This is a genomic window from Allobosea sp. Root483D1 (assembly GCF_001429505.1).
Taxonomy (GTDB): Bacteria; Pseudomonadota; Alphaproteobacteria; order Rhizobiales; family Beijerinckiaceae; genus Allobosea.
On the sequence record NZ_LMJW01000022.1, the window covers coordinates 613,152 to 670,822 of the forward strand.

Consider the following 57,671-nt stretch of genomic DNA (forward strand, 5'->3'; position numbering starts at 1 on the left):
ATGGGCGACGGCTCCTTCCTCAACCAGGTTCATCACCTGATCGGGCCCTGCATCGTGCTTGCGCTGGTCTCGACCGCGGTCTGGAGCCGCTACATGCGGTCGTCCATGCTGGATGTGGTCAACCAGGACTATATCCGTACCGCACGCGCCAAGGGCGTGCCGGAGCGGCAGATCCTGATGCGCCATGCCCTGCGCAACGCGCTGCTGCCGATGATCACCATCACCGGTTTGCACGTGCCGACGCTACTCTCCGGCGCGCTGGTGACCGAGACGGTGTTCACCTGGCCAGGGATGGGCCGGCTCTTCCTCGATTCGATCAGCTACCGCGACTATCCCGTGGTCATGGGCATCCTGATGTTCACCGCCGTCCTCGTCCTGCTGGGGTCGCTGCTTGCCGACCTGCTCTATGGCGTCGCCGACCCACGCATAGCGAGGGGCTGACGATGAACGACATGCCCTTCACCAGCACTGCCGAGCCGGCGCTGCCGCCGGCTCCCGGCTTCTGGAATAGCCCGGGCCTGCGCCGCTTCCGGCGGCACAGGCTCGCCGTCTTCGGCGCGGCGACGATCATCTTCCTGACGCTCGCCTGCATCGTCGGCCCCTGGCTCCTGCCTTACACCGACACCTTCATCGATATCCGCAATCGCTTCGCGCCGCCCTTCGCCGGCCCGCATGTGCTCGGCACCGACCCGCTCGGCCGCGACATCCTTGCGCGCCTCCTGATGGCGGGGCGGATTTCGCTGGCGGTCGGCTTCTCGGCCATGGCGATCGCGATGGCGATCGGCATCGTCGTCGGCATGGTCGCCGGCTTCTACGAGGGGGCGCTGGGCGCCGCGCTGATGCGCTTTGTCGACGCGATGCTGTGTTTCCCCTCGATCTTTTTGCTGCTGGCGATCTCGGCGCTGATCTCTCCCTCCGTGCCGTCGATCATCCTGCTGATCGCGATGACCTCCTGGATGGAGGTCGCCCGCGTCGTCGAGGCGCAGATCCGCTCGCTGAAGACGCGCGAATTCGCGCAAGCCGCCGTCTCCTTCGGCGCAAGCAACCGGCGCATCATGGTCCGCGAGCTCCTGCCGAACGCGATCGCGCCGATCGTCGTCGCGGCGACGCTCAATGTCGCCCATGCGATCCTGGCCGAGAGCTACATCTCCTTCCTCGGCTTCGGCATCCAGCCGCCGACGCCCAGCTGGGGCAACATGCTCGAAAGCGCCCAGAGCTACCTCACCAGCGCGCCCTGGCTGGCGATCATTCCCGGCGCCGCGATCACACTCGCGGTCACCAGCTTCAACTTCATCGGGGACGGCCTGCGCGACGCGCTCGATCCGAGGATGGAGGGGCAGTGACGGGCGAGGTCGCCGAACTCTGGCGCTATCCGGTCAGCTCGATGGCCGGCGAGCAGCTGGCTCAGCTTCACGTCGAGGTCGGCGGCGTCGCCGGCGACCGGATCTGGGGGCTGCTCGATGCCGCGACCGGCCGCATCGCTTCGCCCGGCCGCGAGAAGTACTTCGTCGGCGTACCCCGCGCCCATGCCAAGGCCACGGGCGAAGGCGTCGCGCTCTCTCTCGATGGCCAGCGCTGGGCTGAGCCAGAGGATACGGAGCTGCTGGAGGGCCTGTCACAGGCTTTCGGTTTCATGCCGCTGCTGAAGCCATTCGATGCCTTCGGTTCGGGCGGATTCAGGCCGCGCTACGAGCATGCGCCGATCCATCTGGTCACCAGCGCGGCACTGCGCAGCCTCGAACGGGAGCTGCCCGGTAGCGTCATCGATGCGCGCCGCTTCCGGCCCAATATCCTCGTCGATTGGCCTGACGGCACCGACGCCATTCCGGAGCATGGCTGGATCGGTCGCGAGATCAGGATCGGAGAGGTCGTGCTGCGCGGGCGCGAGCCTTGCGGACGCTGCGGCTTCATCACCATCGCGCAGGAAGGCCTGCCTGTCGACGTCGAGATCCTGCGGACGGTGGTCAAGCGCCACCAACGCAATTTCGGGATCTATTGCGACGTGGAGACGCCCGGCGAGATCGCAGCGGGGGCAGCTGTGACCGTCGACTAGGCCAAGCGGTTACTCGGCCGCCTGCGCGATTTCAGGGGCATCCTGCGCGACCTCGGGGATTTGCGGGTAGTCCCGCCGAACGGCGGCAAAGGCGGCGCCGACATCGGCCACGCCAGACCCGTTCCGCATCACGGCGAACAGCTTGGTCTTGGTGAAGAAGCGCCAGTGCACAGGCAGGCCCGCCAGCAGCCGTGTCAGAGCGGCGTAATTGCGTGCTGTCCAGACCTGCTCGAAGGCGTCTCGCTCCGGGCCGAAATGGAAGTGTGTCTCGTGGGCCCGCGTCCTCAGCTTTTCTCGCAGCGTCGCCGTCGCATCGGGATCGACGGTGCCCTTCTCGATCACCACGCCATAGAGCGCTTGCGCCGCCTCGAGGCTCACATAGCCGCGCTCGACATCGAGCAGGACCCGCTCCGGCTCGCGCTCCAATGGCGAGCCACGCCCGCCGCCGCCCGGCGAATGGATATGGATCACGTCGCCCGGCTCGGCGATGGCGATGTCGGTGTTGCCGAGGACGCGCTCATTGGGGCCGCCGGGATTGATGATGAAGTTCGAGGTCTCGGCGGAGAGGCCGCCGAGCGTGCCCCAGGGCCGGAAATGCGAGCGGTCGCGGTTGCGCACGGTGATGCGCGAGTTCGGCGAAAACACCTTGAACTCCATCACTGTCGCGAGCCCGCCGCGCCAGCGCCCGGCTCCCCCTGAATCCGGCAGAAGCCCGTAGCGCATGAACCGGATCGGCACCTCGGTCTCGGTGATCTCGATCGGCGTGTTCTTGAGATAGGCCGCGTCGGCGCCTGAGCCGTTCGGCCCGTCGCGGTGGGGCATGCCGCCGCCGCCGCCGACCACCGGGTTGATCGCCGCGATGACGCTGCGATGCGTCTTTTCGTCTGTGGTCATCACGTTGACGATCGAGCTGGAGCCGGCCGGCGCCGCCGGCAGGCGTTCCGGCGCGGCGAGGCTGAAGGCGCCGAAGATCAGGCTGCGCAGCCGCGCGCAGGTCAGGCTGCGCATGCCGACCGCCGCCGGGAAGGACGGGTTCAGTACCGTTCCTTCCGGCGCGATGCAGGTGAAGGGCCGGGTCAGGCCGGAATTGAGCAGGAGCTGCGGGTTCAGCGTGTAGAGCACATAGTAGACGCCGACGAGCAGCAGCGTATGGCGCGGGTCCGAGCCGGTCGGCACATTGAGCGAGGAGCCGAGCTGCGGGTCCGATCCGGTGAAGTCGAGGATCGCCTCGTCGCCCTTGATGGTCAGCGTCAGCGCCAGCCGGCAGGGATTGCCGTCGACGCCGTCCTCGTCGGCATAGTCGGAGAAGACATACTCGCCATCGGGGATCGAGCGCAGGATCTCGCGGGCCTGATGCTCGGCATAGTCCATCAGCCCGTCGAGCCCGTCCACGAAGCCCTTTGCGCCGAACTTGGCGACCATCGCCTGGATTTTGCGCTCGCCGGTGTTAAGCGCGCCCGCAAGGGCTTTGAGGTCGCCCATGTTCAGCGCGGGCTTGCGCACGTTCATCATCATGATGCGCAGCACGGTCTCATCGAAGGCGCCGTCGCGCATCAGCGTCATCGGCGGGAAGCGGATGCCCTCCTGATGGATCTCGGTGAGCGAGCGCGACAGGCTCGCCGGCACCGCCCCGCCCATGTCGGTGTTATGGACATGGCCGCCGACGAAGCAGACGATCTCGCCCTCGTGGAAGATCGGCTTCCACAGATGCGTGTCGGGGGCATGGGTGGCGAGATAGCCGCTATAGGGATCGTTGGTGAAGGCGATGTCGCCCGGCCGGTAATCCGGCACCATCTCGATGGCGCGGTTGTAGTTCATGCCCGGATACCAGGTCGCGCCCAGATCCATCGGCACGGCGACGACGCGCCCGGTGCGATCCATCACCATCACGGTGAAGTCCTCGGTCTCCTTGACGAAGGTGGAATGCGCCGTGCGGTAGAGCGTGTAGGCCATGTTCTCGGCCGCAGCCCGGCAATGATTGGCCAGGACCTGCAGGGTGACCTTGTCGACCATGATCAGGCTCCCTCGCGCAGGGTAAGATGCAGGTTGAGGAAGGCGTCGACCTCAGCCTCGAAGCCGGCCGGGATGCAGATGGTGGTGTCCTCCTGCGCGACCACGGCCGGGCCGGAGAAATGCTGGCCGCAGCGCAGCGCCTCGCGCTGGAAGAGCGCGACCTCGCGCTCGCTGCCGTCGAGCCAGACCGTGATGAAGCGCGCCGGGATAGCCGCCTCGTCGACCGCTTCGCTCGCCGGGGCGAGCTCGGGCCGCGGCGTCGCGCCGGTGACGACGAGGCGCAGGTTGACGATCTGGACCTCGGCCGCCTCGTCGTTGAAGTCGTAGATGGCAAGGTGCTGGCGGTGGAAGGCGGCGCAGATCGCCACGAGATCACCTTCGACGAGCCAGTTTTCCGAGAGCAGCACCTCGATCTCGAAGGACTGGCCGTGATAGCGCATGTCGGCGCTCAAGCTCTCGACCACGGGGCCGGTGAAGCGCTGGTCCTCGCGGATCCAGGCGAGCCCGTCGCGCTTGAGCTGCGCCAGCGCCTCGCGCAATTGCGGCAACGAAGCCGGCTCCGCCGCGGCGAAGACGCTCTGGATGAAGTCGCCCTTCAGATCGGCGATCAGCCCGCCGAGCGCGCTGACGACGCCGGGCCGGCGCGGCACCTGCACGCGCGGAATCCCGAGCTCGCGCGCCAGGAAGCAGCCGAGCATCGGCCCGGCGCCGCCGAAGGGCATCAGCGCGAAGTCGCGCAGGTCGACGCCGAAGCGGGCGACGAGCTTGTTGACCTCGACGAACATCTCGGAGACGGCGATGGCGATGATCGCCTCGGCGGTCGCCTCGGCGCTGCGGCCGAGCATTGCGGCGACCTCGCCGACCACCTTTTTCGCCAGATCGCGGCGCATGCCGATCTGGTCGTAGGCGAGGGCGGTGTGGCCGAGGAGACCGCAGGTCGCCATAGCATCGGTGACGGTGGCGCGGATGCCGCCGCGGCCATAGCAGGCGGGACCGGGCGTCGAGCCGGCGCTTTCGGGGCCGACCTTGAGCACGCCGAAGGCGTCCGCCCAGGCGATCGAGCCACCGCCGGCGCCGATCGAGGTGACCGAGACGCTCGGCACATAGAGCGGGAAGTCGCCGACGACCTCGCCGGTGCCGAATTGCGGCTGGCCGTCGATGATCAAGGCGAGGTCGGCGCTGGTGCCGCCGATGTCGAGGGTGAGGATGTTCTTCGCCCCGGCCTGCTCGGCGAGATAGGCCGCGCCGATCACGCCCGAGGCCGTGCCCGAGAGCAGCATGTTGACGCAGGCGCGCTTGCCGGTTGCGGCGTTCATCACCCCGCCATTCGACTTGGTCAGCATCGGGCCGGCCGGCACGCCACGGGAGGCGAGCGCCTCCTCGAGCGCGTCGAGATAGCCCGAGACGCGCGGATGGACGTAGCCGTTCAGGATCGCTGTGGTGGTGCGCTCATATTCGCGGATGACCGGCCAGACCTCGCTGGTGGTGAAGACGAAGAGCTCCGGCGCCAGCCCGGCTATCAGCGCCCTGGCTTCGGTTTCGTGGGCGGGATTGCGATAGGCATGCAGGAAGGAGACGATCACGCCGTCGACGCCGCGGGCCCGGAGCTTGGCCACCGCCACCGCGAGAGCCTCGCGGTCGAGCGGCTCGGCAATGCTGCCGTCGGACAGGATGCGCCCGCCGACGCCGAAGACGCGGTCGCGCGGGATCAGCTGCTCCGGGCGGGCGCAGAACAGCGAGTACATGTCCGGCATGCGCAGGCGCGCGAGCTCGATCACGTCCTCGAAGCCGGCGGTGGTGATCAGCCCGAGACGGCTGCCCTTGCGCTGGATGATGGTGTTGATGCCGACCGTGGTGCCGTGGACGAAGGAGACGATCTCCTCCGGCGGGACGGCATGGCGCTGGTTCAAGAGGTCGAGCCCGGCGAGGAGCTCGCGGCCCGGTGCGTCGGGCGTGGTCAGCACCTTGATCGTCTCGACACGGCCGCTGCCGGTCTCCAGCGCGCAGAAATCGATGAAGGTGCCGCCGATGTCGACGCCGATACGCCAGCTCATGATGCGCCTGTTTCAGTAAGGACGGGCGAGTCTTGGCGGCGGCGCCTCCGAGGGTCCAACATCAAAACCGCGGTGCCGGATAAGCCGGCCTTATGCCTCGGGCGCTTCGGGGGTGGGCCGGACGAGATCCAGCTGCTGGCAGGCGGTGCGGATGTGGTTGCGCAGCAGCTCGTGGCTGCGCGAGAGCGGCCGGCGCGTGCTGGTGAGCAGGCAGAGCGGCAGGGCGACATGCGGCCGGAACGGGCGCGTCACCAGGCCGGGAAAATTATGCCAGGGCAGCAGCCCGTCGACGACCGCGACGCCGAGCCCCTGCTGCACGAAGGCGAGGGCGATGATCGAAACGTCGATCTCCATTTCCGGCCGGAACGGCAGGCCTTGCTTGGCCAGCGCGTCGCGCAGCAATTGCCCGGGCAGGGATTCGGCGCGGTAGGAGATCAGCGTCTCGCCGTCGAGGTCCTCGGCGCCGATGACGTCGCGCTCTGCCAGCGCATGGCCGGTCGGCAGCACGCAGACCACGCGGGTGTAGCCGACCACCTCGGTCTCGATGAAGGGGGTGGGCTGGTCCATCATGGCGATGCCGAGCCCGGCCTGGTCGCGGTCGAGCATGGTGAGGATGACCTCGGCGGGCACGACATAGGAGCGTACGCGCGTGTTCGGATGCGCGGTGCGGAAATGGCGCAGCGCCTCCGGAACGAAGGAGAGGGAAGGCGGCGCCGAAGCAGCGAGGCGCACGAGACCGGCCTTGCCATGGCGCAGGTCGCGCGTGCGCCGCCGGAGCATTTCGAGGTCGCCGAACAGGCGCTCGACCTCGGGGTAGATTTCCTCGGCCTCCGGGGTCGGGATCAGCCGGCCCTTGACGCGCAGGAACAGCTTGAAGCCGAGCTCGTCCTCGGTGTGCAGCAGGATCTGGCTCAGCGCCGGTTGCGAGACATTGAGTGCCTCGGCGGCGCCGGTCAGCGTGCCGCAGCGCATGACCATGCGGAAGACTTCGATCTGGCGAGCACGCATGGCGCGATCCTAGAGGCGGCCGCGGCGACTGTCAGCCGTCGCCGCGGCGCCCCCTATGGGACGATCCCAGCCGAGACGGATCCGTCAGCGGATCGGCGGGGCGTATTGCAGGCCGCCCTTGCTCCAGAGGTCGTTCTTGCCCCGGGCGATCTTGAGCACCGAGCCGGCTCCGACGCTGCGCTCGAAGGCCTCGCCGTAATTGCCGACCTGCTTGACGATCCGGTAGGCCCAGTCCGGGGGAAGGCCGATGGCCTCGCCGAATTTACCCTCCTTGCCGAGCAGCCGCCTGATCTCGGGATTCGCCGAGTCGAGCTGCTGATCGACATTGGCCTTGGTCACGCCGAGCTCCTCGGCGTTCAGCATGGCGAAATGCACCCATTTCACCAGGTTGAACCAGTCATGGTCGGCGCTGCGTACCACCGGGCCGAGCGGCTCCTTCGAGATCAGCTCGGGCAGGACCACCGCCTCGTCCGGCTTCACCAGCTTGAGCTTGAGCCCATAGAGCGCCGAGGAATCGTCGGTCAGGGCGTCGCAGCGTCCGGACTCGAAGGCCTTGATCGCCTCGTCGCCCTTGTCGAAGGTAACCGGCTCGTACTTGATGTTGTTCTGGCGGAAATAGTCGGCGACGTTGAGCTCGGTCGTCGTGCCCTGCTGCAGGCAGATCGAGGCGCCGTTGAGCTTGAGCGCGGAGTCGACACCGAGCTTCTTCTGAACCAGGAAAGCCTGGCCGTCATAGTAATTTACGCCGGCGAAGGCCAGCCCGAGCGAGGTGTCGCGCGCCATCGTCCAGGTGCTGGTGCGCGACAGGAGATCGACTTCGCCCGACTGCAGCGCGGTGAAGCGATCCTTGGACGACAGCGGCGTGAACTTGACCTTCTGGGGATCGTTGAAGATCGCGGCCGAGATGGCGCGGCAGAGGTCGACGTCCAGGCCATGCCATTCCCCTTTCTCGTCCGGCAGACCGAAGCCGGCAAGGCCGGGGCTGACGCCGCAGATCAATTCGCCGCGGTTCTTGACGATGGAGAGCGTCGATTTCTGCGCTTGAGCCTGAGCGAGTGTCGCTGAGACGCAAAGGAGAGCGGCGGCGAGTAGGCGCTTCATGGTGTTCCCCTTTTTTGGGCGGCTATGTCGGCCGCGGTGAGCTTGCTGCCATTCCACGAGAACGATCTGCCGTTCTGCCTGTTCGCACCCGCACAAACGCCCATGATGCGAGGCTCGGTTGGCAGGCAGGCGGGAGGCTGCGGCTTCCGCTCGCCGATGCCGTTGCCGCCTCAGCGCTGGTCCCCGCGGTCGCGCATCTCGGCCGGGGCCGAGCATGGCGCCATTGCGCGACGACACCCCCAGGCCCGGCGCTTCGGCCTCGATCACCGTGACCTGCCGGCCGGCCTTCGCGGGGGGCAGGGCGGCGTTGAGGCCGGTGAAGCCGCCGCTGACGATCGCGATCTCCGCCGCTGCGGGCAGCTCGGCTGTAGCGGTGGAGGCAACGTCACGGCAGTTTCCGAAGCGCCGGCAGGCTCGTCGCTGCGGCCCCGGCGTCGGAATGCTTCTGTCTCTGAAAAATATTTTTCAGTTATTTCAAATGGTTATACGATGTTTAAACAATCGAGTGGAAGTGAGGGTACGTCACCTTCGCCCCTTTGCCGTCGTTATGGTGGCTGTCTCAGAACACTCCAGCTCGCCTCGACTTCGGCTGCGGTGGGCAAATCGGCGCCTCGGCGGGTGACGGTGATGGCGGCGGCGGCCGTCGCGTAGGCCAACAATTCACCGATGGCCGGCAGATCGAGCGCCGCGATCGCCTCGGGACGAAGCCGTCCGGTTTTGGCGAGCTGCGCCAGCAGGGCGGCGTGGAACGTGTCCCCGGCTCCGACCGTATCGCGTACGACGACCGGGCGGCCCGGCACGGCAACGCTACCGGCGGCGGAGAAGGCGACCGCTCCCTGCTCCCCTTGCGTGATCACTACCAAGCGGGCGCCGCAGCCGAGCCAATAGGCGCCCGCCTCGGCCAGCGAAACCTTGCCGCCCCAGGCGATGCGCACATCCTCGTCGCTGGCCTTGATCAGCGTGGCGGCTCTGTAGAACCGCTCGGCTGCGGCCGACCAGCGTGCCATGTCGCCGACCACGGTCGGCCGGAGATTGGGGTCGACGCTGATGACGCGCCGTTCTCTTTCACGCTCGGCCAAGGCTGCGAAAGAGGAGCCGATGGGCTCGACCACCATCGTGTAGGAGCCGAATGTCAGGGCCTGGATCTCGGGCGGCAGTTCCGCCGGCAGATCGGCCAGCTCGAGCGAGCGGTCGGCCGCCCCCTCGCCATGGAAGCTGTAGCTCGGCTGTCCGTCAGGGGCGGTCGCGACGGCCGAGATGGTGGACAGCCTGTCTGTCCGTATCAGGAAGCGGTCTTCGACACCTTCCTTGGCGAGGATTTCGGCGAGCAACGTTCCGAAACGATCGCGCGAGATGCCGCCAAGGAAGGCCGTCTCGACCCCGAGCCGCGCCAGGCCAACAGCCACGTTGAATGGCGAGCCTCCCGCGACGGCCCGCGCCGGCATCTCGGTGCCTTCAGGTGGACCGACGAACAGATCGATCAACGCCTCGCCGCACACCAGAATCATGGCTTGGCCCCTTCGCACGGAGAGTTCGGCAAACGTGCCATGGCCCCTCGAATGTCAGCGCCCGCCACGGGGACCAGCTACATTTTGCATGATTGCGCGACTCTCCCGATCCATGGTGCGCAGCAAGGTGGAGACGCGGCGTTTGGCTGTGTGAAGATCCGCCGTCTCGGGCACGGTCGGCAGCGTGAGTTCGCCGATGCCGGACATTGCGCCCATCGCATCGGGGATGGAAGGATACGCCTTGGCAGCGACGGCACCGAGCATGGCGGCGCCAAGCAGGACCGGCTCCGGCGTGGCCGGCAGGGCGACCACGAGTCCCGTCGTGTCGGCCATGATCTGGCGTGCCAGCCTGCTTCGGCTTGCTCCACCGCTCATCACCGTCATCTCGCAGGTGAGGCCGCGTGAGCGGCGCCGCCTTCATCTCGGCGGCGGCGTAGAGAAACAGATCCGGCGCCGGCTTCCCGTTCGCAACCATCTGGGCGGTGAAGATGCGTCCGGAGAACAGCTCGGACAGCCCGGTCAGCGCGAGTGAGAATTCGACGCGGTCGAGATCGCTCGACGAGGCAACGCAATAGAGGGCGGCGAGGCGGCGCAGAACCATCTCGATATTCGCGATGGGGCGCAACTCGTCTGCAAAGGCCCGCCGAACGCGCGCTCTAAGCTCTGCTGGGAAATCATCCGGAATCCGGAGCCCGGCGGCACGATAGTGGTCGGCGATCGAGCGCGTGCTGCGGCCCAGGAATGTGGCGAACACCTCTTCGAGTGTCGTCTCGATACCATAGCCGCGCAGGGTCTCGATCAGGCAACGGCAGCTGATCAGCTCGCTGTCGACCAAGACGCCGTCGCAATCGAAAATGACGAGGTCGAAGCTCATGTCGTCCAGAAGGGTCTTGCCGGAACCGCGGAGCAGCCACCGTCGCTCAGGGTTTCGAGCCCGGCACAGGAGCAACCTCATATAGATCCTATGCCCATTACGTGAGCAATCGCTCTTGCGCTTGGCTTTGGAAAGCGATCACAACAGCCGGACCCTCCACCCTCAGCAGGTTACCCTCGGCAGACATTGCGGTGTGCCAATTGGCCTGAGTCACGGCATGGAGCCGCGGCGAGTGCGCTGCACTGGGCCTATCATCTCCGAGCGCATTTCAACGTGGACGCTCGTCTCGGGGGGGGGGGGGCGGNCCAACGTCCGCCTTGGGCCCGCTCGAGGGATTACGCGAGGGGCGGGTGCCGATGGGCCGAGCCCGATCCCGACGGAAGCTCTCGCCCCCTGAGAGAGAGCTTCCGCTGTGCCAGCGCAAGCAGCATGATGCAGCCGACCGCCGGCCAGGCTGCGCTGACGAGCGCGATCACCGCAAGGTCGGTGGCCGTAAGGAGAGAGCGCTCGGCATCGAGGGCGGAGTTGAGCGCAATCAGGCATGCGCCGAAAAAATACAGCGTAGCGACAATAGCGAGTGCGATTGTCATCCGAACTCGCTCTCAGCGGACTGTCCGCTCATTTGTCCCGATGCCAAGTGGGACTTGACGCCGAAGCGTAAGCTCAGAAATGGCCCTTCGGCTGGAGCCTCAGCGTCGTGCGCGTCGAATCCGCCATTTTCGACAGCAACCAGTCGGGATTGCCGAGATTGAAGTAGGCCTTCAGCAGGAAACGCCAGAACAGCCGTTCAGCCCGCGACGATGGCCCGTGCTGCGCGTAGATCTTCGTGCATTCGGCGACGGTGCGGCTGCCGTGGATCGCGCTGTTGTTGACGCCTGTCCGCCGGAAGCAGGCGATCGGCCGGGCGATCCGGCCATAGGGCTCCTTGGCCAGGGCCCGGCAGAACATGTCGTAGTCGCCGGCATCCCGGTAGGCGATGTCGAAGCCGCACAGCTCCTCGAAGAAGGTCCGGGAGAAATAGGTCGCCATGTGCATGATCGGATTCCAGCCGAGGCAGACGAGCATGGCTGGCGTCATCCAGTTCGGCGGTGCCGCGAGCCCGCCGAGCCCGTGCCCATTCGCATCGATCCAGCGGATGGCGCCGACCACCCAGCGCCGGCGGCTCTTGCGGTAGGCGTCCACGACCGCCGCCGCAGCTCCCGGGAGCATCACGTCGTCGGCGCCGAGAAAGCCGAGCAATTCACCCGTGGAATTGAAGGAGCCCTTGTTGATGGCATCGAAGATGCCGCTGTCCTTGCCCTGCATCACCTTCAGCCCGTAGCTGCGGGCGAGCTCGACGGTGCCGTCGGTGCTGCCGCCATCGACGATGACGTGCTCGATCTCGACCCCGCGCGTCGCATTGCGACGCGCGGACTCGATGCATTCCTTGAGATAGTCGACGGCATTCAGCGTCGGGGTCACGATGGTCACGATCATGGTGTGGTTCCTGCGCTGGAGGCGGTCGGATCAGACGAGCCGGGGCGATGCCGCCATATCCGGCCTGGCTGCGATCATCGGCAGGGTTTCGTCGTCCATCGCATCGGCCTCTTCGACCACCGGAATCCGGGTTACCGCGTTCTGCATGGCCCACATCGCCGCCTGGGTGCGGTTCCTGACGCGCACCTTCCGCAGGATCGCCTTGACGTGCACCTTCACAGTGGCTTCGGCGATCTCCAGCTTGCGTGCGATCACCTTGTTGGATTCGCCGAGCATGAGCCCTTCCAGGATACTCACCTCACGGGCGGAAAGCCCCTGGAACGGCGATCCGTCGGCCCTGCGCTGCACGCCCCGAAGCAAGCGCTGCGGCTCGACCGCGATCTCGGACAGCTGGGAGAGAAGCTCGGGCGGAAATACGGCGCCGTTGGCGATGACGACTTCCAGCGACGTGATGAGATCCTGCGCCGAGACGGATTCGACGAGATAGCCGACCGCGCCGAGCTGCATGGCGCGACGCATCAATTCCCGGCTGTCGCGGAGGGCAAGTGCGACGATCTTGGCGCTCTTGAACTGCCTCTTGATGTCGCCGACGATCGAGCAGGACATGTCGTCGATCACGACGATGAAGAGATCGGGTGTTTGTTGGCTGCTTTCATACCTTTGAAGATCCAGGCTGGTGCTTCTCTGGCTTACATGGAAGCGCGCGCCATCCAACAATTTGGTGATACCCTCCCGAAGCAGGGCGTTGTCGCTCAACACGGCAGTTTCGATAATGTCAGCCATTGTTACTCCCCTTTACTCAAAATAAGGCCGATGCCGCGAATGCAGCAAGAAGCTTAGGCTCTGTGTTTTGGGTGATTTATTATTGATTTATGCGGGCTGGACGTAGTGCGTGTCGGGTAATCACTTCTGGGCATCGAATGGCGAGAAAGGGTGCCGCTACCCTCAGCTCGATGGTTAATAATTAGTACATTCGGATGTAGTCGTCTTGTCAGGAAAAATACGATCCTGTCAGGGAAAACCTTACAAGCGAAAGCGTGCGATGATTGCTGGAGCTTGATATTGACCCCAAGGAATTACTTCAGGTTGTGGGATCGACTTTGAAGATCCGGATGAGATCCTTGGCGAGCACGGCCGCTTCGGTGCGGTTGCGGACATTGAGCGTGCGCATCAGCGCGGAGACGTGGATTTTCGCCGTCGGCTCAGCGATGTGGAGCGCCTGAGCGATCTCCCGGTTCGAAAGCCCGTCCGCCAGCAGCGTCAGGACATCCCGCTGCCGGCGCGTCAGTCCGAACGGGTCCTGCTGCGAGCCGATCCGACGCTGTGGCAGCTCGCGAGCGCGGTGGGCTTCGGTCGTGGAGCCGAACGGGGTCAAGCCGCGCGGCACCGCGAGGCGCCCGGCGAGCACCTCCTGAACCGCTTCGACGATCTCGTCATCCCGCTGCAGTTTCGAAATGAAGCCGTGGAACCCTTCCGCGATATAGTGCAGGACCTGGTCGAAGGTGCCGTTGCCGGAGATGATGACATAGCGCGTCGTCGCGGAAGCCCGCTTGAAGTCCCAGATGATCTGCGGATCGGTGGAGCCCGCCAGGCCGAGGCTGATCAGCACGAGATGGATCGGCTGTTCCTCCATCAGGTTGCGCATCAGGCCGTCGAAATCCTCAGCCTCGAGAAGCTCGGCTTCGGGCAGTGCGGCCTGCAGGATCGTGCGCAGTCCGGTGCGGTAGAGCGCATGTTCGTCGGCAACGAGAATCCTTGCCATGATCGTGCCGCCGCTCTGGTCGCCTTTTCGGTGGGGATGCGACCGCGTTGTCGGGTTTCGTCATTGCAGACGGGCTCCGAGTGCAAGCTCCTATCCCCGGCGATTGTGGTAGCGGGAACGGCCCTTCAAGTCGCGACGCTCTTCGGGAGATGTCATTGCGGGCCGGTAGCCATTATTGTGTCGGTCACGCCAAGCTGAGTACTCCGCACAGGGCCGGATGCTGCAGTTCAGCGCGCCAACGGCGTAGAGCCGTCAGACGTCGAGAATCCAGCCATGGCTGGCGCCGTATCTGATGATGTCGAGGCGCGACTGCAGCATCAGCTTCTTGCAGGCCCTGTAACGGTAGGTTTCGACTGACTTGATGCCAAGACCCGTGCGCCGGGCGATCTCCTTGTTGGAGTGGCCGATCGCGGCCAGGCGCAGGATCTGCATCTCGCGGTAGGTCAGCGTGTCGCTCGCCGTCGCCGTGGTCACGCCGGTGGTTGGACAAAGCTTGCGAACCCATTCCGAGCGAAAGTCCTCCAGGTCGGAATCGATATAGACCCCGCCGCTCAGGACTGACCTGATCGCCTGCGTCACCTTCTCGCCCGCCGAAGCCTTGAGCACGTAGCCGCGAATGCCGATCCGCAGGGCCTTCTGGACGTAGCTGGGCTCTTCGTAATGGGTCAGCATGACGATCCGGATGGCGGGCGTCTCCTCGAGGATGCGCTCGGCCAATGTCAGGCCGCTCATGCCGGGCAGTCCCATGTCGAGGACGACGATATCGGGGCGTTCCCCGCGCACGAGCGCGAGCGCTTCCGCCGCGCAGCTCGCCAGCCCGATCAGTTCGAGATCCGGCAAGCCGCGCACCAGGGCCTGCAGCCCCGCCAGTACGACTGGATGATCGTCGACCAGGATGATCCGAGCCGTCACGACGGGACGCTCCGCTGCGGCCCGCAGGTGAGGGGAACTACGGCGGTGACGATGATGCCCTTGCCGCAGCGTGGCCCCACCGCCAGCGTCCCGCCGATATCGTCCATGCGCTGGCGCATTCCGCGAAGCCCGATGCCGGGGCTGGCGGCGTCGCCCACGGGCTCTACGCCGGGCGCAAAGCCGGGCCCGTCGTCGGCTATCGTGAGCGAGATCGACTTGCCTGCGAAGTCCAGGACGACATCGAGCTTCCGCACGCCGCGCGCGTGCTTGAGCACGTTCGTCAGCGCTTCCTGCGCCACGCGATACAGCGCGGCCTCGACGGCGACGGGCAACAGGTCGGGTTCTGCACCCCTCTTCTTGAAGATGAGGCCAAGCCGTCCATCCGCGGCGAACGAGGCCGCCATGGTTTGGATGGCGCGGCTGAAGCCGAGTTCTTCGATGATGCGTGGCCGGCCGTTGACGACGGCATGGTGAATCTTGCGCCCGACGCCGGCGACATGCACGGCGATCTCGTCGAGGCGCTGTCTCGTCAGTCCGCGCGCGCGCTCCTGCAGCTCTCTCAGCTCCACCAGCACGAGGGCCATCTCCTGCCCGGCATGATCGTGCAGGTCGCGTGCGATGCGCTCGCGCTCGTCGGCGCGGATATGGCTGAGCTCGTCCTTAAGCTCATGCGTGCGCGCCTCCACGACGCGCAGCGCCTCGGCGACGCAGCAATATTGCTCGACCAATCTGAAGCGGTCGCTGCGCAGCTCGTCGAATTGCTGCATGGCGAAGCGGCGCTGCCGCTCCGCCGTCAGGCGCTTCATACGTTCGGCGGTGGCCGAGAAACGCGGGTCGAGCGCGGGAAACAGCCGCAGCAGCAGCGTCGCCGGCCGGCTTTTGCGCCGCGGAACCAGGACATTGCCGAAGCAGCGATAGTCGGTGGTGCCGCCGGGCCCGTCAAAGCGGACCTTTTCGATCAATGGCTGGCGCGAGCCGGAGCAGGCGAGAAGAAAGGTCCGCAAGGCTTCGACCCGGCTCGTGCAGATGTCGAGCAACGACGACAGCGAGCCGCCGGGACCGAGGACCTGGCTGGCGGCGCGGTTGAGCGCGTGGATGCTTCCGTCGCTCAGGGCGATGATGGCAGGCTCGAAATAGGTTTCGAGGTCTAGCTCATGCCGGAGTTGCAGATGCATCATCGCGGAAGTACTCCCTCGTATCAGGCCCGAGTTCTGTTCGCTTCAGATGGAGAACCACGCGGCATCCCGCCGCCCCCTTGGCGATCGTTTCTTCGAGATCGACGGCTGCGTACCCGGTTGAGTTGGCGGCCAGGCGGCCAAAGATGTTCGATGTCAGCATGCAGAGGGAGGGGTGGTTTGCGGCGGCACGTCCAAGCGGGCATGTACAGTTGCCGAATACGACACGGTCTTCGTCCTGCTCGATGACGAAGAATGCCCCGCCGGCGCGATTCTTCAGATCGACCAGGACCTCGATCAACTGATTGCGATTGAGATGTTGGAGGCCTAGCGCCGTTTTGTACTGCTTCTCGATATCCGTTCCCAAACGCGCGGCTATGCTGCTGACATAGGCGCAGGCATCTTCGGCTCCGGCAATGGTCTCGAGCAGCTCGGCCATGTCGGCGACCAAGGTGTTGAAAAGACCATTATGGTCGAAATCGATGTCGAGCGCGCCGATGTTCGGCAGCGCTGAATTGGCGACGGATGGAGTCACGTTGATTGGCCCTCGTGAATTGATTGCTGTCTCGCTCGAAGGATATCGGTACGAAAGTCACGCAAGGTCGTTTGGTCTGCTGAGAAAAAATCTTCTCGATGGCCGCTCAGGCCATCGAATTCGAGTTCAGATTGTGTGTTGTTAGTTAAGGGGTTATGTGCTGATTTTTCAGCTCATTAAATTATTGAAGATAAAAGGAAATTTTCAATACATAATCTGATATTGAATTCATCGGACATGCTATAAAAATACTATTTGGAATTTTTTGATAATATTCTTTAGCAAAAAACAGCTGAGTGAAAGATAGGGCTTGCTAGGTTCTCTGGCGGCTTTAGCTTTCGTCGAATTCCGCAGGGGGGCACTCTGCAGGGTATGCAAGAAGAGCGATTACAGGTCGACGATGGGCAGAGCGATCGCCGGAATAAGCCGAACACGATCTCCCGTCTCAAGATGCATATCTTCCCAGCGATAATAGCACATTATCACGATGTGTCCGCCTGAAATTGAGTGGGTCTGTCTTAAACGGCTTCTACAAAACCTGAATTCTAACATAAGTTGTAATTGCCGTGCTGCCTCGTCTCGCGGGATTCGGCGGGTTCCAAGGTTTATGGGGTTGTTGTCGGAATTTTAGAAATAATAGAGAGAGATTTACTGGTAGTATGGCGATTATAACATTTGAAACAAGATTCAAAATGTTAATAATGAGTTAATAAAACTGGATAGATCGAGCTTTACCCTAAGTAGATTTATAACGTGAATTCACAGATCCGTTCTTTTCGGTGAAAGATGTCTCATATGTACGCAAATGAATTGCGGGCAATGTAATCATCCTCCTGGTCATAAAATCGTGATCGTCGTCAGCGAGCCGACATTCTATCGTCGAAGGGTGCGCTGCGTGCCTAAGTAAAAGGCTTGCCCAAAGGTCACTGTTGACGGCTGTTCACATTCGCGAGGGCGGCTGCAACCTCTGAGAATCAGTCATTTGGCGAGCAAATTCGGCCGATGAACCCGGCGATTCAGGGGTAGAGCAAGAAGTTTGCGAAGTCGCCGCCAGGCAAAGGGCAGAAAGCTCCGCTCGGCATGGTCGACGGGCGTGTGCAGCATTAGGCCCGGATCGATCAGCATCGCCCCGCCGGTCAGCGAGGCAAGGCGGCGATTGAAGACGAGATGCTCGCAGAGCGCAGGGCCGACCTGGAGATAGCTGCCGAGACGGTAGCTGTCGGCGCGATAGAGGCAGAGGCCGTTGAAGGTCGAGGCGCATCTGATCTCGCGATCGCTCGTGAGGGCCCGCTGGTACGGATAGATCCGTGAGCGGAAGAACCGATAGTATCTCACGATGCCGGTCCGGCTCTTCGCGAGCTCATCGAGCAGCGTCACGAAGGATCGCTGCTCGTCCTCGAAGGCCAGGAGATCGTAATAGTGCGGGCGCGATGTCGCCGACACGCCGAAAATGCCGGGCCGATCGAGTTTCGAGGCCGCGGCGAGCAGGGCAGGGACCGTGGGCGGTGTCGCGATGACATTGTCGATGTCGAGAACACAGACGAAACGCGGCGAGATGCCCGAGCTTTCGAGTTCGCTCTTGAGCCGTTCCCGGCCCAGCGCCATCCGTCTGAGACGCTCGGGCTCGCCGGCCATGAAGGTGGTCGGGACGAGGATGATCTCTCCGCGCGCCTCTGCGCGCTGAAGCAGCGTGCGCGTTCCGTCGCGCGAACCGTTCTCGCCGACGAAGGCGGCGACGTGCGAGCCGCTGCGCCTCAGCGTTTCGAGCAGCTCCAGGAAGCGCGGGACCGTGCCGGCGCAGTCCTTGGCCAGGGCCAGGAAGGCGAAATCCGGCCGCGCGGTCTCCTCGTGCCTCACCGCTCCGGCGTCCTGATGGCGATCAACGACTTCGGCAGGAACAGGACGTTCTCGGTCAGGATCTCCGCATCCGGAAACAGTTCGGCGAGCTGGGCCCGGTCGAGCATCGTGGTGCCTTCGACGATCTGCATGGCCTGGTCGAGGGAAGCGGCCTTGGCGTAGAAGCCGCGCGCCTTGCTCGACACCATCCGCCGCTGCAGCGGCAGTGGCAGCCAGTGCATCATCGGCGCATTGCTGTGCGGATCGAGCGGAAACCAGAAGTTCGGCGTCTGCACGTAATAGGCCGGGGCGAGCCGCCTGATCTCGGCCGCGACGCGCTTCATGTCGGACCAGCGGCCGACATGCTCGATCAGCGAATTGGAGTGGACGAAGTCGAAGCTGAGATCGTCGAACTCGCGGACGTCGCGCGCATCCCCCTGGACGACATGGAAGCGGGGATCGGGTGATGGCGGCTTGGCCTCGATGTTCAGGAGCCAGATCTCGACCCCGGAGGCGGGCAGATCGAACTGCCAGTAGTCGGCGTCTCCTCCGAGGTCGAGGATGCGGCACGATCCCCGTTTGTCGATCAGGGTGTCGATGATCGGGCGGACATAGGTCCTGAAGCGTTCCTCGCGGAACTGCGAGCGGCGGAACGATCGCGGGATCATGTTCATGAGCTCTTGACCTCGCGATGCCGTGCGGTTCTGGAGCACGATCCTAGCGATGACCGTCCGGCCGGCAGCCTGGTCCGAGGACTGAGCACCTAGAGCTTGCGGACTAAGCCGTTCGGGAGGGCTAGTCGGGCTGCACGATCCGGCCGCTGGCCTCCTGGCCGAGGCTGCGGAAGGCGTTGTAGGAGACAGGCTCATGCCCCCAGATGAAGAGGGGCGCATCGGTCGGCCGGCGCAGGACATAGGTGTTGCGGTCGAACCGGTTCCCGCCCGTTTCGATGATCCCGAAGTTCGGATTCGAAGCGGAGACGTCGCTGGCCCCGCCGGAGAGGCCGGTATCGCCCTCGTAGACGATCTCGTTGTCGTGCACCGTGTTGCCTGCCGTCTTGTAGAACAGTTTTACTGAGCCGGCTCTCTGCCTGGGTTGATCGAGCCGCTCGCGGCCCTGGTCGACGATGACGATCCCGGTGCTGCCCTCGGCCACGGTGACCGTGTTGCCGTAGACGTGCACGCCTTCGGACGCCGCGATCTGGATGCCGGCGCCCCAGACCCAGAAGCTGCCCTGCTGGCCGCCGCGCCCGGTCCCGTTCAGGCGAACGATGTTGTTGCGGATGATGGCGTCGAAGCTGATCTCGTAGAAGATGCCGGCGTCCGAATTGCGCTCGACGAGGTTGTTCTCGAAGACGACGTTGCGACAGTCGACGTCGCACCACAGTCCCGAGCCGTAATTGTCATGGACATGGTTGCCGCGCAGCGTCAGGCGCTCGACCTTGCCGGCCTTGACGCCGCCGGCCTCCCAGCCGGCATCGAAGCCGTGGATGTTGTTCTCGTAGATCTCGTTGTTCTCGATCACGACGTCGGCGCCATTGGGCGAAATCCCGAGCTGGCCGTTGTTGTGGACCTTGTTGCCGCGGACGATGCTCCTGTCACCGGTCGCGATCCCCGATCCGCTGTTGAAGCGGACCTCGTTGCCTTCGATCAGCCAGTCGGTGGCACGCGCATTCTCGTCGCCGAAGATCGCTCCCTGCTGGGCCGGCGTCGCGTATTTCTCGACGATCAGGCCTTTGACGGTGACGCCGCGCGCGCCCGCGTTGTTGAACGCATAGAGCTGCCGCGTCCTCTCCAGGGTACGCCCGCGCGGATCATCGGCGAAATAGCTCAGCCCGGTGGCGGCGTCGGAATAGACGCGTCCGGACTGCAGATCGGCGCGGTCGGCGACCGGCTCCAGCGGCCGGCCATCGAGGAAGAAGCGCCGGGGATCGTTGCAGCGCGCGCGCTGGGGCAGGCAAGTGCCGAACGCTACGACCTCGAGCTTCGACGTGGCGGTCACCCAGAAAAGCCCCTTCCGGCGGATGTCGGTGACCAGCTCGGCGCCGTTGAGCACGGCGCCGGGCTGGCCGATGAAAACCTGCCTGTCCTTGGGCGCGATCAGCTGGGCCCGGTGGATGCCGGCGGCGATGCAGAAGATCGTCCCCGGCGACGCCTTCTCGACAAGAGCCTGGATGGCGGCCCCGACCGGAACCGGGATCGAACCGGGCGGGCAGGGGGCGGTCTCGGCGGCTTCGGAGCGCGGGCTGCCCAGCAGCATCATCGCCCCGAGGAGAGTGGCCCCGGCGATACGCGCGCCGCCGCGCGCCATCCGTCCGAAGCGAGGGGGCGCCTCGACCACGTGCCAGGCGCGGTAGACCATCAACGAGCCGAAGCCGATCCCGAACAGGATCCAGAAGGGAATGCCGAGCATCGGCCCTTCGAGCGCGACGTCGAAGGACGCATCGATGACGATCGAGGCAAAATAGCAGACCAGGAAGACGAAGTAGCGCCCCCAATCGAGGTCGCCGCGCCGCCAGGCGAGATGGGCGGCCCGCAGCAGCGCCAGGGTCCAGCTGCCGATCGTCAGGAGCCAGAGAAACAGTCCTGTGACGCCGCCACGAGCGAGATAGGTCATGTGCACGCTGTGGGGACTGCGTACCGTCGGCCCGCCGCGCTCGAGGCCGACGACGAACCCGTCTGCCTCCGCCAGATTCATGCCGAAGCCCTTGCCAGTCCAGAAATACGGGCCGTGGATGGTGTAGTCGCGGATCGCCTGCCACCAGCTCAGCCGCCATTGCTTGGTGCCGTCGAGATTGTTGGCATCGCTCGATCCGGCGACGCTGGCGAGGTTCTCGACCACGGCGACGGCGCTGATCGGCCGCTCGCCGCGGGGCAGGTCGATCTCGAAATCCGCGGCGTAGGCCACGAGCAGGACCAGCGTAAGCGCAGCGGTTATGGCGGTGAGGCGGCCGATCTGGCCGGTCAGGACCATGGCGAGGACCAGCGGGACCAGCAAGGCGAGCATGCCGCCGCGGCTCTGGCTGGCGACGAGCAGGGCCGCGCCGAGCGCGCCGACGAGCCAGGTCCGGCTGACCTTGCAAAGGCCGACCAGGACGAGCACGAGCGCGCCGCAGAGATGCGCGGCGAGCTCGCCTGAACGCACCGAGATGATCTCGACATTCTGGCCGGGCAGCTTCGGGATCGAGGCGCCGAAGAACCGCGCGATCAGATAAAGGACGATGGCGATCGGGATCAGCACGCGCGCATGCACCCTGAAGTAGCCGACGATCTGGGCGATGCGGATCGGGCGCTCGATCAGCAGAGCGGCGACGATGAAAGCGAAGCCGGCATAGAGCGCGACCGCGCCGTCCCGGAATGCGTCGACCCCGTAGGGCCCGATGCCTTGCAGCGTCCGCAGCAGGACCCAGCCCATGAGCACGGCCGCGCTGATCGCCGGCACCGTGGTGAGCAGCGCCGTCGTGCAGCCCGAAGCGAGGAAGGCGAGCAGGCCGAGCGCGAACAGGATCTCGCCGACAAAAAGCGGCGGCAGGCCGAGATAGGCGAAGCTCTTGCCGAAGACGACATATCCGGCAAAGCCGAGTGCCAGGATCGGCAGATAACGATCGGTCGCCCGCCGGTCGGCCGCAACTCCAGTCGGTGCTCGTGATAGTCCCTTCACCGCCACCTCGGTCTGCGCTGCAAAGCCGTCGCGCGAAGAGCTTACCGCCCGGGCCGGCTGGGGCAGGCTGGGCATTCGAGGTAGCCAAGCGGGCAAGGAGGGCGCTTCACCACCTTTTGGGCAGTCCCTATGCCCAGAGCGGCAGGCGCGCGGACGACGCTAGACTTCGAACCGTGAAGATGTGGCCGGGCGATCGCCAGCGGAGGCTCGATGACATGCAGCGCGTGGCCCGGATCGGCGGGTCGTTCGCCCTCCCGGGGCAGGACAGGCCAGGCGACAAGGCATGGACGGGCATGAGAGCGCGTCTTCGAGCAATGCGCGATCCGGCGCTATGCTTCGGCGACCAGGCGCTCTCCAGTGCCTGCAATTTCCTGACGACGATCCTGCTCGCCCGGGCGCTGGGCCTCGAAGCCTTCGGCGTCTACACGATGGTTTGGCTTGCGATCTATTTCGCAATGAGCTTCCAGCTCGGCCTCATCGTCAGCCCGATGATGAGCATCGGTACGCAAGAGCGAGAGAGCGACGCCGAGGCCTACTACACCGTGGTCTTCCTGCACCAGGCCGGCTACGTCGTTGTCGCCACCACAGCGATCTTCGCCGTTCTGATGTTTGCGGCCGGCCCTGTCGCGTCTCTCGCCGACGTCGCGCTGCCGGGGGCGATGGCTGCAGCTTGCTATCTGACGCAGGATTTCCTGCGACGTTACCTGTTCGTCCGCCGCCGGCCCGCGGCTGTTCTGCTGATCGACGCGATCAATCAGGTCCTCAAGCTCGGGGCGCTCGCGGCGCTCTGGCAGGCCGGGACGATCAGCGTCGTAAATGCTCTGTGGGCCGTAGCGGGCGCTGCGATGGTCTCGACGGTCTGTGGCTTGAGCATGTCGGGGCCTCTCCTGTGGAGGCCGCAAATCCTGATCAGCGTCACTATGCGGCAATGGCGGTCGGCGCGGTGGCTGGTTCTGTCCGGTTCCGTGCAATGGGTGCTCAGTTATAGCGGCCTCCTGGTCACGGCCGGGCTCTTCGGGCCCAAGGTTCTCGGTGCGCTGAGGGCGGCGCAGAGCCTCCTCGCCGTTCTTAATGTGGTGCGGGAGGCGCTGGAGAACATCGTTCCACCAATGGCCGGAAAAGCGCTCGCCGAGGGCGGCATGCCCGGTCTCCAGAGAACCCTCGGTCGCGCCATGCTGTTCGCCGGTCTGACCGGTTCGGCGGTGGTCCTTGGCCTCGGGCTGTTCGGCCCCTGGCTGTTGCACCAGCTCTATGGCGGCGAGATCCTCGAATTCGACTGGGTGATCATCTGGTATTCCTTCGCCTTCCCCATGGCGCTGATGAGCGTGGTGCTCGGCTGTGCCTTCCGGGCGTTGGAGCGCACGCGGGCGGTTTTCCTCGCAGCGCTCATCGGAGGCTGTCTCAACCTGCTGGTGGTCTATCCGGCCGCGCTCGTCTTCGGCGTGGCGGGGCTGATCGTGGTGACGCTCCTGTCGGAACTTACGGCCCTGATCGTCCTGGTGATGCTGGCGTTCCGGATACCTGGCCTGCTGGCGCGCCCGCCGGCCGTATCCGCCGGTGGCCGCATGATGACGGTGCCCTCGCCATGATGCCGCTGCCATCCTCCGAGGTGCATCTTTGGTGCTGCCGCGTCGACCTTCACGCGGCCGAGGCGGCCGAGCGGCGCGGGATCCTCTCGGACGAGGAACGCGCCCGTGCCGACCGCTTCCATGACGCAAAGGCGCGGATCGCTTTCGTCGTGGCGCGGAACTGGCTGCGGCGCGTCCTGGCGCTCTACATCCCGATCGCGCCGCCGCAGCTCCGCTTCGGCGAGACCGCTTTCGGCAAGCCGTTCCTCGCGAACGAGCATGGCGGGCGGCCCGTTGCCTTCAATCTCAGCCATTCCGGCGAGCTCGCGATCGTCGCGGTCGCGGAAGGAATGTCTGTCGGCGTCGATATCGAACGTATCAGGCCGATCTCGGCCGATCTCCTGGCGGGATGTCTCGCGCCGCGGGAATTCGCCATGCTCGCGGCTCTGACGCCGGAATTGCGCGAGGAATCCTTCATTCGTTGCTGGACGCGGAAAGAGGCGTGCCTGAAGGCGATCGGCGTCGGCCTCAATGGCAGCCCGTCGAGCTTCGAAGTCTCGCTCGATCCGTTCAGGGCGCGGCTTCTGGCGGTCGAATCCGACCAGGCCGAGGCCGATCTCTGGCAGCTCGCCGATCTCGAGCCGGCTCCGGGTTATTGCGGCACGCTGGCCGCGCGCCATCGCGGCTGGTCCCCGGTCTGGATGGCCCGGCCATAGTCTCGCCGGCGGGAAGGCTCCCGGTTAGCGCCGATCCTGGCCTGTGGCCGCGAGAATCCGCTCGGCCATGGTCCGCGAGCCGACTTCGGAGAACGCGCCTTCGTGACCTTCGCCGTTTACGGCGAAGCAGGGCGTGTCCGGCGCCAGATGATCCCCCCAGCCCAGTGTGGCGTCCGGGGGCCAGCCGGGTGGGATCGCACCGCTCCGAAAGATCAGGACTTGCCCGTCATAGCGCGGCAGCGTGTAGCGCTGGACCAGAGCCTCGAGCTCGTCGGTCGTCCGCCAGAAATCGGCCTCGTCGGCCGCCTCCTCGGCTGGGCGCCAGAAGATCAGGCGCTTCGCTTGCCGGACGGCGGCGGTCGATTGCAGCCAGAACGACATCCGCGTCACGAAGCTGCGCGGGCCGGCCTGCCAGAACCGCCGGGCGAAGCGGCCAGCTCGTTTCAGCCTGAAGCGCAGGCGCGCGGTATAGGGTTGCCGCAGGAAATAGCCGGGGGCCCAGCAATCGATCAGCACCACCAGATCTACCCGCCTGCCGCTCGCTTCCAGCTGTCTTGCGACTTCCAGGGTGATCACGCCGGAGCGACAGAAGCCGGCGAGCCGATAGCCGCCATCCGGCCGGGTCGCGACGATCGCCTCGCAATAGGCCGCCGCGAGCTGCTCGATCGAGCTCGGCGCAGCCTCGTTCACCAGCGGGTCGAGCAGTTGCAGCGCGGCGAAAGGCTGGTCGGGGCCGAGCTCCTGCGATAGCGGCCGGTACAGACGCAGATTATGGGCGGTGTGGTTGAGCGCGAACAAGGTCGGCTGCGTGCCGGTCTTTTGCAACCAGGTCCGGCGCAGCGCCGACGTGTCGATCACCGGCGGCAGCGCCGGAGTGGCCGGCAGCCAGAGCGGGGACGCGATCGGCAAGGAGGTCGGCGCCGGCCGCGGCAGGCGCGCGGTCGGGTCGGCGACGAGCGCCTCCGCCAGGTTCTCGAACTGCGCTGCCAGTTCGCTCGCGGTCGCTTCGTCATAGAGGTCGCGATGATACTCGCAGGTCAGGCGCCAGCCTTCCTCGCGTTCGACCAGGATGAAGTTGAGGTCGTAGAGCGCGCCCGGCAGGGGCGAGGGAATCCCCGAGAGCTGAAAGCTGTCATTGGCAAGCTCGCCGATGAAGGCGCGCTGGACGATGAAATTGATCGAGATCGGCGGCCGGCTGGCGTCGCCGCTGCTCGGCAGCAGCGTCACCAGCCTGTCGAATGGCCATTGATGATGATCGACGGCGTCCTCGAATGTATCGCGTGCGGCCTGGCACAGATCGAGGAAGCTCTGCTCGTCCGAGATTGCGGTGCGCAGCACGAGCGTGTTGACGAAGGGGCCGACCATCCCTTCCAGCTCGACATCGTCGCGGTTCGCCATCTGCGTGCTCAGCACAATGTCGGAGGCGCCGGTGCGTTGCCGAAGCAAGGTCAGGAGAACGGCGTAAGCCGCTGAAAAGAAAGTCGTCCCTTTCTTGCGCGCCAGATCGGCGAGCCCTGAGGTCAGGGGGCGGGGAAGCAGCCGCGAGAGCGAGGCGCCGCTCGTGCTGCGCATTGCGGGGCGCTGGCGGTCGGCCGGCACTTCGACGATCGGCAGATCGGCCAGCCTGTGCTGCCAATAGGCTTCCTCGCGCGCAAGCATACCGCCTTCCATGCCGTCATGGCTTCCCTCGGCGAAGTCGGAATATTGCAGGGGAAGCTCAGGGAGGACCGGTTCGCGCCCGCGGCCGAGCGCCTGATAGGCCGCGACGAAATCCTTGGCGATGATGCCCATCGACCAGCCATCGCTGACGATGTGGTGGGCGACGACGAGGATCACGGCCTCGGCACGGCTCTTTCGCAGCAGCGTCGCCCGCAGCAGCGGCGCTTCGGCGAGATCGAAGCGCGTGCACGCCTCGCTTTGGGCGATGCGATCGGCCTCCCGGGTCCGGTCCGCCTCGGGCAGGCCGGAGAGGTCGATCTCCGGCAGCTTGAACGAAACCTGCTCGGCGATCGCCTGGACGAGACGGCCGTCCTCCAGCCGGATCGCGGTCCGCAGGGATTCATGGCGATCCAGGATCGCTTGGAACGCCTCCTGCGCCAGCGAAGCGTCCAGGTGACCGCGGATTCGCCATTTGACGGCGATGTTGAGTACCGGCGTGCCGGGATCGATGGCGTCGACCGCCCAGTAGCGCTCCTGCGTCGACGAGCACCTGGCCGTCATCACGATGCGGTCTGGCTCGCGGAAATGCGCTTCCGGTTCGCGGGTGAACTGATTTGCCATGATCGTTCACCCTCTCTCGCGCTGCGAGACGGCGCTCGGCTCGCTCGGCTGCTGCGCGCCGTCGCGCGGGCGTCGCCATGGCCGCTTCCAGAACGTCGCGGCAGGGGCGGCGGCCTCGGCGACGGCCTCTTCGGGAAGCGCGGCCGCAACGGCGGCGATCGTCCGGTTCCGGAAGAAGTCGCGGGCGGCGAGCTTGAGGCCCTCGCGGCGGGCCCGGCTGGTGATCTGAAAGATGCTGAGGGAATCGGCGCCGAGATCGAACAGGTCGTCGTGGACATCGATATCCTCGCGGCGCAGCACCTCGCTCCAGATCCGGATCAGCGTCTCCTCGACAGGGGACCGTGGTGTCGCCGGGTCAGCCGTCTTGTCAGCTTTGGCCGCTGCGCTCTGGGCATCCGGCGCCGGCAGCGCGGCGCGGTCGAGCTTGCCGCTCGGGTTCAGCGGCAGGGCCGGCAGACCGACCCAGGCGGTCGGGACCATGTAGTCCGGCAGGTCCAGCGCCAACGCGGTCCGTAACTCGGCCGGCGCCGGGCTTTCCGAGCCTGTGACGTAATAGCAGACCAGCCGTGGCTCGCCCGGCACGTCCTCGCGCAGGATCACGGCCGAGACGATGCCGGCCTTGCGGGCGAGGACGGCCTCGATCTCGCCGGGCTCGATGCGGAAGCCGCGCAGCTTCACCTGATGGTCGAGCCGCCCGAGATGCAGGATGCGGCCATCGGGAAGGTATTTGGCGCGGTCGCCGGTGCGGTAGGCCTTCGCGCTCGTGCCGGGGTCAACCGGGTTGGCGATGAAGCTCTTCGCTGTGAGCCTGGGATTGTTGGCATAGCCGCGGGCCAGTCCGGAGCCGGCGATCAGGAGTTCGCCGGGAATGCCGACGCCGACGGGCTCGTTATTGCCGTCGACGATGTAGAACTGCGTGTTGGCGATCGGCAGACCGATCGTGACGACCTCGTCCTCGGGCTGGATGCGGGCGACCGAAGACCAGATCGTGGTCTCGGTCGGGCCGTACATGTTCCAGAGCTCGCCGCCGCCTTCGAGCAGCTTGCGGGCGAGATCGAGCGGCAGAGCTTCGCCGCCGCAGAGCATGCGGAACCCCGGCCGCGAACGGAAACCGGCTTCGAGCAACAGGCGCCAGGTCATCGGCGTCGCCTGCAGCACATTCGCGTCGCTCTGCTTCAGCCGCGCCAGCAATTCGGCACCGTCCTTCGTCTCGTCCGACGTGGCGATCACGACCCGGCCGCCTTGGACCACCGGCAGCAGCAATTCCAGCGCGGCGATGTCGAAGGTCACAGTCGTGACGGCGAGCATCGTGTCCGAGCTGGAAAAGCCGGGCTCGCGCGCCATCGCGAACAGGAGGTTGGACAGCCCGCCATGGCTGACCTCGACGCCCTTCGGCGCGCCGGTCGAGCCTGAGGTGTAGATCACATAGGCGAGGTGGTCGGGCGTCATCGTCGCCGTCCTGATCCCGGCGAGGTTCGCCGTGGTCTGGTCGACATCGACCAGCATGACGCGCTCGTCCGGCTCGACGGTGGCTGGGTCGATCGGACCCGCGGTCAGGAGGGCGACGGCCTCGGAATCGCGCAGGATGCGCTGGATGCGCGCCTTGGGCATCACGGGGTCGAGCGGCACATAGGGGAAGCCGGCCTTGAGCGCGCCCAGCATGCCGGCGACCAGCGCCGGCGAGCGTTCGATCAACAGGCCGATGCGGCTTTCCGCGGTGTCGACACGCGCCGTCAATTCGGCGGCGATCCGGTCGGCCCAGGCGTTGAGCGCGGTGTAGGAGAGCTGCTGGTCGCCGCATGACACGGCGATCGCCTCAGGCTGTTGCTGGACCTGGCGTTCGAAGGCCTGGATCGTGCCGTCGTCGCGCTGGAACGCGACCAGCGTGTCGTTGATCTCGGAGACGAGGCGCTGGCGCTCGTCGCCGTCGATGAGCGGCATCGCGGCGATGACAGTGTCTGGATTGGCGACGAAGGCGGCGAGCAGCGTCCGGTAATGGCCAAGCCAGCGGTCGATCGTCGCCGCATCGAAGAGATCGGCGCCGTAGCAGCAATCGATCCGCAAGCCCTCGTCGGATTCGCCGATGTTGAAATAGAGATCGAAGGTCGAGAAGGCCTTGGGGTTCGGCTCGGCGCTCGCCCTGATCCCAGAGCCGAAGTCGAGATTGCCGGCCAGCCGTTCGAGGTTGAACTGCACCTCGACGAGCGGCAGCCGCCCGGACACCGGCGGAACGCGCAGGCGCTTCAGCAGCGCGCCGAGCGTGAAGCTCTGATGGTCGTAGGCGTCGAGGACGACGCGCCCGACCTTCTCGAGATGGGCGGAGAACGGCTCGGCCGGATCGATGCCGCTGCGGATCGGCAGGAAATTGACGCAATGGCCGACGGGCGAGGGCCCCTCGAGCTGCGATTGCCCAGCAGAGGGAACGCCGATCACCAGATCGCGCTGGCCCGACAGCCGCAGCAGCAGCACCTGGAAGCTGGTGAAGAGCGTTGCGAACAATGTCCGCCGGCGTTGCGCGCCCGCCGCCTTCACCTGGCGATAGAGCTCGGCCTCGATGAAGCTCGTGCGCGTGCCGCCATTGAAGCTGCGCGGCGCCTGCCGCGGCCGGTCGGTCGGCAATTCGAGCGGGGCCGGCAGTTCCGCGAACATTCGGGCCCAGTAGGCTGCGGCGTCTTCGGTGCGCGGGCCCTGGCGGGTTTCGGCTGCGTAGTCCGCGAAGGGCATCGCTGCCGGTAGTGCGCCAACGCCGGAGCGGTAGGCCGTGGCGATCTCGTCGAGCAGGATATTGGTCGACCAGCCGTCGCAGACGATGTGATGGGCCGAGAGGATGAGTATATGTTTCTGTTCGCCGATCCGAATGATCTCGGCTTCCGCGACCGGACCTTGCACAAGGTCGTAAGGCCGGTTCGCATAGGCCTCGATCAGGGCCTGCAAGGCTGCTTGCGGGTCCGGTTCGCCGCGCAGGTCGCTGATCGCGACCGGGAAGGCCCCCGATGGCGAAATCTGCATCGCCTCGCCATCCGCGGAGAAGCGCGCATGCAGGATCGCGTGCCTCGCCGCGACCTGCCTTACGGTCTCGGCGAGACGCAGCGCATCGATATCGCCGTCGAGCGTCAGGCTGACGGATTCGTTGAAGGCGGCGCTGGCCTCGGGCCCGGTCTGGTCCGACAGCCAGATTTCGGCCTGGGCTTCGGTCAGTGGAAGCTCGATCTCCGCCGAAACGACAGGAGTATCCGGCGGGAGGCTCTCGGCAGCCGTTCCAGGCAGCATCCCGTCCCGGCGCATCAGGTCGAGGCTGTCCTCGAAAGCGGCGATGATCGCCGCGATCTCGGCATCGCCATGCTGGGTCGTCAGGAAGCAGGGATAGTGCTCCTGGATGAAGATGCCGCGGGCGCGCAGGTGGTAGTGCAGCAGGCTGCCGAGCCGATGATCGCGCGCCGGCTCGAAATAGGCGACGCTGCCATAGCTCTCGATCGGGACGTCCCAGCCGACCTTGGCGAAGGCGCGCCGCAGTCCGTCGACGAGGCCTTGCATCCGCTGTGTCAGCGCCTCGGTCAGCGCCGGTCCTTTCTCCTTGACGTGCCTGAGGACCGCGACCGTCGCCGCCAGCGCCAGCGGATGCCTGACGAAGGTCCCGGCGAAGAAGGTGACGCCGACCTCGGGCACGCTGTCGTCGCCGAAGCGCCAGGCGCCGCCGTCGAGCGCGTCCATGAAGCGCGGCGTGCCTGCCAAGAGGCCGACGGGCAGGCCGCCGCCGACGACCTTGCCGTAGGTCGCGAGGTCCGGCTTGATGCCGAGCAGGGCCTGCACGCCTGCGGGGTGGACGCGGAAGCCGGTGACGACCTCGTCGAGGACCAGCGCCGTTCCGGCCTGTTCGGTGATCGTGCGCAGCTCCTTGAGGAAGGCGACAGGCAGATAGCCCGGACGGCGGCTCTGCACCGGTTCGACCAGAACGGCGGCGAGCTCATGCGCATGCTCGCGCAGCCAGGCGAGGCTCTCGTCCGTGCCGTAGTCCAGGATGGTCATGCGCCCGACAGCCTCCGCCGGAATGCCGGGAGCTGCGGGCACGGAGCGGTGCTGCTCGCCGACGCCGCGGACCAGGACCTCGTCGAACTGACCGTGATAAGCACCTGAGAAAGCTACGATCTTGTCACGACCAGTGACGGTGCGGGCGACGCGCATCGCCGCCATCACCGCTTCTGAGCCGGTGTTGCAGAAGGCGACGCGGGCATGGCCGGTCAGTTCGCAGAAGAGCTGCGAGGCCTCGTGCGCAAGCGGCGATTGCGGCCCGATGGCGAAGCCCTCCGCCAGCTGGCTCTGAACCGCTTCGACGACGAAATCGGGTGCATGGCCGAAGGCGGTCTGGCCGTAGCCGTTGACGAGGTCGACATAGGCGTTGCCGTCGACATCCCAGATCCGGGCGCCTTTCGCCCGTGCGGAAACGATCGGGTAGACCATCTCCTTCCAGTCGGCCGCGAAGCCGGAGACGGTGCGCGGGTCGGCTAGGACCGGGCGGTGCTGGTCGGCAAGCCGCTTCGAGGTCGCGGTCCTGCCGACATAGAGCTTGGTCAGCCGGGCGATATGCGCGCGCTGGTCGTCGGTGAGCGCTTCGTTTCCCGTTCGGATCAACGGCTTGAATCGTGCCGTCGAACCTGCAGCGGTGCTGCTCGCCGCACCCTGGGGGGCAGGCGCTGGCCGAGGCTGGACAGCCGCCGGCGCGAGCTGCGGCGCCGGCATTGCGGTCTCGATGACCGGCGCAGCCGCCTGGCCGCTCAAGGTCTGGAGCTGGCGCTCCATCAGGCGCGACATCACGTCGAGCTGCTCGCGCATCAGTGCGTCCAGCCCCGAGCCGGCCGGCCGCTGGGCCACGACGGTGGAGGCGGGGGAGACGGGAAGGGCGGGAGGAGGCGCAGCCGGCGCGGCGGCTTGCACAATGGCGGCCGGCTTTGCCATCTCCTGCGGCCGAAGCTCGGCGATATGGCGCGTCACGTCGTCGACGCTGGGCAGATCGTCGAGCAGCTGGCGGAAGCGGATCTGGACGCCGAAGGCCGTCTGCAGGCCCTGCGCGGCCTGCGTCAGCAGGAGCGAGTCGAAGCCGAGCTCGAGGAAGCTTGCGCCGGTCTCGTCCGCACCGAAAGGGCGTCCGGACAGGTTCTCGAAGATCGCCGCGACCCGGCCGCCGAGCTCCGAACGGCCCAGAGGGATGTCGGTGTCAGCTTGGGGAGCCATGGCCGGTTCCTGCTCGGGTTGAGTGGGCAGAGGTTGAACGAGGGAGGCCGCGGGTACGGCCGATATGGTGGAGTCGGAGACGGCGGGCGCTTCGACCCAGTGCCGGCTGCGTTCGAACGGATAGGTCGGGAGCGAGACGCGCCCCGGCCTGCCGCCGGCCTGATAGGCGGGCCAGTCGGGCGCGATGCCGGTGGTCCAGAGGCGGCCGAGCGCTGCGGCGAGCATGCCTTCGGCATCGCCCTGCGCATCGGGCAGGCAGGAAATGGCGGCCCGGCCCGCGCCAGCGCCTTGCAACGCGAAACTGGCCAGCGCGGCGCCGGGTCCCACTTCGAGCAGGATGGGCGAGAGGCCGCGTGCCAGGGTCGCGATGCCGTCGGCAAAGCGCACGGGCTCGCGCGCATGCCGCGCCCAATAGGAAGGATCGGTCGTCTGTGCCGCGCTGACCCAGTCGCCGGTCACGCCGGAGATGTAGGGCAGCTCCGGTGCCTGCAGGCGAATGGCCGCGACCGCTTCGGTGAAGGGCGCGATCAAAGGGTCGATCATGGCGGAGTGGAAGGCGTGCGAGGTCTGCAGGCGGCGATGCGTCACTCCGCGCCGCGCCAGCTCGGTTTCCAGCGCTTCGACCGCTTCGAACGGCCCGGCCAGCACGCTCATGCCGGGCGCGTTGACCGCCGCAACGCCGACGCCGTCCTGCGCCAGTGCAACGATCTCGGCATCGGGCAGGCGCACCGCCAGCATGGCGCCGCCGGGCAGCTCCTGCATCATCCGGCCCCGTTTGGCGACCAGCGAGAGCGCATCTTCCAGCGAGAAGACCCCGGCGAGACAGGCGGCGGCGAACTCGCCGACGCTGTGGCCGATCATGGCGGAGGGCTGCAGGCCCCAGCTCATCAGCAGCTGTGCCAGCGCGTATTCGACCGTGAAGATCGCCGGCTGGGCGAGCAGCGTCGCCGAAAGCCGCTCCGGATCGCCGCCATTGCTCGGATAAAGCACACTGCGCAGGTCGAGCCCGAGCTCGGGCTTCAGCAATTCGCAGCAAAGATCGACCGTCCGGCGGAAGACCGGTTCGCCCGCATAGAGCTCCCGCGCCATCTGGGGATATTGCGAGCCTTGTCCGGGGAACATGAAGACGAGATCGCCGGCGCCGGTCACCGCGGTGGTGCGTTCGACGTTCTGCTTGCGCAAGGCCACCGCTGCCTCGGCATGATCGCCGGCGACCACGGCGAGACGGTGCGGGAAGGGCCGTCGCCCCGCCTGCAAGGTGAAGGCGATGTCACTGAGGGTCTGCCCGGGCTGGGTTTCGAGATGCTGCGCGAGCCGATCCCGCGCCTCGCCGAGCGCCGCTGCGCTGCGGGCCGAGAGCGTCAGGACCTGGTTGCGACGCGCGGGCGCCTGCGCTTCGCTTGCGGGGGCTTCTTCCAGCACGAGGTGGACATTGGTTCCACCGAACCCGAAGGCGCTGACGCCGGCCCGGCGCAGCGCGTCCCGTCCGGGCCATTCCTGCCTGTGGTCGGCGATGAAGAACGGGCTGCTCGGCAGCTCGAGCGCGGGATTCGGCTGCGTGACGTGCAGGCTCGCCGGCAGTATCCCGCTCTTCACCGCGAGCGAGGCCTTGATCAGTCCGGTGACACCGGCTGCGGCGTCGAGATGGCCGATATTGGATTTGACCGAGCCGAGCGCGCAGAAGCCGCGGTCCTCCGTGGTCAGGCGGAAGGCGGCGGTCAGGCCGGCGACCTCGATCGGGTCGCCCATCGGCGTGCCGGTGCCGTGGCATTCGACATAGCCGATCGAGCGTGCATCGACGTCGGCGGCGGCCTGGGCCATGGCGATCGCCGCGGCCTGGCCGTCGACGCTGGGTGCGGTATAGCCGATCTTGCCGGCGCCATCATTGTTGACGCCGACACCGCGGATGACGGCGTAGATCTGGTCGCGATCGGCAACGGCATCCTCCAGCCGCTTCAGGACGACAAGGCCCGCGCCGCTGCCGAAGATCGTACCGTTGGCGCCGGCGTCGAAGGCGCGGCAATGGCCGTCGGTCGAGACGATGCCGCCCTCCTGGGCGAGATAGCCGCGCTGCTGCGGGAACGTGATCGAGACGCCGCCGGCCAAGGCCATGTCGCAGCCATGGCAGAGCAGGTTCTGCACGGCCTGGGCGACGGCGAGCAGCGAGGTCGAGCAGGCGGACTGGACGGCAACGCAGGGTCCGGTCAGGCCGAGCTTGTAGCCGATGCGCGTCGCGGTGAAATCGGCGGCGGAGCCGACCAGCAGCGGCAGGTTGCCGACCTGGAAGCCCGAGGTGTACTCGGCGATGGCCGCGCGGTCGTGCAGCAGGTTCTGCAGCAAATAGGTGCTGGAGGTGGCGCCGGCGAAAACGCCGATGCATTGGCCGGGCGCGGCAGGATCGTAGCCGGCATCCTCGAGCGCTTCCCAGGCGCATTCCAGCAGCAGGCGCTGTTGGGGGTCGGTGAGCGCCGCCTCGCGCGGCAGCATGCCGAAGAAGGGCGCATCGAACAGATCGACGCCGTCGAGAACGGGCCGCATCGGAACGAAGTTCGGGAGCGCGCGGGTCGCCGCGTCGAAGCTGTCCTCGAGCTCGGCGAGGTCGAACCTCCTGATCGATTCCACGCCGTCCAGCAGGTTTCGCCAGAACGCACCGACGCTCGCTGCGCCGGGAAAGCGGCCGGACATGCCGATGATCGCGACGGCGCGTTCGGGAAGGGGGTCAGTCATGAGAGCCGCCTATCGACGCGCTTTCGGGGAAGGATGCAGGGAGGCCGCGTGAGCGCAGGCCGCGCTCGCGCGCCGCGGCGAGGCTGCCGAGCGCGCCGGGCTTCTGCGGCGTCAGGTGGCCGGCCAGCGCCCGCACATTCGGGTAGCGGTAGAGGTCGACCAAGGCGAACCAGGGCAGGTCCCGCACGAGGCACCGATGCAGTTCGGCGACGAGCAGTGAATTGCCGCCGAGATCGAAGAGATTGTCGTCGATGCCGACGATGTCGATCTGGAAGATTTCGGCGACGGCCTCCGCGAACCGCCGTTCCAGCGCGCTGCGCGGGGCAGCATAGGGCGCGGCGGTCTCCGGCCGTGCCCGGCCGGGCGCCGGTAGCGCGGCGCGGTCGAGCTTGCCGTTCACGGTCAGCGGGAGGGCGGGCACGAAGACGAAGGCCGCCGGCACCATGTGCTCCGGCAGGGTCTCGCCGAGATGGGCTTTCAGCGCCGCAGGCGAGGGGCGCTCAGTGCCATCAGCCACCAGATAGCCGACGAGCCGCTCGTGCCCGCCATCGGAGCGGAGCAGCACCGCGGCCTGCCTGACCCCGGGATGGGCCATCAGCGCCGTCTCGATCTCGCCGAGTTCGACGCGGAAGCCCCTGATCTTCACCTGCTGGTCGGCCCGCCCGAGATATTCGTAATCGTCATCGTCGACCTGGCGGGCGAGGTCGCCCGAGCGGTAGAGCCGGGCGCCGGGCTCGTCCGGGTGCGCCACGAAGCGTGCGGCGTTGAGCTCGGGCCGGTTCAGATAGCCACGGGCGAGCCCGGCTCCCGCGACGAAGATCTCGCCGATCTCGCCTCGCGCCACAGGGCGCATGGTTTCGCCATCGAGCAGCAGGAGCTTTAGGTCGGGGATCGGCCGCCCGATAAGGCTCGAACGCTGTTCGGTCTGCACAGGAGAGAGGGGACGATAGGTGACGTGCACCGTCGTTTCCGTGATCCCGTACATGTTGACGAGATGCGCATGCTCGCCGCGGCGCTGGTACCAGCCGGCGAGGCGGCGCGGGTCTAGCGCCTCGCCGCCGAAGATCACGAGCCGCAACGAAAGCCGGTCGCGGCCGCCGCGGTCGTGGTCGGCACGATCGAGGGCGGCGAAGGCGGAGGGTGTCTGGTTGAGCACCGTGACGCCCTCGTCGGCGAGCAGGCGCAAAAAAGCAGCGGGGTCTCGCGTGGTGCTCTCCGGCACCATCACGAGACGCCCGCCGTGGAGGAGCGCGCCCCAGATTTCCCAGACCGAGAAGTCGAACGAGACGGAATGGAACAAGGTCCAGACATCGCTGGACCTGAAGCCGAACCAGGCTTGCGTCGCGCTGAACAGCCGCGTCACCGCGGCATGCTCGATGGCGACGCCTTTCGGCTTTCCGGTGGAGCCGGAGGTGTAGATCACATAGGCGAGGTCGCCGGCCGCCGCCGTGCGGCGGGCTTGCGAGCCATGGGCCGCCTCGGCCACTCCGGGCTGATGCGGATCGAGCCGCTGCCGGCCGGCTGGCAGCCAGTCGGCATGATCGGAGGCGATGATGATCGAGGCGTCGGCATCCTCGACCATGAAAGCGAGCCGCTCACCCGGATAGGCCGGGTCGAGAGGCAGATAGGCGGCGCCGCTCTTCAGGATCGCGACCAGCGCGACGATCAGGTCGGGCGAGCGCTGCAGGCACAGTCCGACGATCGCGCCGGGACCGGCGCCCATCGCGGCCAGCCGCTCGGCCAGCCTTTCGGCGCGCTCGTCGAGCTCGGCATAGGAGAGGTGGGCCGGTCCCAGGGACAGCGCGACGGCGCGCGGTCGGGCGGCGACCTGCGCGGCGAAGAGATCGACCAGGGTCGCCGGCGCGGATGGCGCGGATCGCGGCGCCTCTCGCTCGGTGGCTGGTTGGCGGGCGGCTCCGGCGAGTTCGGGAGCGGCGGACGCCCGGGGCCGGCGACGACGCGGTGCCTGGCGGGCAACTTTCCTGTCGATGGTCTGTGTCATGCAGGGAAGGCTATGCGCCAAGCCCTCGCGACAAAATTGGAGCAGTTGGAGTAACGCCATCTCTCCAGAATTACCGCGCGCCGCGCGCGGATGACGTAAGGTCGCTGCGCTCAGCCAAGCGAGGCATGCCCGAAAGGGTTGTAGATGGAGGTGGAGCGCGGTGTGCGGGGCTTAAGGCCTCAGCCGGAAGTAGAGCCCTGAATAGGTCTCGACATGGCATTCGGGCTGGAATGGCACGTCGAGGCTGCGTGGCTTCTCCCAGGAATCCACGAGCTCATAGCCGAGCGCGACCAGGCCATCGATGAAACCGGAGCGCGCCGGAATGCTGTAGGGGCAGAACGAGACCTGCCCGGTGCGGGTGATCACGGATTGGATCGTCACGAAGGAGTGCCGCGCGTGGAGCGGCCGGCGCTGGACGATCAGGTGCCGCGGCCGTTTCCGCCAGGCACTCAGGCGTTCGTGCAGGTAGGTCTCGGGCAGATACTGCAGCGAGCCTGCCGCGAGCAGGATGTCCATGCCGCTGCCGTCATCGACCGTGTTGGTGAAGCGCAGGCACGGCGTGGGCTGCTGCGCAGCGAGCGCCTGCCCGGCCCGGGTGATGTGCGGGAGGTCGAAGACGGCCCAGCGGAACGCGTCCGGGAAAGCGAGGTAGCGATCGTACTGTCGGAAGGCGTGCCCGACATAGCCGCCGAGGTCGAGCAGCGACAGGGCGCCATCGTCGAGCGCGCGGCGCAGCCAGAACAGGACCGGATATTCGGTCGCCGGCATCGGCTCGATCCCGCCGGCCAGGGTGGTGTAGTGGTCGATGTCCGCCATCGCGTCATGGTCGAAGCCGGAAAGGCCGGTCGGCAGCGCGCGCTCGGCAGCGTCGAAGCTGGCATATCTGCCGCTGTAGCCGCAGTGATACTTGCCCGCGCGAAAGCGGGCCTCGTAGAGCCTCTGGCGCAATTGGGCGATGCCCGGCCAGCTGGCCGAGGCCGTGTGGGCTGTCAGGCGCAGGCTCTGTTTCCATATGGCCATGGCCGACATCCGCTCAGGCCTCGCCGGTGCGTTTCGCCTCGGGGCGAGCCCCGGGCTTCAACGGGGGTGCTTTGCCCGGCCGCGAGATCTCGGCCGGGCCGGAGGCTTCCGGCCGCGGCGCGAGCCCCAGCAGCCTGGCAGCGGGTTCAGCGAACAGCACGGCAAGGACGAGCAGCAGCAAGGCCAGCGTCGCTCGCAAGCGGGTGGGGGCTGACACCCCGTGTGCGGGAGACGTCGGGGGGTGAGACATCGGCGCCTCATGCGGGGCAGGGCGCGGCGGCATCCGCCGGGCAGGCGCACCGAACACCGCCTTGGTCAGCTCCGCGCCGCCGTCGTCGATCGCGAGCCAGTGTTTCGCGAAGGCGGAATGCCGGACCGCCGGGAGCGACGGGGCGGTACGGGCGGTGCTGCCATCGTCCCGGCTGTGCTTCTCAGAGCTGGACAAGGATCCCTCCGTTTTGGCCGATGGAGCGCCTTCGCTCCTCGTTCGGCCGGTTCCGGGCATCGCCTTCAGATCTGCTGCCGTATCTCGTCGATGCGAATGACGTCGTCCTCGCCGAGATAGCTGCCGTTCTGGACTTCGATCAGTTCGAGCGGCTCGGAGCCGCTGTTCTCGAGCTGGTGCACCGCTCCGAGCGGGATGAAGATATGGTCGTTCTTGCCGAAGTGGCCGACGGCCTCGTCGACCGTCACGGTGGCGGTGCCGCGCACGACCACCCAATGTTCCGAGCGGAAACGGTGCTTCTGCAGCAGCAAGCGTCCCTTGGGCGCGACGATCATGCGCTTGACCTGGAAGCCGTCGCCGGCATCGACGATCTGGTAGGAGCCCCAGGAGCAGTGGACGCTCGCATGCGTCTCGGCCTGGCTGCAGCCCTTGCTGCGCAGGAGCTCGACGACCTGCTTGACCTCGCCGGCACGATTGCGGTCGGCGACCAGCACCGCGTCGCGGTTCGCGACCACGATCAGGTCCTCGACGCCGAGGACGGAGGTCATCGGCCCGTCGGTCGAGACCAGGCAATTGTGCGCGTCGACCAGCTCGACATTGCCGCGGCGGGCATTGCCGCTGCCGTCATGGTCGCTCAGCGCCCAGAGCGCATCCCAGCTGCCGATATCGGACCAGCCGCACGACATCGCGACGACGGCGGCCCGGTCGGTGCGCTCCATGACGGCGAAATCGATCGAGCGCTTCTGCGCCATGACGAATCCGTCCAGCGCCAGCGCGAAGGCGCCGGCCTCGTCGGTCCCGTTCGCGACGGCCGCTTCGACCGCGCTCACCGTTGCCGGTTCGAAGGTGCGGTATTCCTCGATCAGGCTTCGCGCGCTGAACAGGAAATTGCCGGAGTTCCACATCCAGCGTCGGCGCAGATATTCGGCGGCGCGGCGCCCGTCCGGCTTCTCGGTGAAGCGCTCGACATGCCGGGCCTCGCCTTCGAGCACCATCCCGGGCTCGATCCAGCCGTAGTCCGTGCAGGCATGTTGCGCAGCCACACCGAAGGTCACTAGGCGCCCGGCACGGGCGGCGGGAAGGCCGCTGACGACGGCGTGCCGGAAGGCCGCGCGGTTGGTGACGATATGGTCGGAAGCGACGACGAGGACGGTGCTGTCCGCCTGCCGACCTTCCGCGATCAGGCAGCCGGCGAGGATGGCGGGGCCGGAATCGCGCCGGTCGGGCTCGAGCACGATCTCGGCCTCGGCGCCGATCTCCGCCAGCTGCCGCTCGGCCAGGACGCGGTGGTTGCGGTTGGTCAGGACGAGCGGCGGCTCGAACAGCTTGTGACGCAGGCGCAGGACGGTGTCCTGGAAGGTCGAGCGCTCGCCGAGCAGCATGGCGAACTGCTTGGGCAGGGAGTTGCGCGAGGTCGGCCACAGCCGCGTCCCGGCGCCGCCGCACATGATGATCGGGCGTATCTTCGCAGGCATGTCGACCCTCTCGGCGTGAGCTGCAACGGGATCACTGCTGGCTGGCGAGACCCGTGAGTTGGCGCCTCGGTGTCTTTGCCTCGTCCCCGGAAAGCCCGCCCTCGATCGGCCGGGCTTTCGGAGCGACCTGGACGATGTCGCCCGGTTGCAGGGTGGTTTCGAATTTCGCCTGGAGCGTCACCGGCGTGAGGCCGGCCTGCCGCGTGATCCTGATGTCCCAATCCGCCGCCGCGCCGGAGCCCTCGCTCGCCACCACCCGGCGGCGCCGGCTTTCGGCGATCTCGCGGGCAGTCGGCAGGCTGCGCTCGACCTCGAGGATCTTCTGCCGGGTGTCCTGCAGCTCGAGCACGACACGGCGCATGTAGGTGGTGTCGAGCTCACGCAGCCGCAGCGTCAGCTCGCCGAGCGCCGTCTCGCTCTTGGCCAGCTCCGCCCGCAGGCGCGCCGCTTCGCCCTGCGTGCGGGTATAGTCGCGCTCGCGTTCGACCTGGACGGTGCGTAAGCCATGGCCGGTCGTCGCCAGCTTGTTGTATTCGCTCGATTGCTCGCGCGTCAGCTCGACCTGCCGCTCGACCAGTCGGGCTTGCTCGGTCAGGGCGGCCTTTTCGGAGGCGAGCCGGGCGACCTGCTGGCTCAGCAAGTCGCGCTCGCCCTCGCGCGCCCGGCGCTGGAAGTCGAGGATCTCCTGTTCGCCGGCCAGAATTTGGACGCTGCCTGCGCTTCTTGCATCAGCCACGAGCTGCTTGACGCCGTCGCGTTCGGCTTCGAGGCGCTGGCGGCGCGCCGTCAGCGTCTGGAGCGAGGCAGTGAGCAACTGCTCGCGCTCGTCGGCGAGCAGGAGCTCGGATTTGAGGACGGCGATCGACTCGTCGCCCACCCGATAGCCGCCGGCCAGTGCGACCGCCGCGAGGACGTTGAGCCCGTGCCGGAAGGGATAGGTCCCCGGCGAGCGCACCTCGCCCATGATGTAGACCGGCTTCAGCTCCGCGACCCGCAGGCTGACCACGGCATCACGCAGATAGCCGTCCATCAGCGCGCTGCGGATGCGGGCTTCCGCTTCCGGCGCCGAGAGCCCGGCGATCCTGATCCGCCCGGCCAGCGGCATGTTGACCGCGCCCGAGCCGTCCAGGACGAAATCGCCGGAAAGGTCGGTCTGGCCGAAGACCGAGATTGTGACCTTGTCGCCGATCGAGAGCGTGTCGGCGGCCTCGCGGTCCGCGGCCGACGCCGTCGCGATCAGGACGAGTACCGAGGCGATCAGTGCCAGGACGAGCGGCCAGAGCCGACGGCTTCGCGATCGATCAGCGTGCGCCGATGTTCCAAAGGTGAGGTGAGGGGTCCAGGAGTGAATTGACGCGTCCAAGGCTAGCTCCGACCGTCCTGCCCAAAGCATGGCGCTGCGATGCGGGCAGGATGTCAGGACCGGCTGCGTTTTCCGCTTCGGCATTCGGGCCAAGGCGCGTCGCCACCGGATTAATCCCATAGTGGAGCGCGGAGGCCGTGGTCGCACCGGGACGCCATTTTGCGCCGCGTGGGAAGTAGCCCTTCCTTGTTGCCGCCGGGGCGCTCACCTCCCAAAGCGTCCTTTGAGAACGCGGCGCTTGCAGCAAAGCTTTGGCTCCCTCCCGTGCCCGATCCGGCGGAGCTCAGACATGCAGAAGCGTATCCTCGTCACAGGCGGCGCCGGCTTCGTCGGCTGTCATCTCTGCGAGCGCCTGGTCGCCGAAGGGCATCAGGTCCTGGCGGTCGACAACTACTATACGGGGCGGCGCGAGAATCTGAGCGCGCTGCAGGGCCAGTCCAATTTCGAGGTGCTGCGGCACGATGTGACCTTCCCGCTCTATCTGGAGGTCGACGAGATCTACAATCTCGCCTGTCCGGCCTCGCCGGTGCACTACCAGCGCGATCCGGTGCAGACGACGAAGACCAGCGTGCTCGGCGCGATCAACATGCTGGGCATGGCCAAGCGGCTCGGCATCCCGATCCTGCAGGCTTCGACCAGCGAGATCTACGGCGACCCGGACGTGCATCCGCAGGTCGAGAGCTACCGTGGGCTCGTCAGCATCAGCGGGCCGCGCGCGTGCTACGATGAAGGCAAGCGCTGCGCCGAGACGCTCTTCTACGATTACAAGCGGCGGCATGGTGTCGAGATCCGCATCGCGCGCATCTTCAACACCTACGGGCCGCGCATGAACCTCGAGGATGGCCGCGTCGTCTCGAACTTCATCGTCCAGGCGCTGCGCAACGAGCCGATCACGCTCTACGGCGATGGCCGCCAGACGCGCGCCTTCTGCTTCGTCGATGATCTGGTCGAGGGGCTGATGCGCCTGATGAACGTGACCCAGCCGCTGGACGGGGCGGTCAATCTCGGCAATCCGGTCGAGACCTCCATGGCCGAGATCGCCGAGCTGATCGTCACGCTGACGGGCTCGCGCTCGCAGGTCGTCTACCGGCCGCTGCCCCAGGACGATCCGCGTCAGCGTTGCCCCGACATCACCAGGGCGCAGGAACTGCTGCACTGGGCGCCGAAGGTGCCCTTGCAGGAAGGGCTCGAGCGGACGATCGCCTATTTCGACGGTGTGCTGTCGGCGATGCACGATCCCGTGCGGCGGGTCGAGGTCGCGAGGGCGAGCTGATGACGCCCGCGGACCCGCTTCCCCGCGCGCGCATCATGGGCGTGAACGTCAGCGCCATCACCATGGCGGACGCCTTGCGCACGGTCGAGGACTGGATCGGCCGGAGGGCACGCAACTATGTCTGCATCACCGGCGTCCACGGCGTGATCGAGAGCCAGTCGGATCCCAGGCTCATGGCGATCCATGAGCGCGCTGGAATGGCGACTCCCGACGGCATGCCCTTGGTCTGGATGGCCCGCAAGCTCGGCCATGGCCGTACCGAGCGGGTCTACGGACCGGAGCTGATGCTGCGCCTCACGGAGCTATCGGCCGAGAAGGGCTACCGCCAATATTACTTCGGTGGTGCGCCCGGCCTCGCCGAGCGCCTGCGCGAGCGTCTCACCGCGCGCTTTCCGGGGCTCGCCGTGGCCGGCACGTTCTCGCCGCCATTCCGGCCCTCGTCGGCGCTGGAGGACGAGGAGATCGTGCACATGATCAACGCGGCCCGGCCCGACATCGTCTGGGTCGGGCTCAGCACGCCGAAGCAGGAATACTGGATGGCGGGGCATCTCGACCGGATCGAGGCGCCGGTGATGATCGGCGTCGGCGCCGCCTTCGATTTCCTCGCCGGCACCAAGCGCCAGGCCCCGGCCTGGATGCAGAAGCGCGGTCTCGAATGGCTGTTCAGACTGCTGTCGGAGCCGCGGCGGCTCTGGCGCCGCTATGGCAAGATCGTGCCGCAGTTCATGGTCGGCGCCAGCCTGCAGCTGCTCCGGCAGAAGACTGCGCTCGCGGTTGCTCCGAAAAGGCAGGTCTAACCCCAAGAGATAGATCGTCTCAAAGGGGGTATAGTTCGGTTTAACCACCTGATTTAAAAAGATAAAAACGCTATCACGGAGTTCCATTCTTCAGTGGAGCGAAGTAATGTCCAGGAAATCTGTGCTGGTTACGGGCGCTGGCGGCTTTATCGGCTTCCATCTTGTGAATTATCTCAAGGATCGAGGCTATTGGGTCCGAGGAGTCGACATCAAGGACCCAGAATACCAAGCCAGCTCGGCGGATGAATTCCGCATTCTGGACCTGCGCGAGATGGACGATTGTCGCGAGGCCGTCCACGGCATGGACGAGGTCTACAACCTCGCCGCGGATATGGGCGGCATCGGCTACATCTCCGGCGCACACGCCTCGATCACCTACAACAACACGATGATCAGCGCGCAGATGCTGAAGGCGGCCCATGACGCCAAGGTCCAGCGCTTCCTGTTCTCCTCCTCGGCCTGTGTCTATCCGCAGTTTCTCCAGGATGTGCCCTCGGTCGTGCCGCTGAAGGAGGACGATGCCTTCCCCGCCGATCCCGAGCCGGGATACGGGCTGGAGAAGCTCTATACCGAGAAGCTGTGCGAGTATTTCACCGAGGATTACGGCTTCCAGACCCGGCTGGTCCGCTTCCACAATGTCTATGGGCCGCTCGGCACCTGGGACGGCGGCAAGGAGAAGGCGCCGGCTGCCATCTGTCGCAAGGTCGCGCTGGCGAAATCGGGTGAGGCGATCGAGGTCTGGGGCGACGGCAAGCAGACCCGCTCCTTCATGTACATCGACGATTGCGTCGAAGGCATCTACCGCATCATGCGCTCGGATTATGCCAAGCCGCTCAATCTCGGCACCGACGAGCTGGTCGACGTCAGCGGGCTGGTCGACATCATCGCCGGGATCGCCGGCAAGACCATCCAGAAGCGCTTCAACACCAATCGCCCGCAGGGCGTCCGCGGTCGCAACAGCGACAACAACCGGCTGCGCGACGTGCTCGGCTGGGAGCCCTCGATCCATCTCGGCCAGGGGCTGATCCCGACCTATGCCTGGATCGCCGGCGAGGCGAAGGCGAGGGCCGAGCGCGAGGCGATGATCGAGACGATTCCCACGATCGCGGCGCAGTAGCGCGTCCGCTCTTTCATGCAGCCGAGCGAGACCGCGGGAGTTTGCCATGCCGGATGTCATCACGACTGTCGTGCCCGCCTCGATCGGTATGGCAACGCCGGGCCGGCTGCCCGGCGCCAATGTCACTCCGACGATGCGGCGGCGAGTTGTCGCCGCATCGCTAATGCTCGGAGACCTCGTCACCTTGACGATCGTCGCTGGCGTCCTGCAGCTCGGCGCCGTCATCGCGGCCTCCGATACCGACACCAACATGGCGGGCCTGGTCCTGGTCTGGGCAGCGGCCCTGTGTGGTGCCCTGGGCGGCTTCGGGCTCTACGGTTCGGAGCGGGCCGAACCGGTCGACCGTCTGCGCCGGCGCACGCTCGGCAATGTCGCCGCGGCAGCCGTGGTGCTCGTCTGGCTGCTGGTCGATGATCCGTCCAATCACCTCTGGGGCTTCGTGATCGCTGGCGCGGGCCTGACGGTCATGCTCGGCTATTATGTCGAGGCGCTGATCCGCGGCTCGCTGCTGCGGCGCGACCTGTGGACCGCGCCGACCGTGCTCTATGGCACGATGCAGGCATGCCTCGCTTTGGCGCGCGATCTGGCCTCGCGGCCGGAGCTCGGCCTGAAGCCGGTCGCCATCCTCACCGACGACGAGGGCGATGCGCTCTCCGATGCTTTGGAGAGGTGCGACCTGCCGGTGATCACCCGCGGCCAGGCCAACATCATCTCGCCGGGGATCGAGGTCGCCCTGTGCGCCTCGGGCGATCTCCATGTCGAGAAGGCGGATTGGCTTGCCCGCCTGCCAGTGCGCCAGATCTTCGTCGTCCACGACGCCTCGACGCTCCAGGTCCTCAATCCGCAGCTGCGGGCGATGGGCGGGCTGCTCGGGCTCGAACTGCGCAGCGCCATCCACAGGCCGAGCAATCTGCGCCTGAAACGAGTGCTCGATCTGATTGTCGCGCTTCCGGTCGCCCTTGCGGCCCTGCCGGTGGTCGCGGTGCTCGCGCTTGCGGTGAAGGCGGTCGACAACGGGCCCGCCTTCTACGCCCAGCCGCGGATCGGCCGGAACGGCCACGTCTTCAAGGTCTACAAGCTGCGCAGCATGTATGCCGATGCCGAGGCACGGCTCGCCGCGCATCTGGAGGCCGACGGCGCGGCGCGGCAGGAATGGGAGCGCTTCTTCAAGCTGTCGAACGATCCGCGGATCCTGCCGAAGATCGGGCAGTTCATCCGCAGCTCCAGCCTCGACGAGCTGCCGCAGCTCTGGAACGTCCTGCGCGGCGATATGAGCATCGTCGGGCCGCGGCCGTTCCCGGCCTATCACAATCAATGCTTCGACACCGCTTTCCAGGCTCTGCGGACCAGCGTGCCGCCCGGCCTGACCGGCCTCTGGCAGGTGACGGATCGCAGCGACGGCGACCTCGCCGTCCAGAAGCGGCAGGACAGCTTCTACATCCACAACTGGTCGTTCTGGCTCGACTTCTACGTCCTGCTGCAAACCGTCCCTGCCGTTCTCCACGGCCGGGGCGCGAAATAGCGCGCAGGCGACTTCCGCTCGAGCTGGCCGTCCGCGCAGCGCCGGCCAGCCTCGATCGACATCTCGGCTCAAATCAGCAGGCGAGGCACGGGACCATGGATCTCTTCAGCGACATGCGAAGCCACCGTCCTCCTGCGACGCTCGCGAAGCATTACGATGCGGTGACCTTCGATTTCCTCTCCATGCTCTGGCGGCGGCGGCTGTTGATCCTCGCCGTGACCTGCGCAACGGCGCTGGCGGCCGGGCTCTATTTGACGGTCACGCCCCAGCGCTACACTGCCGATCTGGTCCTGCAGTTCGACTTCACGCGCGAGGACAGCGGCGGGGGCGGCAAGGCGAGCAGCGTCGCGCTCGATGCCTCGACGCTGGTGGAGAGCGAGGCGCGGATCATCCGCTCGCTCGCCACGGCTCGTGCGGTCGCCTCGCGCCTCGGTCTCGACCAGACTGCGCCGAGCCATCCCTCGGGAATCTCCGGCCTGTTCACGGGGGCAGCCGAACTGATCTTCCCGTCCTCGGTGCGACACACGCTGCGCAACCTTGCCGGCTTCGGCAGCGGATCGGCCGAGCCGACTGCGCGCGACATCGCCGCCCAGCAACTGCTCGGCGCGCTCGGCGTCAGCAACGACACCAAGGCCTATCTGGTGACGCTGACCTATCGCGATCCCGACCCCGACCGTGCGGCGTTGATCGTCAACGCCTTCGGCAACGAATATCTGCGCCGCAAGATGGAAGCGACCGCCAGCGCCTCGCAGCGTTCCAGCCAGTGGTATGGCGCGCAGGCCCAGGAGGCCCGCGCCAATCTGGGGAAGATCGATAAGGAGATCGAAGCCTTCCGGATGAGGACCGGCTTCGTCGAGCTCGGGCAGGACGGCGCCGATATGCAGCAGCAGCAGCTTCGCGACATGCTGACCCAGCTCAATACGGTGTCCGCCACACGGCTCGGGGAAGAGACCCGTCTGCAGCGCGCCCAGGTCTCCCTGGCCGCCGGCAACATCCCGCAGACCAACGATCTCGGCGGTTCGCCGGTGGTTCAGCAGCTTCTCGACGAAGAGGGCAAGGCGCGCCGGGCTCTCGACGAAATGGTCTCCGTCTCGGGCGAGCGTCATCCCGCCGTCCAGCGGCTGCGGCTGTCGCTCAGCGCCGTGCAGGAGCGGTTGCAGAAGCAACTGGCGCAATCCGTCGCCAATATCGAAACCGACGTCCAGGCCGCCCGCAACGCCGAGGCCGCACTGCGCGAACGCGTCGCGACGCTGCAGACCAAGTCGATCGAGGCGAGGGGGCTGGAGGGCCAGCTGCGTACCCTGCAGGCCGAAGCGACGGCGGCGCGCGACCGCCTGAAGCAGCTCTCAGACGCCCATCAGCAGGCCAGCGCCGTGAGCGAGCTGCGGCCGATCATCGCCCAGATCGTCGCGCCTGCCGATATCCCCTCGCTGCCGAGCTCGATCAAGCCGTCCCTGGTGCTCGGCCTTGCCACGATCGGCGGGCTGATGGCCGGGGCCGGGCTCTCCTATCTGCTGGAAAAACGGGATCGCGGATTCCGCAGCGAGAACGAGTTCGCCGCGGAGACACGGACCAACTGCGTCGGGCTTCTTCCGAATCTGGAGCACTACCCCGGCGGGCTGGAGAGCCTGGTCTTCGCCGAGGCGGTGCGCTCGATGGTGGCCGAGCTGTTCCCGTCGAGCAATCCGCCCAAATTCGTGCTGATCACCTCGTCGGCGCCCGGAGAAGGCAAGTCCTTCGTCGCCTCCGCCATGGCGCGCGTGCTGGCGATGATGGGCCAGCGGGTGCTGGTGGTGGACGGCTCGCCCCGGCGCCTGCTGCTGGGCCAGAATTTCCCGCACGAGGCGCTGCTCGACCAGTGCCTGCCGCAGGTCGGCGACTCCGGCGGTCCGGGTACGAGCCCGGTCGCCACGGTTCGGCGCGCCTCCGGCCTGCGCGACAGCCAGAACGTCTATTCGAACCCGGCTTTCGAGGCGATGCTGCGCGAGGCGCGGGCGCGCTACGACGTCATCCTGTTCGAGGTGGCGCCCGTGCTGCTCTCGGCCGACAGCGCCCTGCTGCGCGAGCACGCCGATACGGTGCTGCACGTCGTCAGGTGGAACGACACGCTGAAGAGCACGGTCTCCGCGACGCTCGACCACCTCGCCAGGCTGGGGCTGGACGTCGCCGGCGTCGTGCTCAACGGCGTCGACCTCGAGGAGCAGGGCCGCTACGAGGTCTCCGACCGTGGCCGCGTCTATCGCAACTACAAGTCCTTCTATCAGGCCTCGGCATGAGCAGTCGCTTGCATCGCTATGCCGCGCTGCTGGCGGCCCCGGATCTCGGCGCGCCGTCGCCGTCGCCGCCAAGCGGCGGGTTCGGCTGCCAGGCGTGCGGCTCGCCCGCCGTCCACCTGCCGAGCGATCTGTCGGCCGACGGGCTCGTCATCTGCGATGGCTGCCAGCGCCCGGTCGCGACCCTGGCCGCCTTCCGGGCCTATGTCGATCGGCTGGCTGCGAGCGCCCAGTTTTGCGACCATCACCTGACGGTCTGCCACTCCGATTCGGAGGCCGGATTCGATCAGACCGTGTCGAGCTGACCGGAAAACCAACCTCTGGTTTCAGGATTGAGGCCGTTCAGTGATTCGATTCGCGGCGCGAACGGGTAGATTTGGCTGACGCCGCCGTTCCATCAACAGGGCCAGCGGTGCCGCGAGCAAGAAGCAATCCATTGATATATTACGTCAAAAAAAGACGATTAGTCCGTTTGGACTAATCCTTCCGAGTACACGTTCCGGACGTTGGGTAGAATCGAATCACGGGGGAGGGGTATTTAGGGCTCGATCACTTTGAGTGTTCCAGCCAAAAACGGAGCCCCTTTATGGCCACAATTTACGTCTCGGCAACTGGAAACGATAACAATACAGGATTAGATGAAGCGTCATCTTTCCAAACCCTGGAGCGGGCGATCCAAGCCATGCACCAGAGCGGTGGTGCCGATACGGTCTACCTCGGTGGTGGTACCTACTATGCGCCCAACTCCCTGCAACTGACCTCCGCCGATTCGGGTTCGTCTTTCGTGGCGATGTCCGGAGAGAAGGTCGTCATCAGCGGCGGCACGCCGGTGGGCGGCTGGACCCAAGGCGCCGACGGCATCTGGACGGCCCATGTCGATGCCGATCAGGTTCAGCAGCTCACCGTCAACGGCGTGCAGCAGACCCAAAGCCGTTTTCCCGATGTCGATCCGAACGACCCGGTCAAGGGCGGCTGGCTCTGGGGGCAGGATCTGCCGAGTGGGCACGACCCTCAGAAGTCGATGGCATTCGATCCGTCTGACTTTCCGGCGGGCCACGCTCCGCAGGTCGGCCAGACGATCACCGTCTTCTCGGAAAACGGCTATGCCAGCGACAAGCTGACCATCGGCTCGATCCAGGGCAACGTGGCCACCTTCACCTCGGAAGCCAATTACGATCTCGGCCCGGCCAGCCGCTTCTACATTTCGGAGGCCAAGCCGGACAATGTCGGCGAATGGTCCTACGACAACGCGACGCAGACCGTCCGCTACAAGGCTCCCGAGGGCTTTACGGGCGAAGGCGCGGTCGTGTCGAACGACCACAGCCTGTTCGTCGTCGACGGCGCCAAGAATGTCAGCTTCAATGGGCTGACCTTCGCGGACACAGCGGCCAAGACGGGCGATCCCGAGACTGCGGCGATCGAGGCGCATGATGCGACCGGGCTGAAGGTGGAAGGCAACCACTTCCTCAATGTCGGCGTCGGCGTCGCGCTGCATGGCAGCAGCAGCGGGAACCTGATCTCGGACAACAGGTTCGAGCACACCTGGTCGAGCGCCATCGCGCTGACGCCGGGAACGAGCGGCAACCAGATCTCGAACAATGTCATCGACCGTTCGAACGAAACCTTCGTTCAGCATGGCTCGATCTCCATGGAGGAGTCGGCGCGCAACCAGATCGATCACAACACGATCACCAACGTGCCGCGCTTCGGCATCGCGGAGATCAACTACGATCCGGGCAACCCGTCGGGCGGCAACACCATCGAGTACAACGATATCCGCCATTCCGGGCAGCAGACGCCGGATGTCGGCGCCATCTACCTGTTCTCGGCCGATGACACCGGGGCGGCGGGGGACATCATCCGCTACAACCACATCGTCGACACCGGCGGCCTGAACACGACGGACGGTGGCTTCGCGGAGAACTGGAGCTCCGGCATCTATCTCGACAACATGGCGAGCAATGCCCAGATCTACGGCAACTTCGTCCAGGGGACGACGTTCAGCGGCATCCTCATCCATGGCGGGTCGAACAACCAGATCCACGACAACACGCTGCTGGACAACGGCAAGTACGGCATCTCGACGATCGTTGCCGACGATCATCCGATCGCGGGCAACCAGACCTACCAGAACTTCATCGAAGTCTCGGGGGATGGAAGCAACACGATCGATACCGATCAGACCGATCCGCGCCTGATCCACGACAACGTCTACTACAACCCCAATGGCGGAGAGTTGACGGTCGCCGATCTCTCGCTGGCAGGCTTCCAGCAGCGTGGCGGCGACACCGGTAGTGTCATGACCAACCAAGCCGGCTTCGCCGACGCTGCGGGCGGAGACTACAGCTTCGTCTCCGGGTCGGTGGCCCAGGGGCACGGTGTCGAGTCGGCGCCGTTCGGCTCGATCGGATCTTCCCTGACCGGCACGTTGCCTGACGTCGACACCCCTGTGACGCCTCCGGTCACCGCCGAGCCGGAAACGCCCGTGACGCCGCCGGTCACCACCGAGCCGGAAACGCCTGTGACGCCTCCGGTCACGGCAGAACCGGAAACGCCCGTGACGCCTCCGGTCACGGCAGAGCCAGAAACGCCCGTGACGCCTCCGATCACCGCGGAGCCGGAAACGCCGCCGACCGACATCCCGGTCTCGAATCCTGGTGAGAACCCGGACGTGATCACGATCCCCGAGGTCCCGTCACTGCCGGAGACCGAGCCGGATACGCCTTCGAATCCGGGCCAGGGCTCGGGCTGGGGCGGCCACCATTGGGGCGGTCACGGCGGCGGTCGCAACGACTGGTTCCAGGACATCTGGGCGCGGCGTGACGACGATGACGATCGGAGCGGCGGTCGCAACGGGTCGCGAGATAGTCAGCGAGACAGCGTAGCCGCCGCTGACGACACCGGCAGCCAGGTGGGTGGGCGTGGCAACCAGTGGCGCCATGACGACGGCGACAACGACCACCATAACCAGCTCTCGCACTGGCACTGGTAGCCGTCAGCCGCTGCCTCGAGAGGCGGAAACCGTCTCTCACCCTTAGCACCGAGACCGTGTGACCGATCGGCTTGCGGCACAAGCCGATCGGAACGGGCTCGGAGGNGGTCAGTCGCGTCGCGTCTCGAACCCCTCTCACGATCGACGCGCACGACGCCTGTCCTCCCGCCAGTCGCGATCGCGCATGGAAACCGACGAATGCTCTCGCAAACGGTCCGCAAACTGACGCCCGCATTTGCCTCGCTCTTCGGGCTTTCCTTCGTGCTCAATCTCTTCGTCTTCGTGTCGCCCCTCTACACGATGCAGATCTACGACCGGGTGCTGACCAGCAGGAACGGCACCACACTGGTCATGCTGTCGCTGATCGTGCTCGCCCTGTTCGTGGCCTATGCCGCGCTCGAGCATTTCCGCAGCCGCGCGCTTGTCCAGCTCGGCCTGTGTATCGACGGGGCGCTGTCCGAACCGGCCTTCGAGGCCGCCTTTCACGGCGCGCTCGACGCGAAGGGCTCGCCGACCCTGCCGATACGCGATGTCGAGACCCTGCGGGCGACGCTCTCCGGCAGCCTCGTGCCGGCGCTGATGGATGCGCCCTGGATCCCGATCTATCTCGGCCTCTGCTTCATCCTGCACCCGGCGATCGGCGCCGTCGCCACGCTCGGCGCCATTGCGATCCTGGGCGTCGCCCTGCTGAACGAGCGCATCACCAAGGGATCCCTGATCCGGGCGTCCGAGCTCGGCCATAGCGCGAATGAGCGGCTGACCGCCTCGCTGCGGAACGCCGAGGTGATCAAGGCGCTCGGCATGGGCCAGCCGATCCGGGGCGAATGGCAGCGCCAGCGCGGGCAGGCGCTGGTCCATCACACCGCCGCCGCCGATTGGGGCGGGACCCTGCTGGCGGCGACGAAGCTGCTGCGGCTCGCGCTGCAATGCGCGGTCCTCGGCGTCGGCGCCTATCTCGCGATCAACCAGAGCATGGCTGCGGGGGCGATGTTCGCCGCATCCCTGATCATGGGCCGGGCGCTCGCGCCGATCGAGGGCGCCGTCGGCCAGTGGAAGAGCTTCGTCTCCGCCCGCAGCGCCTTCCAGAGACTGAGCACCACCTTGAGGGCGCCGTCGGATAGCGCCAAGCCCATGACACTGCCGCAGCCGGCCGGTGCGCTGCGCGTCGAGGGGCTGAGCGTGCGCGCTCCGACTGGGAATGCCCTGCTGCTGCACAATGTCTCGTTCGAGGTGGAGCCCGGCGAGATCGCGGCGGTGGTCGGACTGACCGGTTCCGGCAAGTCCTCGCTCGCACGGGCTTTGGTCGGGGTCTGGCAGCCGGTCCAGGGTGTCGTGCGGCTCGACGGCAATGACATCAGGCATTTTCCTGATGAGCAGCGCGGAAGCATCCTCGGCTATCTGCCGCAGGATGTGGAACTGTTCGCCGGCAGCGTGCGCGACAACGTCACCCGCTTCGATCCCGACGCGACGGACGAGGCCGCCGTTGCTGCCGCCTCGGCCGCGTCCGCGCATGAGCTGATCCAGGGTTTCCCGGACGGCTATGCGACGCAGATCGGGGAGGGCGGGGCGATCCTGTCAGGCGGGCAGCGGCAGCGCATCGGGCTGGCGCGGGCGCTTTACCGCCAGCCGGCGCTGGTCGTGCTCGACGAGCCCAACGCCAATCTCGACATGGATGGCGATGCCGCGCTGGCGCGTGCCTTGTCGGGCCTGCGCGACGCCGGCGCGATCGTGGTCGTGATCACCCATCGCCCGCAACTGCTCTCGCAGGTCGACAAGATCATCCTGATGCAGAAGGGCCAGGCGGTCAGGGTCGGCGGGCGCGACGAGATCCTGCCGATTCTGCTGCAGCCGGGCAGCGGCGCACGGATCCAGCCGCCGCAGCGCGGCCAGACAGGACAGGTCGAGCCGCTTTCGGCAGCAAGGTGGGCGCGTCGATGAACTCCGTCATGAGCAAGATGAAACCCTTCCTGAACAAGATGAAGCTCGGCCTGAACGGGTCGGACCGGCGCCGGCGCTTCGAGGCCCTGCGTGCGATTGCAGGGCGATGGCTCGCCCGCCCCGACGCGCCTGTCGAGGGCGGCGATTGGCGCGCGCCGGTCCGGAACGGCTACATCGTCGTCGCCCTCGCGCTCGGGGCGGGCGGACTCTGGTCGGTGACGGCGCGTCTCGACAGCGCCGTCGTGGCGCATGGCAGCGTCGTCGTCGAGAATGACCGCAAGGCGGTGCAGCATCTCGAAGGCGGCCTTGTCGAAGCGATCGCGGTGCGGGATGGCGCCGACGTCAAGGCAGGAGAGATCCTGCTGCGGCTCGATTCGACGCATGCGGCGGCGCAGCGCAGCGTGGCGCGGCTCGGCGTGCTGCAGTCTCTGGGCGAGGAGGCGCGCTTCACGGCCGAGATCGACCGGCTCGACCGCATCACCTTTCCGAGCGAACTGATGGAGGCGGCCGAGAGCAAGGAGGCGCGCCGTATAATGCTCGACCAGGAACGGCTCTTCAAGGAACGCCAATCCGCCCAGAAGCTGGAAGTCTCGATCCTGAAGGAGCGGCTGACGCAGTCCGAGAAGCAGTACCAATCGAGCGAGGCTCAGCGCGAGGCCGCCATCGGGCAGGCCGCCAGTATCACCGACGAGCTCAACAACCTGCGGCCCCTTGCCGACAAGGGCTATGTCGCCGCGACGCGGATCAACCCGCTCAAGCGATCGCTGACCGACCTGCAGGGTCGCATGGGCTCGCTGGAGGCCGATCTGGCGCGGTTGGCGGTCGCCAATGACGAGATCCGGCTCCAGATGAGCCAGATCGGCCTGCGCGCCGCGGAAGAAGCCTCGACCAAGGTCGCCGACTGTCGGGTGAAGCTCGCGGATGCGAGGGAGAAGCTGCGCATCGCCCAGGACGTGCTGGCGCGCGCCGAAGTACGTGCGCCGCGCGCCGGGCGGGTTGTCGCCTCCAAGATCCATACGGTGGGAGCGGTGGTGAAGCCGGGCGAGACCCTGATGGAGATCGTGCCGCAGGACGACGATCTCATCGTCACCGCCAAGGTGTCCCCGATGGATGTGAACAACCTGCATCCGGGCATGGCCGCGGAGGTGCGCCTGCCGTCCTTCAAGGGGCGGGGGACGCCCTTCACTGTCGGCGAGGTGAAATCCATTGCCGCCGATGCGCTGCGCGACGAGGTCCTGCAGCAGATGGTCTACGAGCTTCGCGTCAGCGTCTCGGCGTCGGGCTTCCCGCCGAAGGTCAGGGCCAAGCTCAGGCCGGGCATGCCGGCCGAGGTCTATGTGCCGACCGGCGAGCGCACCGCCATCGCCTATCTGATGCAGCCGCTGACCGACTCTATGCGCTCCGGCCTCAGGGAGGAGTGAGGCCGGGCGCGGAAGGGGTAGGCAAAGGGAGTGAGCCGCCCGCCGAAAGGTGCGGCTCCTTCGCTTCGGAGATCAGCCGAGATGGCGGCTTGAGCGTGCCGGCTTCTCTCCCAGAATTGCGGCGCGATCAGCAGCCGTTTTCGGGAGCCGCCCCATGTCGTCCAAGATCATCCCTGTCGTGATGTGCACGGGACATGGTGCCGGCCTGTGGCCGGCCGCGCGCGACACGATGCCCAAGCAGTTCATCCCGCTGTTCGGGCGGGACTCCACCTTCCAGCGCACGCTCCGGCTCCTGTCCGACACCGATGTGTTCGAGGTGCCGATCGTGGTGACGAGCGCCGAGCATCGCTTCACCGTCGCCGATCAGTTGCAGGCGATCGGCCTGCGCGCCGAGATCGTGCCGGAGCCCGCCGGGCATGGCGCGCATTCCGCCGCGGCGATCGCGGCCGAACTCGGCCTGGCGCGCAGCGCTACCGCGCTCGTCGGCATCTTCCCGGCCGATCATGTCGTGCAGGACGGCAGGCTCTTCATCGAGACTTGCGCCAGGGCGGCTCGCGTTGCCTCGCAGGGGCGCATCGTCGCGATCGGGATACCGCCGTCCTATCCGGCGACCGCCTATGGCTATATCCGTCCCGGGACGGAGATCGGCGAGGGCGCGCGCGAGGTCGAGGATGTCGCGGCGCGGCCCGACGCAGCCCTGGCGGCGCGCTACCTCGCCGACGGCTATCTCTGGAACTCGGGAAATGTCGTCTTCGATGCGGCGACGATGCAGGCCAGGCTCCAGGCGGCCGCCAGAGGGGCGATCGGCAACACCGCGACGATGCAAGCCAATCTCGGGATCCGCATGCTCGAAGCCGATGGTCTCGCCGGCCTTCCGGCGTTTCCGGCAGAACCTGCCGCCCCGGGGCACGCCGACGCGGCCGCGGTGATCGCCGGCCATTTCGGCTGGTCCGATGTCGGCGACTGGAGCGCGGTCTGGCAGCTCTCCGAGAAAGGCGCGGGCGGCAATGTCGTCCAGGGCCGCGGCTATGTGCTCGATGGCGCCAACAATCTGGTCCGCTCCGAGGGCGCGGTCGTCGCCATCGTCGGATTGGACGATGTCGCGGTGATCGCCACCCGCGACGCCATCCTGGTGACGCCGAAGGCGAAGGCCGACAAGGTCAAGGACGTCGTCGCGATGATCGCGGCGAACCATGAGCCGGAAGCCGCCAGCCACCGCGAGATCCACCGGCCCTGGGGCAAGTACCTGTCGGTCGATCTCGACGAGCGCCACCAGGTCAAGCGCATCACGGTCAAGCCGAACGGCGTCCTGTCCTTGCAGAAGCATCATCATCGGGCCGAGCACTGGGTCGTGGTCCGCGGCACCGCGCAGGTGACGCGCGACGACGAGACAATCCTGGTACACGAGAACGAGGCGATCTACCTGCCGATCGGCTGCGTCCACCGCATGGCCAATCCGGGCAAGATCCCGCTCGAAATCATCGAGGTGCAGGTCGGCTCCTATCTCGGCGAGGACGACATCATCCGCATCGAGGACATCTATCAGCGCTGCTGAGACGCCCCCGCGTTCGCAGCGCCGACGGTATCGGGTGGGGCGCGACCAATCGCATCGCGTCCTCGTGTTCGAGCGATTAGTATTGACTAATGAATTAGTGATTGCTAATTGATTGTCCATGCTTGAAATCGCCTCCGTTTCCTCCGTCATGCGTGCGCTCGCCGACCCGACACGGCGGGCCGTGTTCGAGCGGATTTCGGCCAGCGACGAGATCAGCGTCGCCGAGCTGACCCGCGGCAGCGGCGTGACGCAGGGCGCCATCTCGCAGCATCTCAAATCGCTGAAGCAGGCGGGTCTCGTCGCCGAGCGGCCGGAGGGGCGCAACGTCTTCTATCGTGCCGAGCCGGAAGGGCTGGCGCCGCTGGTCGACTGGATCGGCCATTACGGGGTCTTCTGGCGCGAGCGCTTCGCCAACCTCCGCAGCCTTCTCAAGGAGATCGATCCATGACCGCCATCGACCTGCAGGCCGCCACACAGGACATCGTCGTCGACGAGATCCTCCCGCATGCGCCGGAGACGATCTGGAAGGCTTTGACCTCCAGCGCCCTGATCGCGCGCTGGATCATGGAGCCCTCAGGCTTCGCCCCGGTCGAGGGGACGCGCTTCACTTTCAGGACGACGCCGGCCGGCGCCTGGGACGGCACGATCGACTGCCAGGTATTGGACGTCGTCCCGAATGAGCGCCTGGCCTATTCCTGGAAGGGCGGCGACGACGGCAATGCCGGCTACGGCTCCCGGCTCGACACCGTCGTCACCTGGACGCTGTCCAGGGAGGCGAACGGCACTCGCGTGCGCCTCGTCCACTCCGGCTTCGAGCTGCCGCGCAACGAGGCTGCGTTCACGAATATGGGCCGCGGCTGGAAGACCATCCTGCCGCGCCTCGGCGATGTCGCCGGCGAGGACAATTGACGCCGCAGGACGGCGCCGGCTGCCCAGCATCCCTTCCTGGAGAATGACGATGAGCCATGCCTACACCGGCGGCTGCGCCTGCCGCGCGATCCGCTATGAGATCGCCGCCGAGCCGGTCGAGAGCAATGACTGCCAGTGCCGCCAGTGCCAGCAGCAGAGCGGCACCGGCCACGGTTCCTATCTGAGCTTCGTCGGTGCGCCGGTCGCCGTCGCGGGCGAGGCGACGACCTGGGACGTCGTCGGCGAGGGCGGCACGGTCAAGCGCTGCGCCTTCTGCCCGACCTGCGGTTCACCCGTCTATCTGACTTTCCCGGACATTCCCGACCTGTTCATCGTGCGCGCCGGCAGCCTCGACGAGCCCGGTCGTTACAAGCCGGAGATGGTGTTCTGGCATTCGGTCGCGCAGCCCTGGGACCACGTGCCGCCGGGCATCCCAAGACATGAGAAGCTGCCGCCCAGGTGACGGCCGGCCGCCTGCTCAGCCTCAATAGGGCAGGCCGACATAGTTCTCCGCAACGCTGGTGAGCGCGGCCTGCGACTGCGCGAGGTAGTCGAACTCGGCGCGCCTGATGCGCTGGTCGAAGGGGCTCGCCTCCGGGAAGAGGTGGAGCAGGTTGGTCATCGACCAGGAAAAGCGCACGGCCTTCCAGACACGCGCCACCGCGCGGGCCGAATAGGCGTCGAGACCGGCATCGGAGCGTTCGGCATAGTGCTCGCGCAACGCCTCGAACAGGTAGCGCACGTCGCTTGCCGCAAGATTCAGCCCCTTGGCCCCGGTCGGTGGCACGATGTGCCCGGCATCGCCGACAAGGAAGAGCCGGCCGAAGCGCAGGGGCTCGGCGACGAAGCTGCGCAGCGGTGCGATGCTTTTCTCCAACGAGGGGCCGGGGATCACCGCCGCAGCGACCTCTTCCGGCACGCGCCGGCGCAATTCGTCGAAGAAGCGCGCGTCCGACCACGCCTCGACCTTCTCGTCGAGCGGCACCTGGACATAATAGCGGCTGCGGGTCTGCGAGCGCATCGAGCAGAGAGCGAAGCCGAAGGGCGAGCTGGCATAGACCAGCTCATGCGCCGCTGGCGGC

The 57,671-nt window shown here is 66.6% G+C and carries 42 protein-coding genes and 2 pseudogenes (1 of these 44 only partly in view); 19 read left to right on the forward strand and 25 right to left on the reverse strand.

The features are described from left to right. From ASE66_RS33425 to ASE66_RS25670, 3 genes are all read left to right on the forward strand, one after another. Nucleotides 1-441 (forward strand): ABC transporter permease (locus ASE66_RS33425; RefSeq protein WP_244495060.1); only part of this gene is annotated, 441 nt, incomplete at its 5' end. A 2-nt stretch (nt 442-443) separates the two neighbouring features. Further along, entirely contained in the window at nt 444-1,343 is a 900-nt protein-coding gene (locus ASE66_RS25665) for an ABC transporter permease (protein WP_244495061.1), read from the forward strand. Next, nucleotides 1,340-2,053 carry an MOSC domain-containing protein gene (locus ASE66_RS25670; protein ID WP_057192559.1) on the forward strand — a complete coding sequence of 238 codons (714 nt, stop codon included), beginning with the start codon at nt 1,340-1,342 and terminating at the stop codon, nt 2,051-2,053. Before ASE66_RS25665 ends, ASE66_RS25670 begins: the two co-directional genes overlap by 4 nt. A 9-nt stretch (nt 2,054-2,062) precedes the next feature. On the opposite strand, the gene ASE66_RS25675 is transcribed toward ASE66_RS25670, so the two are convergent. The 7 genes and pseudogenes from ASE66_RS25675 to ASE66_RS25700 all read right to left on the reverse strand — a co-directional run bounded on the left by ASE66_RS25675 (nt 2,063) and on the right by ASE66_RS25700 (nt 10,070). Then, nucleotides 2,063-4,066, reverse strand: a complete 2,004-nt coding sequence (locus ASE66_RS25675) for a hydantoinase B/oxoprolinase family protein (protein WP_057192560.1) — start codon at nt 4,064-4,066, stop codon at nt 2,063-2,065. Between the two features lie 2 nt (nt 4,067-4,068). Beyond that, entirely contained in the window at nt 4,069-6,120 is a 2,052-nt protein-coding gene (locus ASE66_RS25680) for a hydantoinase/oxoprolinase family protein (RefSeq protein ID WP_057192561.1), read from the reverse strand. A gap of 90 nt (nt 6,121-6,210) precedes the next feature. Beyond that, nucleotides 6,211-7,128, reverse strand: coding sequence for a LysR family transcriptional regulator (locus tag ASE66_RS25685; protein ID WP_057192562.1), 918 nt, complete (start codon nt 7,126-7,128; stop codon nt 6,211-6,213). An 84-nt stretch (nt 7,129-7,212) separates the two neighbouring features. Next, nucleotides 7,213-8,229 (reverse strand): amino acid ABC transporter substrate-binding protein, encoded by a 1,017-nt coding sequence (locus ASE66_RS25690; protein WP_057192563.1) that lies wholly within the window; start codon nt 8,227-8,229, stop codon nt 7,213-7,215. A 90-nt stretch (nt 8,230-8,319) separates the two neighbouring features. Continuing rightward, a pseudogene (locus tag ASE66_RS34040) lies at nt 8,320-8,691 on the reverse strand (FAD-dependent oxidoreductase); the annotation flags it as partial. Nucleotides 8,692-8,774: 83 nt separating this feature from the next. Then, complete coding sequence (locus ASE66_RS25695) at nt 8,775-9,737, reverse strand: carbohydrate kinase family protein (protein WP_057192564.1); 963 nt, start codon at nt 9,735-9,737, stop codon at nt 8,775-8,777. A gap of 54 nt (nt 9,738-9,791) precedes the next feature. Next, a complete protein-coding gene (locus ASE66_RS25700; RefSeq protein ID WP_413814293.1) occupies nt 9,792-10,070 on the reverse strand; it encodes a hypothetical protein in 279 nt (92 codons plus the stop codon). On the opposite strand from ASE66_RS25700, the gene ASE66_RS33430 reads away from it, so the two are divergent. After that, the gene (locus tag ASE66_RS33430; RefSeq protein ID WP_244495105.1) at nt 10,060-10,269 is read left to right on the forward strand and encodes a hypothetical protein; all 210 of its coding nucleotides are present in this window, start codon (nt 10,060-10,062) and stop codon (nt 10,267-10,269) included. The two genes, ASE66_RS25700 and ASE66_RS33430, sit on opposite strands and share 11 nt — an antisense overlap. Here the strand turns inward: ASE66_RS33430 and ASE66_RS31625 are convergent. The 10 genes and pseudogenes from ASE66_RS31625 to ASE66_RS25750 form a co-directional block, all read right to left on the reverse strand. Continuing rightward, a pseudogene (locus ASE66_RS31625) lies at nt 10,204-10,692 on the reverse strand (HAD hydrolase-like protein); the annotation flags it as partial. The gene ASE66_RS33430 and the pseudogene ASE66_RS31625 sit on opposite strands and share 66 nt — an antisense overlap. Nucleotides 10,693-11,274: 582 nt before the next feature. Next, nucleotides 11,275-12,087: a glycosyltransferase family 2 protein gene (locus tag ASE66_RS25710; RefSeq protein ID WP_057192567.1), complete on the reverse strand. Its 813-nt coding sequence runs from the start codon at nt 12,085-12,087 to the stop codon at nt 11,275-11,277. Nucleotides 12,088-12,117: 30 nt separating this feature from the next. Beyond that, complete coding sequence (locus ASE66_RS25715; protein WP_057192568.1) at nt 12,118-12,870, reverse strand: response regulator transcription factor; 753 nt, start codon at nt 12,868-12,870, stop codon at nt 12,118-12,120. Nucleotides 12,871-13,168: 298 nt separating this feature from the next. Continuing rightward, nucleotides 13,169-13,849, reverse strand: coding sequence for a LuxR C-terminal-related transcriptional regulator (locus tag ASE66_RS25720; RefSeq protein ID WP_057192569.1), 681 nt, complete (start codon nt 13,847-13,849; stop codon nt 13,169-13,171). 252 nt (nt 13,850-14,101) lie between these two features. Further along, a complete protein-coding gene (locus tag ASE66_RS25725; RefSeq protein WP_057192570.1) occupies nt 14,102-14,761 on the reverse strand; it encodes a response regulator transcription factor in 660 nt (219 codons plus the stop codon). Further along, the gene (locus tag ASE66_RS25730; protein ID WP_210178649.1) at nt 14,758-15,798 is read right to left on the reverse strand and encodes an ATP-binding protein; all 1,041 of its coding nucleotides are present in this window, start codon (nt 15,796-15,798) and stop codon (nt 14,758-14,760) included. The genes ASE66_RS25725 and ASE66_RS25730 overlap by 4 nt, the downstream gene beginning before the upstream one ends. 115 nt (nt 15,799-15,913) lie before the next feature. After that, entirely contained in the window at nt 15,914-16,471 is a 558-nt protein-coding gene (locus ASE66_RS25735) for a methanogen output domain 1-containing protein (protein WP_057192572.1), read from the reverse strand. A 978-nt stretch (nt 16,472-17,449) separates the two neighbouring features. Further along, complete coding sequence (locus tag ASE66_RS25740) at nt 17,450-18,328, reverse strand: glycosyltransferase family 2 protein (RefSeq protein ID WP_057192573.1); 879 nt, start codon at nt 18,326-18,328, stop codon at nt 17,450-17,452. After that, nucleotides 18,325-18,975: a class I SAM-dependent methyltransferase gene (locus ASE66_RS25745; RefSeq protein WP_082613814.1), complete on the reverse strand. Its 651-nt coding sequence runs from the start codon at nt 18,973-18,975 to the stop codon at nt 18,325-18,327. Before ASE66_RS25745 ends, ASE66_RS25740 begins: the two co-directional genes overlap by 4 nt. A gap of 127 nt (nt 18,976-19,102) precedes the next feature. After that, nucleotides 19,103-22,042: a right-handed parallel beta-helix repeat-containing protein gene (locus tag ASE66_RS25750; protein WP_057192575.1), complete on the reverse strand. Its 2,940-nt coding sequence runs from the start codon at nt 22,040-22,042 to the stop codon at nt 19,103-19,105. Nucleotides 22,043-22,260: 218 nt separating this feature from the next. Here ASE66_RS25750 and ASE66_RS25755 point away from each other — a divergent pair, with 218 nt between their 5' ends. After that, complete coding sequence (locus ASE66_RS25755; protein WP_162262535.1) at nt 22,261-23,556, forward strand: lipopolysaccharide biosynthesis protein; 1,296 nt, start codon at nt 22,261-22,263, stop codon at nt 23,554-23,556. Further along, nucleotides 23,553-24,251 carry a 4'-phosphopantetheinyl transferase family protein gene (locus ASE66_RS25760; protein ID WP_057192577.1) on the forward strand — a complete coding sequence of 233 codons (699 nt, stop codon included), beginning with the start codon at nt 23,553-23,555 and terminating at the stop codon, nt 24,249-24,251. Before ASE66_RS25755 ends, ASE66_RS25760 begins: the two co-directional genes overlap by 4 nt. A gap of 24 nt (nt 24,252-24,275) precedes the next feature. Here ASE66_RS25760 and ASE66_RS25765 read toward each other — a convergent pair whose 3' ends face one another. From ASE66_RS25765 to ASE66_RS25795, 7 genes are all read right to left on the reverse strand, one after another. Continuing rightward, nucleotides 24,276-26,531: a condensation domain-containing protein gene (locus ASE66_RS25765; RefSeq protein WP_057192578.1), complete on the reverse strand. Its 2,256-nt coding sequence runs from the start codon at nt 26,529-26,531 to the stop codon at nt 24,276-24,278. Between the two features lie 6 nt (nt 26,532-26,537). Then, entirely contained in the window at nt 26,538-34,487 is a 7,950-nt protein-coding gene (locus ASE66_RS25770) for a hybrid non-ribosomal peptide synthetase/type I polyketide synthase (RefSeq protein WP_057192579.1), read from the reverse strand. Beyond that, complete coding sequence (locus ASE66_RS25775; protein WP_057192580.1) at nt 34,480-36,489, reverse strand: amino acid adenylation domain-containing protein; 2,010 nt, start codon at nt 36,487-36,489, stop codon at nt 34,480-34,482. Before ASE66_RS25775 ends, ASE66_RS25770 begins: the two co-directional genes overlap by 8 nt. A gap of 171 nt (nt 36,490-36,660) precedes the next feature. After that, the gene (locus ASE66_RS25780; protein ID WP_057192581.1) at nt 36,661-37,509 is read right to left on the reverse strand and encodes a methyltransferase, TIGR04325 family; all 849 of its coding nucleotides are present in this window, start codon (nt 37,507-37,509) and stop codon (nt 36,661-36,663) included. Nucleotides 37,510-37,522: 13 nt separating this feature from the next. Further along, entirely contained in the window at nt 37,523-37,954 is a 432-nt protein-coding gene (locus ASE66_RS25785) for a hypothetical protein (RefSeq protein WP_057192582.1), read from the reverse strand. Between the two features lie 65 nt (nt 37,955-38,019). Continuing rightward, nucleotides 38,020-39,429 carry a mannose-1-phosphate guanylyltransferase/mannose-6-phosphate isomerase gene (locus ASE66_RS25790; protein ID WP_057192583.1) on the reverse strand — a complete coding sequence of 470 codons (1,410 nt, stop codon included), beginning with the start codon at nt 39,427-39,429 and terminating at the stop codon, nt 38,020-38,022. A gap of 31 nt (nt 39,430-39,460) precedes the next feature. Next, the gene (locus ASE66_RS25795; RefSeq protein WP_057192584.1) at nt 39,461-40,792 is read right to left on the reverse strand and encodes a polysaccharide biosynthesis/export family protein; all 1,332 of its coding nucleotides are present in this window, start codon (nt 40,790-40,792) and stop codon (nt 39,461-39,463) included. A gap of 289 nt (nt 40,793-41,081) precedes the next feature. On the opposite strand from ASE66_RS25795, the gene ASE66_RS25800 reads away from it, so the two are divergent. The 13 genes from ASE66_RS25800 to ASE66_RS25860 all read left to right on the forward strand — a co-directional run bounded on the left by ASE66_RS25800 (nt 41,082) and on the right by ASE66_RS25860 (nt 57,052). Further along, nucleotides 41,082-42,065 carry a UDP-glucuronic acid decarboxylase family protein gene (locus ASE66_RS25800; RefSeq protein ID WP_057192585.1) on the forward strand — a complete coding sequence of 328 codons (984 nt, stop codon included), beginning with the start codon at nt 41,082-41,084 and terminating at the stop codon, nt 42,063-42,065. Then, on the forward strand, nt 42,065-42,862 hold the full coding sequence (locus ASE66_RS25805) for a WecB/TagA/CpsF family glycosyltransferase (RefSeq protein ID WP_057192586.1): 798 nt from the start codon (nt 42,065-42,067) through the stop codon (nt 42,860-42,862). The genes ASE66_RS25800 and ASE66_RS25805 overlap by 1 nt, the downstream gene beginning before the upstream one ends. Before the next feature lie 106 nt (nt 42,863-42,968). Then, a complete protein-coding gene (locus ASE66_RS25810) occupies nt 42,969-43,979 on the forward strand; it encodes an NAD-dependent epimerase/dehydratase family protein (RefSeq protein ID WP_057192587.1) in 1,011 nt (336 codons plus the stop codon). A gap of 46 nt (nt 43,980-44,025) precedes the next feature. Beyond that, a complete protein-coding gene (locus tag ASE66_RS25815) occupies nt 44,026-45,501 on the forward strand; it encodes an exopolysaccharide biosynthesis polyprenyl glycosylphosphotransferase (RefSeq protein ID WP_057192588.1) in 1,476 nt (491 codons plus the stop codon). Between the two features lie 95 nt (nt 45,502-45,596). Beyond that, nucleotides 45,597-47,777, forward strand: a complete 2,181-nt coding sequence (locus ASE66_RS25820; protein WP_057192589.1) for a GumC family protein — start codon at nt 45,597-45,599, stop codon at nt 47,775-47,777. Between the two features lie 8 nt (nt 47,778-47,785). Continuing rightward, the gene (locus tag ASE66_RS25825; protein WP_200964642.1) at nt 47,786-48,079 is read left to right on the forward strand and encodes a hypothetical protein; all 294 of its coding nucleotides are present in this window, start codon (nt 47,786-47,788) and stop codon (nt 48,077-48,079) included. Nucleotides 48,080-48,360: 281 nt separating this feature from the next. Further along, nucleotides 48,361-50,766, forward strand: coding sequence for a right-handed parallel beta-helix repeat-containing protein (locus tag ASE66_RS25830; RefSeq protein WP_082613735.1), 2,406 nt, complete (start codon nt 48,361-48,363; stop codon nt 50,764-50,766). 198 nt (nt 50,767-50,964) lie between these two features. Further along, nucleotides 50,965-52,704 carry a type I secretion system permease/ATPase gene (locus ASE66_RS25835; RefSeq protein ID WP_057192591.1) on the forward strand — a complete coding sequence of 580 codons (1,740 nt, stop codon included), beginning with the start codon at nt 50,965-50,967 and terminating at the stop codon, nt 52,702-52,704. 8 nt (nt 52,705-52,712) lie between these two features. Next, a complete protein-coding gene (locus tag ASE66_RS25840) occupies nt 52,713-54,125 on the forward strand; it encodes an HlyD family type I secretion periplasmic adaptor subunit (RefSeq protein ID WP_244495062.1) in 1,413 nt (470 codons plus the stop codon). Between the two features lie 154 nt (nt 54,126-54,279). Further along, nucleotides 54,280-55,680 (forward strand): mannose-1-phosphate guanylyltransferase/mannose-6-phosphate isomerase, encoded by a 1,401-nt coding sequence (locus ASE66_RS25845; protein WP_057192592.1) that lies wholly within the window; start codon nt 54,280-54,282, stop codon nt 55,678-55,680. A gap of 118 nt (nt 55,681-55,798) precedes the next feature. Continuing rightward, entirely contained in the window at nt 55,799-56,128 is a 330-nt protein-coding gene (locus ASE66_RS25850; RefSeq protein WP_057192593.1) for an ArsR/SmtB family transcription factor, read from the forward strand. Beyond that, entirely contained in the window at nt 56,125-56,589 is a 465-nt protein-coding gene (locus tag ASE66_RS25855) for an SRPBCC family protein (protein ID WP_057192594.1), read from the forward strand. The genes ASE66_RS25850 and ASE66_RS25855 overlap by 4 nt, the downstream gene beginning before the upstream one ends. Nucleotides 56,590-56,638: 49 nt before the next feature. Then, on the forward strand, nt 56,639-57,052 hold the full coding sequence (locus ASE66_RS25860; protein ID WP_057192595.1) for a GFA family protein: 414 nt from the start codon (nt 56,639-56,641) through the stop codon (nt 57,050-57,052). 21 nt (nt 57,053-57,073) lie between these two features. Here ASE66_RS25860 and pobA read toward each other — a convergent pair whose 3' ends face one another. After that, on the reverse strand, nt 57,074-57,671 hold the 3' portion of the coding sequence (gene pobA / locus ASE66_RS25865) for a 4-hydroxybenzoate 3-monooxygenase (RefSeq protein ID WP_057192596.1). The gene runs 572 nt beyond the window's last position; the window shows 598 of its 1,170 coding nt (coding positions 573-1,170); its start codon lies beyond the right edge, outside the window; it ends in the stop codon at nt 57,074-57,076.

Excerpts from the sequence above, each read along its gene's own strand:
- ASE66_RS25860 (WP_057192595.1), top strand. The coding sequence starts at position 56,639 with ATGAGCCATGCCTACACCGGCGGCTGCGCCTGCCGCGCGATCCGCTAT.
- ASE66_RS25680 (WP_057192561.1), bottom strand. The coding sequence starts at position 6,120 with ATGAGCTGGCGTATCGGCGTCGACATCGGCGGCACCTTCATCGATTTC.
- ASE66_RS25700 (WP_413814293.1), bottom strand. The coding sequence starts at position 10,070 with ATGGCCGACACGACGGGACTCGTGGTCGCCCTGCCGGCCACGCCGGAG.
- ASE66_RS25685 (WP_057192562.1), bottom strand. The coding sequence starts at position 7,128 with ATGCGTGCTCGCCAGATCGAAGTCTTCCGCATGGTCATGCGCTGCGGC.
- ASE66_RS25715 (WP_057192568.1), bottom strand. The coding sequence starts at position 12,870 with ATGGCTGACATTATCGAAACTGCCGTGTTGAGCGACAACGCCCTGCTT.
- ASE66_RS25810 (WP_057192587.1), top strand. The coding sequence starts at position 42,969 with ATGTCCAGGAAATCTGTGCTGGTTACGGGCGCTGGCGGCTTTATCGGC.
- ASE66_RS25695 (WP_057192564.1), bottom strand. The coding sequence starts at position 9,737 with ATGATTCTGGTGTGCGGCGAGGCGTTGATCGATCTGTTCGTCGGTCCA.
- ASE66_RS25830 (WP_082613735.1), top strand. The coding sequence starts at position 48,361 with ATGGCCACAATTTACGTCTCGGCAACTGGAAACGATAACAATACAGGA.
- ASE66_RS25855 (WP_057192594.1), top strand. The coding sequence starts at position 56,125 with ATGACCGCCATCGACCTGCAGGCCGCCACACAGGACATCGTCGTCGAC.
- ASE66_RS25710 (WP_057192567.1), bottom strand. The coding sequence starts at position 12,087 with ATGATCGTGACCATCGTGACCCCGACGCTGAATGCCGTCGACTATCTC.
- ASE66_RS25845 (WP_057192592.1), top strand. The coding sequence starts at position 54,280 with ATGTCGTCCAAGATCATCCCTGTCGTGATGTGCACGGGACATGGTGCC.
- ASE66_RS25805 (WP_057192586.1), top strand. The coding sequence starts at position 42,065 with ATGACGCCCGCGGACCCGCTTCCCCGCGCGCGCATCATGGGCGTGAAC.
- ASE66_RS25765 (WP_057192578.1), bottom strand. The coding sequence starts at position 26,531 with ATGGCAAATCAGTTCACCCGCGAACCGGAAGCGCATTTCCGCGAGCCA.
- ASE66_RS25770 (WP_057192579.1), bottom strand. The coding sequence starts at position 34,487 with ATGACTGACCCCCTTCCCGAACGCGCCGTCGCGATCATCGGCATGTCC.
- ASE66_RS25675 (WP_057192560.1), bottom strand. The coding sequence starts at position 4,066 with ATGGTCGACAAGGTCACCCTGCAGGTCCTGGCCAATCATTGCCGGGCT.
- ASE66_RS25775 (WP_057192580.1), bottom strand. The coding sequence starts at position 36,489 with ATGACACAGACCATCGACAGGAAAGTTGCCCGCCAGGCACCGCGTCGT.
- ASE66_RS25760 (WP_057192577.1), top strand. The coding sequence starts at position 23,553 with ATGATGCCGCTGCCATCCTCCGAGGTGCATCTTTGGTGCTGCCGCGTC.
- ASE66_RS25800 (WP_057192585.1), top strand. The coding sequence starts at position 41,082 with ATGCAGAAGCGTATCCTCGTCACAGGCGGCGCCGGCTTCGTCGGCTGT.
- ASE66_RS25755 (WP_162262535.1), top strand. The coding sequence starts at position 22,261 with ATGAGAGCGCGTCTTCGAGCAATGCGCGATCCGGCGCTATGCTTCGGC.
- ASE66_RS25665 (WP_244495061.1), top strand. The coding sequence starts at position 444 with ATGAACGACATGCCCTTCACCAGCACTGCCGAGCCGGCGCTGCCGCCG.
- ASE66_RS25840 (WP_244495062.1), top strand. The coding sequence starts at position 52,713 with ATGAGCAAGATGAAACCCTTCCTGAACAAGATGAAGCTCGGCCTGAAC.
- ASE66_RS25850 (WP_057192593.1), top strand. The coding sequence starts at position 55,799 with ATGCTTGAAATCGCCTCCGTTTCCTCCGTCATGCGTGCGCTCGCCGAC.
- ASE66_RS25720 (WP_057192569.1), bottom strand. The coding sequence starts at position 13,849 with ATGGCAAGGATTCTCGTTGCCGACGAACATGCGCTCTACCGCACCGGA.
- ASE66_RS25780 (WP_057192581.1), bottom strand. The coding sequence starts at position 37,509 with ATGGCCATATGGAAACAGAGCCTGCGCCTGACAGCCCACACGGCCTCG.
- ASE66_RS25835 (WP_057192591.1), top strand. The coding sequence starts at position 50,965 with ATGCTCTCGCAAACGGTCCGCAAACTGACGCCCGCATTTGCCTCGCTC.
- ASE66_RS25815 (WP_057192588.1), top strand. The coding sequence starts at position 44,026 with ATGCCGGATGTCATCACGACTGTCGTGCCCGCCTCGATCGGTATGGCA.
- ASE66_RS25750 (WP_057192575.1), bottom strand. The coding sequence starts at position 22,042 with ATGCCCAGCCTGCCCCAGCCGGCCCGGGCGGTAAGCTCTTCGCGCGAC.
- ASE66_RS25790 (WP_057192583.1), bottom strand. The coding sequence starts at position 39,429 with ATGCCTGCGAAGATACGCCCGATCATCATGTGCGGCGGCGCCGGGACG.
- ASE66_RS25690 (WP_057192563.1), bottom strand. The coding sequence starts at position 8,229 with ATGAAGCGCCTACTCGCCGCCGCTCTCCTTTGCGTCTCAGCGACACTC.
- ASE66_RS25745 (WP_082613814.1), bottom strand. The coding sequence starts at position 18,975 with ATGATCCCGCGATCGTTCCGCCGCTCGCAGTTCCGCGAGGAACGCTTC.
- ASE66_RS25820 (WP_057192589.1), top strand. The coding sequence starts at position 45,597 with ATGGATCTCTTCAGCGACATGCGAAGCCACCGTCCTCCTGCGACGCTC.